Annotated in this window: 58 protein-coding genes, 2 tRNA genes and 1 pseudogene (2 of these 61 cut by a window edge); 33 read left to right on the top strand and 28 right to left on the bottom strand. The window is 68.0% G+C overall.

The window, feature by feature from the left end; genetic code table 11:
• The 6 genes in view from AC4GY7_RS09830 to AC4GY7_RS09805 are tightly spaced (each overlapping or abutting the next) and all read left to right on the top strand, a layout consistent with a single transcriptional unit that may run on beyond the window.
• A protein-coding gene (locus AC4GY7_RS09830; protein ID WP_491113350.1) for a hypothetical protein crosses the window boundary here: on the top strand, positions 1-117 show its 3' portion. 303 nt of this gene lie to the left of the window's left edge; 117 of the gene's 420 nt are visible here — the last part of the coding sequence; its start codon lies off the left edge, out of view; its stop codon occupies positions 115-117.
• Positions 110-1978: a ParB/RepB/Spo0J family partition protein gene (locus AC4GY7_RS09825; RefSeq protein WP_491113348.1), complete on the top strand. Its 1869-nt coding sequence runs from the start codon at positions 110-112 to the stop codon at positions 1976-1978. Before AC4GY7_RS09830 ends, AC4GY7_RS09825 begins: the two co-directional genes overlap by 8 nt.
• Positions 1975-2430 (top strand): hypothetical protein, encoded by a 456-nt coding sequence (locus AC4GY7_RS09820; protein ID WP_491113346.1) that lies wholly within the window; start codon positions 1975-1977, stop codon positions 2428-2430. Before AC4GY7_RS09825 ends, AC4GY7_RS09820 begins: the two co-directional genes overlap by 4 nt.
• Positions 2427-2786 carry a hypothetical protein gene (locus AC4GY7_RS09815; protein WP_491113344.1) on the top strand — a complete coding sequence of 120 codons (360 nt, stop codon included), beginning with the start codon at positions 2427-2429 and terminating at the stop codon, positions 2784-2786. Before AC4GY7_RS09820 ends, AC4GY7_RS09815 begins: the two co-directional genes overlap by 4 nt.
• A complete protein-coding gene (locus AC4GY7_RS09810) occupies positions 2783-3235 on the top strand; it encodes a hypothetical protein (RefSeq protein ID WP_491113342.1) in 453 nt (150 codons plus the stop codon). The genes AC4GY7_RS09815 and AC4GY7_RS09810 overlap by 4 nt, the downstream gene beginning before the upstream one ends.
• On the top strand, positions 3225-4967 hold the full coding sequence (locus tag AC4GY7_RS09805) for a recombinase family protein (RefSeq protein WP_491113746.1): 1743 nt from the start codon (positions 3225-3227) through the stop codon (positions 4965-4967). The genes AC4GY7_RS09810 and AC4GY7_RS09805 overlap by 11 nt, the downstream gene beginning before the upstream one ends.
• Here AC4GY7_RS09805 and AC4GY7_RS09800 read toward each other — a convergent pair.
• From AC4GY7_RS09800 to AC4GY7_RS09785, 4 genes are all read right to left on the bottom strand, one after another.
• A tRNA-Met gene (locus AC4GY7_RS09800) sits at positions 4924-5000 on the bottom strand. The genes AC4GY7_RS09805 and AC4GY7_RS09800 overlap by 44 nt on opposite strands.
• A gap of 44 nt (positions 5001-5044) precedes the next feature.
• Entirely contained in the window at positions 5045-5572 is a 528-nt protein-coding gene (locus tag AC4GY7_RS09795) for a 2'-5' RNA ligase family protein (protein ID WP_491113340.1), read from the bottom strand.
• Positions 5569-7491 (bottom strand): potassium transporter Kup, encoded by a 1923-nt coding sequence (locus AC4GY7_RS09790; protein ID WP_491113338.1) that lies wholly within the window; start codon positions 7489-7491, stop codon positions 5569-5571. Before AC4GY7_RS09790 ends, AC4GY7_RS09795 begins: the two co-directional genes overlap by 4 nt.
• Before the next feature lie 119 nt (positions 7492-7610).
• Complete coding sequence (locus tag AC4GY7_RS09785; RefSeq protein WP_491113336.1) at positions 7611-8054, bottom strand: Lrp/AsnC family transcriptional regulator; 444 nt, start codon at positions 8052-8054, stop codon at positions 7611-7613.
• A 125-nt stretch (positions 8055-8179) separates the two neighbouring features.
• Here AC4GY7_RS09785 and ald point away from each other — a divergent pair, with 125 nt between their 5' ends.
• The gene (gene ald, locus AC4GY7_RS09780) at positions 8180-9286 is read left to right on the top strand and encodes an alanine dehydrogenase (protein WP_491113334.1); all 1107 of its coding nucleotides are present in this window, start codon (positions 8180-8182) and stop codon (positions 9284-9286) included.
• A gap of 61 nt (positions 9287-9347) precedes the next feature.
• Positions 9348-9566, top strand: a complete 219-nt coding sequence (locus AC4GY7_RS09775) for a DUF3072 domain-containing protein (RefSeq protein ID WP_491113332.1) — start codon at positions 9348-9350, stop codon at positions 9564-9566.
• A gap of 276 nt (positions 9567-9842) precedes the next feature.
• Here the strand turns inward: AC4GY7_RS09775 and AC4GY7_RS09770 are convergent, their stop codons facing one another.
• The 20 genes from AC4GY7_RS09770 to AC4GY7_RS09675 form a co-directional block, all read right to left on the bottom strand.
• The gene (locus AC4GY7_RS09770) at positions 9843-10475 is read right to left on the bottom strand and encodes a tetratricopeptide repeat protein (protein ID WP_491113330.1); all 633 of its coding nucleotides are present in this window, start codon (positions 10473-10475) and stop codon (positions 9843-9845) included.
• Positions 10475-10894, bottom strand: coding sequence for a cytochrome c-type biogenesis protein (locus AC4GY7_RS09765; RefSeq protein ID WP_491113328.1), 420 nt, complete (start codon positions 10892-10894; stop codon positions 10475-10477). Before AC4GY7_RS09765 ends, AC4GY7_RS09770 begins: the two co-directional genes overlap by 1 nt.
• Positions 10891-11418, bottom strand: a complete 528-nt coding sequence (locus tag AC4GY7_RS09760; protein ID WP_491113326.1) for a redoxin family protein — start codon at positions 11416-11418, stop codon at positions 10891-10893. The genes AC4GY7_RS09765 and AC4GY7_RS09760 overlap by 4 nt, the downstream gene beginning before the upstream one ends.
• Positions 11415-13346 (bottom strand): heme lyase CcmF/NrfE family subunit, encoded by a 1932-nt coding sequence (locus AC4GY7_RS09755; protein ID WP_491113324.1) that lies wholly within the window; start codon positions 13344-13346, stop codon positions 11415-11417. The genes AC4GY7_RS09760 and AC4GY7_RS09755 overlap by 4 nt, the downstream gene beginning before the upstream one ends.
• On the bottom strand, positions 13343-13777 hold the full coding sequence (gene ccmE / locus AC4GY7_RS09750; RefSeq protein ID WP_491113322.1) for a cytochrome c maturation protein CcmE: 435 nt from the start codon (positions 13775-13777) through the stop codon (positions 13343-13345). Before ccmE ends, AC4GY7_RS09755 begins: the two co-directional genes overlap by 4 nt.
• A 97-nt stretch (positions 13778-13874) precedes the next feature.
• Positions 13875-14600 (bottom strand): heme ABC transporter permease CcmC, encoded by a 726-nt coding sequence (gene ccmC / locus AC4GY7_RS09745; RefSeq protein ID WP_491113320.1) that lies wholly within the window; start codon positions 14598-14600, stop codon positions 13875-13877.
• 388 nt (positions 14601-14988) lie between these two features.
• On the bottom strand, positions 14989-16041 hold the full coding sequence (locus tag AC4GY7_RS09740) for a Glu/Leu/Phe/Val dehydrogenase family protein (RefSeq protein ID WP_491113318.1): 1053 nt from the start codon (positions 16039-16041) through the stop codon (positions 14989-14991).
• 105 nt (positions 16042-16146) lie between these two features.
• Positions 16147-16223: transfer RNA gene (locus AC4GY7_RS09735), tRNA-His, on the bottom strand.
• A gap of 49 nt (positions 16224-16272) precedes the next feature.
• A complete protein-coding gene (gspN, locus tag AC4GY7_RS09730) occupies positions 16273-16986 on the bottom strand; it encodes a type II secretion system protein N (protein ID WP_491113316.1) in 714 nt (237 codons plus the stop codon).
• Positions 16983-17453 (bottom strand): type II secretion system protein M, encoded by a 471-nt coding sequence (locus tag AC4GY7_RS09725; RefSeq protein ID WP_491113314.1) that lies wholly within the window; start codon positions 17451-17453, stop codon positions 16983-16985. Before AC4GY7_RS09725 ends, gspN begins: the two co-directional genes overlap by 4 nt.
• Entirely contained in the window at positions 17450-18535 is a 1086-nt protein-coding gene (gene gspL, locus AC4GY7_RS09720; RefSeq protein ID WP_491113312.1) for a type II secretion system protein GspL, read from the bottom strand. Before gspL ends, AC4GY7_RS09725 begins: the two co-directional genes overlap by 4 nt.
• Positions 18532-19512 (bottom strand): type II secretion system minor pseudopilin GspK, encoded by a 981-nt coding sequence (gene gspK, locus AC4GY7_RS09715; RefSeq protein WP_491113310.1) that lies wholly within the window; start codon positions 19510-19512, stop codon positions 18532-18534. The genes gspL and gspK overlap by 4 nt, the downstream gene beginning before the upstream one ends.
• Complete coding sequence (gene gspJ, locus AC4GY7_RS09710; protein WP_491113308.1) at positions 19502-20176, bottom strand: type II secretion system minor pseudopilin GspJ; 675 nt, start codon at positions 20174-20176, stop codon at positions 19502-19504. The genes gspK and gspJ overlap by 11 nt, the downstream gene beginning before the upstream one ends.
• Positions 20173-20556, bottom strand: a complete 384-nt coding sequence (gene gspI, locus AC4GY7_RS09705) for a type II secretion system minor pseudopilin GspI (protein WP_491113306.1) — start codon at positions 20554-20556, stop codon at positions 20173-20175. Before gspI ends, gspJ begins: the two co-directional genes overlap by 4 nt.
• Positions 20556-21005, bottom strand: a complete 450-nt coding sequence (locus AC4GY7_RS09700; RefSeq protein ID WP_491113304.1) for a GspH/FimT family pseudopilin — start codon at positions 21003-21005, stop codon at positions 20556-20558. The genes gspI and AC4GY7_RS09700 overlap by 1 nt, the downstream gene beginning before the upstream one ends.
• A 2-nt stretch (positions 21006-21007) precedes the next feature.
• Entirely contained in the window at positions 21008-21448 is a 441-nt protein-coding gene (gene gspG / locus AC4GY7_RS09695; RefSeq protein WP_491113302.1) for a type II secretion system major pseudopilin GspG, read from the bottom strand.
• Between the two features lie 8 nt (positions 21449-21456).
• Entirely contained in the window at positions 21457-22680 is a 1224-nt protein-coding gene (gene gspF / locus AC4GY7_RS09690; RefSeq protein WP_491113300.1) for a type II secretion system inner membrane protein GspF, read from the bottom strand.
• A gap of 143 nt (positions 22681-22823) precedes the next feature.
• Complete coding sequence (locus tag AC4GY7_RS09685) at positions 22824-24365, bottom strand: GspE/PulE family protein (RefSeq protein ID WP_491113744.1); 1542 nt, start codon at positions 24363-24365, stop codon at positions 22824-22826.
• Positions 24366-24642: 277 nt separating this feature from the next.
• Complete coding sequence (gene gspD / locus AC4GY7_RS09680; protein ID WP_491113298.1) at positions 24643-26862, bottom strand: type II secretion system secretin GspD; 2220 nt, start codon at positions 26860-26862, stop codon at positions 24643-24645.
• Entirely contained in the window at positions 26859-27710 is an 852-nt protein-coding gene (locus AC4GY7_RS09675; protein ID WP_491113296.1) for a type II secretion system protein N, read from the bottom strand. Before AC4GY7_RS09675 ends, gspD begins: the two co-directional genes overlap by 4 nt.
• 138 nt (positions 27711-27848) lie before the next feature.
• Between AC4GY7_RS09675 and AC4GY7_RS09670 the strand changes: the two genes are divergently transcribed.
• From AC4GY7_RS09670 to AC4GY7_RS09610, 13 genes are all read left to right on the top strand, one after another.
• Positions 27849-28505, top strand: coding sequence for a prolyl hydroxylase family protein (locus tag AC4GY7_RS09670; RefSeq protein WP_491113295.1), 657 nt, complete (start codon positions 27849-27851; stop codon positions 28503-28505).
• Positions 28506-28560: 55 nt separating this feature from the next.
• On the top strand, positions 28561-29973 hold the full coding sequence (gene astD, locus AC4GY7_RS09665; protein ID WP_491113293.1) for a succinylglutamate-semialdehyde dehydrogenase: 1413 nt from the start codon (positions 28561-28563) through the stop codon (positions 29971-29973).
• A gap of 66 nt (positions 29974-30039) precedes the next feature.
• The gene (locus tag AC4GY7_RS09660) at positions 30040-30231 is read left to right on the top strand and encodes a hypothetical protein (protein WP_491113291.1); all 192 of its coding nucleotides are present in this window, start codon (positions 30040-30042) and stop codon (positions 30229-30231) included.
• Positions 30232-30330: 99 nt separating this feature from the next.
• Entirely contained in the window at positions 30331-31188 is an 858-nt protein-coding gene (cobA, locus tag AC4GY7_RS09655) for a uroporphyrinogen-III C-methyltransferase (protein WP_491113289.1), read from the top strand.
• A complete protein-coding gene (locus tag AC4GY7_RS09650) occupies positions 31185-31481 on the top strand; it encodes a DUF2849 domain-containing protein (protein WP_491113287.1) in 297 nt (98 codons plus the stop codon). Before cobA ends, AC4GY7_RS09650 begins: the two co-directional genes overlap by 4 nt.
• Positions 31482-31784: 303 nt before the next feature.
• A complete protein-coding gene (locus AC4GY7_RS09645) occupies positions 31785-33428 on the top strand; it encodes a nitrite/sulfite reductase (RefSeq protein WP_491113286.1) in 1644 nt (547 codons plus the stop codon).
• Positions 33421-33849 (top strand): DUF934 domain-containing protein, encoded by a 429-nt coding sequence (locus AC4GY7_RS09640; protein WP_491113284.1) that lies wholly within the window; start codon positions 33421-33423, stop codon positions 33847-33849. The genes AC4GY7_RS09645 and AC4GY7_RS09640 overlap by 8 nt, the downstream gene beginning before the upstream one ends.
• Positions 33842-34594: a phosphoadenylyl-sulfate reductase gene (locus AC4GY7_RS09635; protein WP_491113282.1), complete on the top strand. Its 753-nt coding sequence runs from the start codon at positions 33842-33844 to the stop codon at positions 34592-34594. Before AC4GY7_RS09640 ends, AC4GY7_RS09635 begins: the two co-directional genes overlap by 8 nt.
• A 216-nt stretch (positions 34595-34810) precedes the next feature.
• Positions 34811-35806 carry a cytochrome c oxidase subunit II gene (gene coxB / locus AC4GY7_RS09630; protein ID WP_491113280.1) on the top strand — a complete coding sequence of 332 codons (996 nt, stop codon included), beginning with the start codon at positions 34811-34813 and terminating at the stop codon, positions 35804-35806.
• Positions 35803-38313: a cytochrome c oxidase subunit I gene (ctaD, locus tag AC4GY7_RS09625; RefSeq protein WP_491113278.1), complete on the top strand. Its 2511-nt coding sequence runs from the start codon at positions 35803-35805 to the stop codon at positions 38311-38313. Before coxB ends, ctaD begins: the two co-directional genes overlap by 4 nt.
• Positions 38310-38687 carry a hypothetical protein gene (locus tag AC4GY7_RS09620; protein ID WP_491113276.1) on the top strand — a complete coding sequence of 126 codons (378 nt, stop codon included), beginning with the start codon at positions 38310-38312 and terminating at the stop codon, positions 38685-38687. The genes ctaD and AC4GY7_RS09620 overlap by 4 nt, the downstream gene beginning before the upstream one ends.
• Positions 38684-39262, top strand: coding sequence for a cytochrome c oxidase assembly protein (locus AC4GY7_RS09615; protein WP_491113274.1), 579 nt, complete (start codon positions 38684-38686; stop codon positions 39260-39262). Before AC4GY7_RS09620 ends, AC4GY7_RS09615 begins: the two co-directional genes overlap by 4 nt.
• Positions 39259-40305 carry a c-type cytochrome gene (locus AC4GY7_RS09610; protein ID WP_491113272.1) on the top strand — a complete coding sequence of 349 codons (1047 nt, stop codon included), beginning with the start codon at positions 39259-39261 and terminating at the stop codon, positions 40303-40305. The genes AC4GY7_RS09615 and AC4GY7_RS09610 overlap by 4 nt, the downstream gene beginning before the upstream one ends.
• Positions 40306-40388: 83 nt before the next feature.
• Here AC4GY7_RS09610 and AC4GY7_RS09605 read toward each other — a convergent pair.
• Positions 40389-41104 (bottom strand): annotated as a pseudogene (locus AC4GY7_RS09605) (IS6 family transposase).
• 481 nt (positions 41105-41585) lie between these two features.
• On the opposite strand from AC4GY7_RS09605, the gene AC4GY7_RS09600 reads away from it, so the two are divergent.
• The 5 genes from AC4GY7_RS09600 to AC4GY7_RS09580 all read left to right on the top strand — a co-directional run bounded on the left by AC4GY7_RS09600 (position 41586) and on the right by AC4GY7_RS09580 (position 44132).
• Positions 41586-41795: a hypothetical protein gene (locus AC4GY7_RS09600; RefSeq protein WP_491113271.1), complete on the top strand. Its 210-nt coding sequence runs from the start codon at positions 41586-41588 to the stop codon at positions 41793-41795.
• Between the two features lie 86 nt (positions 41796-41881).
• A complete protein-coding gene (locus tag AC4GY7_RS09595) occupies positions 41882-43168 on the top strand; it encodes a cation:proton antiporter (protein ID WP_491113742.1) in 1287 nt (428 codons plus the stop codon).
• 204 nt (positions 43169-43372) lie between these two features.
• Complete coding sequence (locus AC4GY7_RS09590; protein ID WP_491113269.1) at positions 43373-43546, top strand: hypothetical protein; 174 nt, start codon at positions 43373-43375, stop codon at positions 43544-43546.
• On the top strand, positions 43543-43806 hold the full coding sequence (locus AC4GY7_RS09585; protein ID WP_491113267.1) for a hypothetical protein: 264 nt from the start codon (positions 43543-43545) through the stop codon (positions 43804-43806). Before AC4GY7_RS09590 ends, AC4GY7_RS09585 begins: the two co-directional genes overlap by 4 nt.
• Complete coding sequence (locus AC4GY7_RS09580; RefSeq protein ID WP_491113265.1) at positions 43806-44132, top strand: hypothetical protein; 327 nt, start codon at positions 43806-43808, stop codon at positions 44130-44132. The genes AC4GY7_RS09585 and AC4GY7_RS09580 overlap by 1 nt, the downstream gene beginning before the upstream one ends.
• A gap of 169 nt (positions 44133-44301) precedes the next feature.
• Here AC4GY7_RS09580 and AC4GY7_RS09575 read toward each other — a convergent pair whose 3' ends face one another.
• Positions 44302-45156: a transglutaminase family protein gene (locus AC4GY7_RS09575; protein ID WP_491113263.1), complete on the bottom strand. Its 855-nt coding sequence runs from the start codon at positions 45154-45156 to the stop codon at positions 44302-44304.
• Between the two features lie 215 nt (positions 45157-45371).
• Here AC4GY7_RS09575 and AC4GY7_RS09570 point away from each other — a divergent pair, with 215 nt between their 5' ends.
• The 6 genes from AC4GY7_RS09570 (at position 45372) to AC4GY7_RS09545 (ending at position 50614) form a co-directional block, all read left to right on the top strand.
• Complete coding sequence (locus tag AC4GY7_RS09570; RefSeq protein ID WP_491113262.1) at positions 45372-45578, top strand: cold-shock protein; 207 nt, start codon at positions 45372-45374, stop codon at positions 45576-45578.
• A gap of 302 nt (positions 45579-45880) precedes the next feature.
• Complete coding sequence (locus AC4GY7_RS09565; protein ID WP_491113260.1) at positions 45881-46639, top strand: spermidine synthase family protein; 759 nt, start codon at positions 45881-45883, stop codon at positions 46637-46639.
• 68 nt (positions 46640-46707) lie between these two features.
• Positions 46708-47040 (top strand): hypothetical protein, encoded by a 333-nt coding sequence (locus AC4GY7_RS09560; protein WP_491113258.1) that lies wholly within the window; start codon positions 46708-46710, stop codon positions 47038-47040.
• Between the two features lie 169 nt (positions 47041-47209).
• The gene (locus AC4GY7_RS09555) at positions 47210-48793 is read left to right on the top strand and encodes a Na+/H+ antiporter (RefSeq protein WP_491113256.1); all 1584 of its coding nucleotides are present in this window, start codon (positions 47210-47212) and stop codon (positions 48791-48793) included.
• Positions 48794-49370: 577 nt separating this feature from the next.
• On the top strand, positions 49371-50105 hold the full coding sequence (locus tag AC4GY7_RS09550) for a glycoside hydrolase family 27 protein (protein ID WP_491113740.1): 735 nt from the start codon (positions 49371-49373) through the stop codon (positions 50103-50105).
• Positions 50039-50614, top strand: a complete 576-nt coding sequence (locus AC4GY7_RS09545; RefSeq protein WP_491113254.1) for an alpha-amylase family protein — start codon at positions 50039-50041, stop codon at positions 50612-50614. Before AC4GY7_RS09550 ends, AC4GY7_RS09545 begins: the two co-directional genes overlap by 67 nt.
• 327 nt (positions 50615-50941) lie before the next feature.
• On the opposite strand, the gene AC4GY7_RS09540 is transcribed toward AC4GY7_RS09545, so the two are convergent.
• Positions 50942-51193 carry a GlsB/YeaQ/YmgE family stress response membrane protein gene (locus AC4GY7_RS09540; RefSeq protein ID WP_491113738.1) on the bottom strand — a complete coding sequence of 84 codons (252 nt, stop codon included), beginning with the start codon at positions 51191-51193 and terminating at the stop codon, positions 50942-50944.
• A 31-nt stretch (positions 51194-51224) separates the two neighbouring features.
• Positions 51225-51656 carry a CsbD family protein gene (locus AC4GY7_RS09535; RefSeq protein ID WP_491113252.1) on the bottom strand — a complete coding sequence of 144 codons (432 nt, stop codon included), beginning with the start codon at positions 51654-51656 and terminating at the stop codon, positions 51225-51227.
• 138 nt (positions 51657-51794) lie between these two features.
• Here AC4GY7_RS09535 and AC4GY7_RS09530 point away from each other — a divergent pair, with 138 nt between their 5' ends.
• A protein-coding gene (locus AC4GY7_RS09530; protein WP_491113250.1) for a PAS domain S-box protein crosses the window boundary here: on the top strand, positions 51795-52757 show its 5' portion. The gene runs 549 nt beyond the window's last position; only the first 963 of its 1512 coding nucleotides appear in the window; the start codon lies at positions 51795-51797; its stop codon lies beyond the right edge, outside the window.

The following is a 52757-nucleotide window of genomic DNA, read 5'->3' as shown; positions in this document are numbered from 1 at the left end:
GGCGATGTGAGCGCACCCGTCGGCCGCTCGTCGAGACCAGCGCTCGCGGCCGCCCACAGCCGCCGCCCCAGGACCACTAGGGCGAACGGCCAACAGCCGGAGGCTGTCGATGCCTAGCACAACCCTGGCGATAGGCCAGCTGGCGCTGTCGCCGCTTAACGTCCGCACCTACACCCCTGACGCCGAAGACACCCGCGCCCTGCAGGCGTCAATCCTCGCCGATGGCCTGCTCAACCCGATCACCGTGCATCCCATGCGCGGCAGCAAGACGAAGTGGGGCGCGATCGCCGGCGGCCGCCGGTACCGCGCGATCAAAGCCCTCATCGCCAACGGTGACCTGCCGGCCGACTATCAGGTGCGGGTCAACGTCCTGGAGGGCCTCAGCGACGCCGCGTTGGTCGAGCATTCGATCACCGAGAACCTGGTCCGCAAGGATTTGCGCGATCACGAGCTGTTCGCCGGCATCGCCAGCGCAGCGGCGCGCGGCCACGACGTCGCGCAGATCGCCAAGGGCATCGGCCAGCACGACGTCGCCGTCGTAGAGCGCTGGCTGCGCATGGGCCGGCTCGCCAAGCCGGTATTCGAAGCACTGCGCGCCGGCACGATCACGGAGAAGCAGGCCAGCGCCTTCGCCGCTACCGAGGACCAGGAGCTGCAGCGCGTCACCTTTGAACGGTTCGCGCCGCTTAATGTCCATGCCCCGACGCCAGCCGAAATCCGTAAGGCGATGAACGTCGGCGATATCCGCGCCCAGCGCGACCTCGCCTTCGTCGGCGCCGACGCCTACCGCGCCGCTGGTGGCCGTTTCGAGCTCGACCTGTTCGCCGAGGAGGAAGGCGAGCGCGGCCGCATCGTCGACGCCGGCAAGCTCCAGCAGCTCGTCGACGAGAAGATGGGCGAGGTCCGCATCGAGGTCCGGGAAAGCACGAGCCGGCCCGACCTCCGCTTCATCGCCGAGAAGCCTGCTGGCGAATATGCTGGCAGCATCGATCACCAGCTTGCCGTGTCGCCCAAGGATGACGGCCTGGGCGGCCTCGAGCTGCCCGAGGGCGATATTGTCGCGCACATCGCGATCGATGCGGCCGGCCAACAGGTGGTCAGCTACTGGTGGGCGAGCCGGAAGGCGAAGTTCGGCGGCGAGAGGAAGCCCGCCGCTGCTGCCTCGCCGGCGCCGGCGACGCCTTCCGTGCCGGCGGCTGAAAGTCCGTTCGCCAGTCACCATCGCTCGACCGAGGCGGCCGCAGCTAGCGACCAGCTGAAGCCGGAGGCGTTGGTCGCGCTCAGCGCGATCCGCAAGGTCATCCAGCGCGCCGGCCTCATCGATGACGTGTCGATGGACGGGGCCGTCGGCCGCGATCTGCTCGTGTGGTCTCAGGCCCGAGCCTTCTTCAAGCCCGGATCTCGCCTCGGCATCCGAACGATCGCCAACGAGCCCGTGGGTACCTTGTCGGACAGCGCCTTCTCCCTCGCACGGGAACTCGCCAGCGCGACCGAGGCGTCGCGTGTCTGCAACGAGGCTTTCGCTCAGATCGCGCGTGAAGACTTCATCACCGACGATGATCTGCCCGCTGCCTTTGCCGCGTTCTGCGATACGGACGACCATACCAAGCGGCTCACCGCCGCGATCGTCGCCGGCATGGCGCTGGAGCGTAGCCTCGCCTCCCCCGGCTACGAGCGGCCGATACACGATGTAGTCGCGCTACGCGTCGGCATCGAGACGGACGGCTGCATTCGCCACTATTGGGCGCCCACCGGCGACATGCTCGATCTGCTGCCCAAGCTGCAGCGCCTGGCGATCGCCGAGCCGATGGTCGATCGCGCGACGATCGCCACCTGGGCGAAGATCAAGTCGAGCGATCTGACCACCGCGATCCTCGCGCTTCTCACCCGAGCGGGCAGCAAGGGGGCCAGCTGGGTCCATCCGCTGCTGCGCTTCACCACCACTCAACCGCAGGACGTCCGGGAGGCCGCAGAATGAACCCGATCTACCTCCGCCAAGGCTTCGCGTTCGCACTGGCACATGCTGTCGAAGAGGCAGGCGAATTCCTCGCAGCGGCCGGCAAGACCCAGCGCTGGGGTCCGGAGAGCGTGAACCCGGAGCTTCCAGCCGCCGAGCAGGAAACGAACTCGGCATGGCTGCTTCGCGAACTGGCCGATCTTCAGGGCGCCCTTGGTCGCTTGGGACTCGCGATCGTCGAACATGAAGGTCAGGCGGGATATGCCGCCACCCCCTGGTCGACGGAGGTGCAGGCACTCCCGAACAGCAACATCTGCGTCACCGTGATGCTGAGCACGGATCGCGGTCCAATGCGTATGTTCCGCCCGTTCCTCGACGTGGAGCTGGACGAAGCGCACGCGACCGAGCTGCTCGGGAAACTCAGCCTGGCACTGCGTGATCGGCGCGTGCAAGCCGAAGGGGCGCAGGCATGAGCGACGTAGCGGATCCCGCAAAGCTCGCCCGCCTCGCGGCGCTGAGCCGTCAGCTCGCCGCGGCCGGCGCGCCGGCTATGGTGTCGCGCCCGGTCGTCGTCGACGAGCAAGGCTATGCCTTCGGCCTGTGCCCCAGCGACCCTGACGGCACGAGCGGCGACTTTATCCACGCCGGCGTACGAGTGAGCTGGGCGCCGATGCCGGTCCAGGGCGGCCTGCTGCTGGGCTTGTATGGGGGACCAGAGCCCGATCCGAACTATGAAGAGGAAGGGATCGTCCTGTTCATGACGCGTGACAGCCTGCGCCGCCTCGCGGCCGACCTGCAGGCGATCGCCGACGCGAGCGTGCCGGCATGACCAACGCCACCCACGAGATCGGCAGCGGCAACCCACCGCTCGCTGCCGAGGTCGAGCCGCCGGCATCCACGCTGGTAATTCCCGCCGGCGGCTCGGCCAATTATGGTTCCGTAGCTGAGAAGCAGAGCGCCGCTGCGCGCTATGATCAAGCTGAACATGATCGAATCTTCGCAGCTGGTTTTCGAACTGCTCGCGAGAAGATGAACAAGCACTACGGCACTGTAGAGCAGTACGAGCGGTACAGAGCCGAATCGTTCGCCGGTGCTACGCCTCTCGTGCCGGAGGGCAGTCAGGCGGCGTTCACTGTCGAGGACGGCGCGAACAGCCATGTCTTCGAGCGGCGCATCATGCGTGGTGACGCATGCATCGCATTCGCAGACGAGCCGTGGGCATCGCTGATTGCGGACCACCTGACGAAAATGGCTGTCGAAGGCTTGAATGGCCGATGACCCTCAGCGCTGCCGTCCAAGATCTCGTCCGAACGATTGCTCGCCAGATGGCGGCAGAGGATGCTGCGGCATCCCTGACCAGCCGGAGTCGCAAATGCCCCGTGTCGCCATCTACGCCCGTTACTCGTCCGACCGCCAATCCGAAACCTCGGCCGAGGACCAGGTCCGCGACTGCCGCGCCCGCGCCGATCGCGAGGGTTGGGATGTCGTCGACGTCTACAGCGACCTTGCCATCTCCGGCGCCAACAACAGGCGCCCAGGCATGACGGCCATGCTGGCGGATGCGGCTGCCGGGTCGTTCGATATCGTCCTATCGGAGGCGCTCGATCGGATCGCGCGCAACCAGGCGGATATCGCGACGATCTACCAGAAGCTGCAATTCGCCAGCGTGCAGATCGAAACCCTGTCCGAAGGAACGGTCAACGAGCTGCATATCGGCCTGAAGGGCACGATGGGCGCGCTGTTCCTGAAGGACCTTGCGGAAAAGATTCGCCGCGGCCAGCGCGGCAGCGTCGCGCGTGGCCTGGTGCCGGGCGGGCTCTGCTATGGCTATGACGTGGTGCGCGAGCTGGATGAGCGCGGCCAGGTGCAGGCGGGCCGTCGCCGCATCAACCCGGAACAGGCCGCCGTCGTGCGCCGGATCATCCAGGCCTACGTCGACGGCGTCAGCCCCAAGCAGATCGCCCACGATCTCAATCGGGAGGGCATTCCCTCCGCCCGGGGCGGCGAATGGCGGCAGTCGGCGATCTGCGGGAACAAGGCCCGGATGCTCGGGATCCTGCACAACCCGATCTACGTCGGCCGCTTCGCTTACAACCGCGTGCACATGAAGCGTGATCCGGAGACGCGGAACCGGGTGAGCCGGCCGAATGCCCCCGATCAGATCCTGTTCGCGGAGGTACCGGAGCTGCGGATCGTCAGCGACGAATTATGGGAGGCCGCGCAGGACGCCCGAGCGAAGCGCGCCGCCTACCCCCTCGTCCAGCGCCGGCGGCCGAAGCATCTGCTGTCCGGCCTGATACGCTGTGGCGAATGCCAGGGCAGCTATACCGTGATCGCGGACACCCGATTCGGATGCACGCGCCACCGCGAGGCCGGCACCTGCAGCAACGGTCGCCGGGTGGAAGGTGCCGAGCTGCAGAGCCGGGTGCTGAGCGGGCTGAAGGAGCAGCTGCTGTCGGCCGAGGCCGTGTCGCTGCTGGTGCGCGAATATCACGAGGCGCGCGCGGCCGAGACGAAGGCCGCCGAGAAGGCGCAGCGCGCCCTCGGTGCCAAGCTGAAGAAGGAGGAGACCGCTGTGGCGCGCCTCGTCGCCGCGATTGCGGACGGGGGCGCGGGGTTCGCGGACCTGAAGTCCGCGCTGGCCGAGCGCGTGGCCGAACGCGATCGTCTCCGCGCCGAGCTGGCGGAGGAGCAATCGGTACCGGTCATCGTGCTGGAGCCGCGAATCGCGGAGCGGTACCGCGAGCGCGTATCGAAGCTGGTCGACGGATTGAGCGACGCGATCGTCGCCGGGGATCCGACGGCCGAGCAGATCAGGAAGCTGGTCGAGGTTGTCTATGTGTCACCGGCCGACGACGGCCGCGTGTCGATCGAAGTTGTGGGATCGCTCCACTCCGCAATCGCCTTGGCGACCGGGGTAGAAGCGACCCCCTCCATCAGGAGGGGATCGCGTCTGGCGCACACGTTGGTAGCGGAGGAGGGACTTGAACCCCCGACCCCAGGATTATGATTCCCGTGCTCTAACCAGCTGAGCTACTCCGCCCCGCCGTGTGAGGGGGCGCCTATAGGTGCGGGATGCAGCCCCCGTCAAGCGAACATATGACGCGACAGTGCTTCCCACGGACCGCCCCGATACCACCATGTCGCCAAGCCGGCGATTTCGACCCCGCGGGGCACGAAATCGCGCGACAGCGAAGCGAGCAGCAGCTTGGCGATATTGGGCTGCACCTTGTTCTGGATGGTGACGTGCGGACGCCACCCGCCCGCATCCTGCGGCGTCAGCAGGCCGGCGAACGCATCGGCCAGATCACGGCGGATGGCGACCAGATCGGGCGATTCGATGCGATAGGCGACGCCGCGCCCCAGCGACATCAGCCCGCCGACCCGCGCCTGCGGCGCCCGCACGCCGCGGGTGAACCCCGTCAGCCGATGCTTCAGCTCACCCTCGGCCGACGGCGGCAGGTGGTGGAACAGCGTGAGATGCGCCGACAGCACATTGCGTTCGGGCGGAAAATGCGCGGCACGCTGCGCATCGAACCACCCCTGATCCTGCCGGCCGAACAATGCGGTGACGATGATCGGCGCGGGGACCGCGGCGGGATGACCGGCGGTCAAATCTCCACCTGACTGCCCAGTTCGACGACGCGGTTCGTCGGCAGGCGGAAGAATTCCATCGCGCTTTCCGCGTTGCGCAGCATCCAGGCGAACAGCTTCTCGCGCCACAGCATCATGCCGGGGCGGTCGGAGGGCAGCAGCGTCTGGCGCGACAGGAAGAAGCTGGTGTCCATCATCTTGAAGTCGGCGCCGCATTCGTGGACGCGCTTCAGGGCTGCCGGCACGTCGACCTCCTCCATGAAGCCGTAGCGCAGGACCAGGCGGTAGAAGCCCTCCCCCATCGGCTCGCGCGCGGCGCGCTCCGCCTCGGGCCAATAGGGCTGGCTGACGATCTTCACCGTCAGCAGGATGACCCGCTCGTGCAGCACCTTGTTGTGCTTGAGGTTGTGCAGCAACGCATGCGGCACGCCGTCGGGCGAGGAGGTCATGAACACCGCCGTGCCCGGCACCCGGCTCGCCGAATTGACCGCGGAGGTGATGAAGACCTTGATCGGCATCGCCGCCTCGTGAAGGCGGTCCATCATCAGCTTGCGGCCCTTCGACCAGGTGGTGAGAAAGGTGAAGACGATGAAGCCGATGGTCAGCGGGAACCAGCCGCCATCGGGCACCTTGGTGAGGTTGGCCGAAAAATAGGCGCCGTCGACCAGGAAGAAGAGGGCAAGCAGCGGCGCCGCGGCATAGAGCGGCCAGTTCCATAGCCGGGTGAGCGCGACGCCGAGCAGGCACGAATCGATGAACATCGCCCCCGTCACCGCGATGCCGTAAGCGGAGGTGAGGTTGGACGAGGTGCGGAAGAACAGCACCAGCAGGATCACCATCACCATCAGCATCCAGTTGATAAGCGGGATGTAGATCTGCCCGGCGGTCGCCGCACTGGTATGTTCGATCCGCAGCCGCGGCATGAAGCCCAGCTGGATCGCCTGCTGCGTCACCGAAAAGGCGCCGGAAATCACCGCCTGGCTGGCGATGATCGCCGCCATCGTCGCCAGGATCACCAGCGGCAGCTGCAGGCTGTCGGGCGCCAGCATGTAGAACGGGCTCTTCAGCGCCTCATGCCCTTCGCGGAACAGCAGCGCCCCCTGCCCCAGATAGTTGCACATCAAGGCCGGCAGCACGAACACCAGCCAGGACAGGCCGATCGGCTTGCGCCCGAAATGGCCCATGTCGGCGTAGAGCGCCTCCGCCCCCGTCACCGCCAGCACCACCGATCCCAGCGCGAGAAAGGCGCGGACGGGATCGAGCAGGAAGAATTCGACGGCATAATGCGGCGAAAACGCCCAGAGCACGCCCGGCGTCTGCACGACGCTGATGAGCCCGAGCACGGCGATGACCGAGAAATAGACCAGCATGATCGGCCCGAAGACGAGCCCGATGCGCGCGGTGCCGCTCTTCTGCACCCAGAACAGAGCGATCAGGATGGCGATGACGATCGGCAGCACCAGCCCGGCAAAGGCGGGAGCGGCGATCGCCAGCCCCTCGACGGCGCCCAGCACGGTCACCGCCGGAGTGATCATCGAATCGCCGTAGAAGAGCGATGTCGCGAACACGCCGAGCAGCACGATGCCGGTCGACCAGCGCCGGCTCTTGGTGCGACCCGAGACGAGCGCGAGCAGCGCCAGGCTGCCGCCCTCCCCCTTGTTGTCGGCGCGCATGATGATGGCGACATATTTGATCGTCACCACGATCATCATCGACCAGAACATCAGGCTGAGCACGCCCATGATGTGCAGCGGATCGAGCGCGAGCTGGTGATGGCCGGCGAAGGTTTCGCGAAAGGCGTAGAGCGGGCTGGTGCCGATATCGCCGAAGACGATGCCGATCGCGCCGACCGCGAGCTTCAGCAGCCCGTCGTGATGATGGCCGTGATCGTCGTCCTCGGCCCGCGCGCTCGGCACGGCCGCCGGTACGGGGGCGCTCACGAGGCGCTCGACCGATCCGTTGGCATACGACCGGCCCTGTTCCCAACCTGTTCCATAATCATGCGCCTTAGCATGGGCTGAACGACCCTAGCAACGGCAGCGGTCATCGCCCGTACCGCTCAGGGACGGCGAAACACCTCGCGGATGACGAAATGCGAAGCGAGCCGGGTGACCCCCGGCAGGCGGCTCAGCGTTTCGCGGTGGATGCGTTCGAACGTGTCGTCGCGGCGCACCTCGACGTGCAGAGTGTAATCCGCCTCGCCGCTCATCAGGAAGCAGTCGCGCACCTCTGGCACCTCGACGATCTCGCGTTCGAACGCGGCCATCGTCTCCTCGCGCTGATCGCGCAACGTGACGTTGACCAGCACGACACTGGGGTTGCCCCGCGCCGCCTTGCTCAGCACGGCGCGATAGCCGGCGATCAGGCCCCGCTCCTTCAACGCGCCGACCCGCCGGTGCGCGGCGCTGGGTGACAGGCCGACCGCCTCCCCCAGCTGCACGCTGGTGAGGTCGGAATCGGCGAGCAGCTGGGCAAGGATACGGCGATCGATGGCGTCGAGCATGATCCTTGCTCTATCAGGGGCGCCGGCGAGATAAAATCCCGGAGCGGCGGCCGAAGGCGGATAACATTGCGACCTTCTCCTGCCCGACCGGTTGTATGGGCAACCGCGGAAGAGGAGATCGGATCATGCGGATCGGCGTGCCCAAGGAAATCAAGAACCACGAATATCGCGTCGGCCTGACGCCGCCGTCCGTGGCGGAACTGGTCGCGGCGGGCCATGAGGTGGTGGTCGAGACCAACGCCGGCGCCGGCATCGATTTCGAGGATGCGGACTATGTCGCCGCGGGCGCGCGCATCCTGCCCGACCCCGCCGCCGTCTTCGCCGCCGCGGACATGATCGTGAAGGTCAAGGAGCCGCAGGCGAGCGAGATCGCGCTGCTCGAACCGCGCCACCTGCTGTTCACCTACCTGCACCTCGCCGCCGACAAGCCGCAGGCCGAGGGGCTGATGAAGTCCGGTGCCACCTGCATCGCCTATGAGACGGTCACCGCGGCGAGGGGTGGCCTGCCGCTGCTCAAGCCGATGAGCGAGGTCGCGGGCCGCATGTCGGTGCAGGTCGGCGCCCATTATCTCGAAAAGGAACAGGGCGGCCGCGGCGTGCTGCTCGGCGGCGTGCCGGGTGTCGCGCCGGCCAAGGTCGCCATCCTCGGCGGCGGCGTGTCGGGCGTCAACGCCGCGCAGATGGCCGTGGGCATGCGCGCCGACGTGACGATCTACGACATCTCCAACGACCGGCTGGCAGAACTCGACATGTTCTTCTCCAGCCAGATCAAGACGGCCTATGCCAGCAAGGCGGCGATCGCCGCGGCGGTGAAGAACGCCCACCTCGTCATCGGCGCGGTGCTGGTGCCGGGTGCGGCGGCGCCCAAGCTGGTGACGCGCGAGATGGTGAAGACGATGAAGCGCGGCGCGGTGATGGTCGACATCGCCATCGATCAGGGCGGCTGCTTCGAAACCAGCCACGCGACGACGCACGAGGACCCGGTGTTCGAGGTCGACGGCGTGACGCATTATTGCGTGGCCAACATGCCCGGCGCGGTGGCGCGCACCTCGGCCTTCGCGCTCAACAACGCGACCCTGCCCTTCGCGCTGAAGCTCGCCAACCTGGGTGCCGAGGCGGCAATGCAAGCGGACCCGCACCTCGCCAACGGCCTCAACGTGTCGGGCGGCAAGATCCGCCACGAGGCGGTCGCCGAAGCGCTCGACCTTCCTTATGAGGCCTGGCAGGCCTGACCGGGAACGGATAAGGAACACAAGGGTTGAAGCCTCGATACGAACGAGAGGCTTCAACCCTATGTCCGAAACCGAAAACCCCAAGACGCACCCGACCTCCAACGCCGAAAAGGACCCGGACGACTGGACCACCGGCGACGAGGCGATGACGGGCGCGCAGGCAAGCTACCTCAAGACGCTGAGCGAGGAAGCCGGCGAAGCATTCGACGATACGCTGAGCAAGGCGGAAGCGTCGAAACGGATCGATGCCCTGCAGGAGCAGACCGGGCGCGGGAAATAACGTCCCGGCGTCGAGCCTGCACATGGGCCCCGAGCGGTCGAAGGGCACAATGCTACTAGCATGCGGGTTGCGAAAACCACGCCCTTCCACACGCTCAGGGCAAACAGCGAGTGGGGATCACCCTACACTCAGGTTGATCCGGTACGCGGAGCCTGGCCCGTTCGCCCTGAGCCTGTCGAAGGGCACCGTCCCGCAGGCGTATAGCGTGGGAAATCCCCGCCCCTCAACACGCTCCAGGCAAACGGCAAAAGTTGATCAACTCCTCGGCAGACCGCTCTACCGCGCCCCATTGCGCTCCGCGAGCAGGCGATCGATCAGCATGACACGCACTGCAATCTCCGGCCGGTAGGATGCACCGGGCGGCGACAATGCCACCGCCTTCGCCCATTCCGCCCGCGCCGCCGGGAAGTCGTTGGCGCGGGCATAGGCCAGCCCCAGGAAGAAATGCGGCGCCGGGTGCTCCGGTGCGACGCGGATCGCCTGGCGAAAGGCGAACAGCGCGGGCGGCGATGGCCGGTTGCCGTCATGCGCCGCCAGCGCGGTGCCGAGCGCGGTCCACAGCATCACGCTGCGTGGATATTGGTTGAGTCCGCCAAGCAGCGCCTGCACCGCCGTTTGCGGTTGGCCGGCCCGCATCATCGCATCGGCAGCGGTGAGATAGGCGGAATCGGCGGTGAAGCGGCCGAGCATGCGTTCGCGCAGGTCGAGCAGTGCCGGGTCGTCGGGGGCCAACAGCGCGGCGGGCTCGGCGGGGCTGGCGGGCAGCGTCGGCCGTCCCTGCCACGCATAGCCGGCTGCACCCAGCATCAGCGCCCCGGCGACCATCGACCACATCAGCCGATCGACCCGCAGCGCGATCAGCGCACCCGCCGCTCCGATGGCGATCAGCGCGAGCGTCACCCAGCCCATCAGCGCGCCACTTCCTTCGGCCGGCGGAAGCTGATCCGCGCGACGGCGATACCGACCGCCAACAACACGAGCGGTGCGAACCACAGCGGCCAGGTCGCACCGCTCAGCGGCGGATCGTAGCTGACATAATCGCCATAGCGCGCGACCAGCCAGGCACGGATCGCGTCCGGCCGCTCGCCCGCCGCGATGCGCTGGCGGACCAGCGCGCGCATGTCGCCGGCCATGCTGGCGTCGCTGTCGGCAATCGACTGCCCTTGGCAGACGACGCAGCGCAGCGTCTCCATTAGCGCGCGCGCCTCCGCCTCGCGCGCCGGATCGCGCAACTGCGTGTCGGCGAGCGCGGCGGGCGGCGTGGTCGGATCGGCCAGCGCCGGAGCGGCGGCGAGCAACAGCGCGAGGAGCGGCAGCCAGCGGATCATCGCGCGTCCCGCACCGCGGCGGCGATCACATCGACGTCGTCTGCGCGGATATCGCCGACATGCTGGTAGACGATCCGGCCTCGGCCATCGATCACGAAGCTTTCGGGAACGCCGGACGAACCGAGCGCGAGCTGGACCGCACTCTGCGGATCGTCGCCGATCCGCCGATAGGGGTCGCCATGACGGCGCAGGAAGTCGGCGAGCGCGGGCGCGGTGTCGCGGATCGCGACGGCATCGATCGCCACGCCCATCGCCTTCAGCCGCATCAGCTGCGGCGCTTCCGCGGCGCAAGGGATGCACCAGCTGGCAAAGATGTTGAGCAGCCGGGGGCCGCCACGGCCGAAATCGGCGCTCGACAGGCCGGGCTTGCCCGGCGCGATAGGCGGCAGCGCGAACGCGGGCAGCGGCTGGCCGATCAGTGCCGAACGGACCGTCCGGTCCGCCGGCCGCAGCAGGTTCGCCGCGACCAGCACGACGAGCAAGGCGAAGGCGACGAGCGGCGCCCACAGCAGCCAGCGCCTCATGCCCATGCCTGCCCCTGCGCCTCGCGCTGCGCCGCACGCCGTTCGCGCCGCCAGCGGCCGGCGAGCGACAGCGCGCCACCCAGCGCGACCAAGCCGCCGCCCAGCCAGATCAGCGTGACGAACGGCTTCCACCATAGCCGCAGCTGCCATCGGCCCTGTTCATCCGGCTGGCCAAGCACGGTGTAGAGCTGGCCATCCCACCGGGTCGCGATGGCGCTTTCGCTGGTGGTGGTGACTGGATCGGCGAAGAAGCGCGATTGCGGGCGCAGGACGATGGGATCCTCATCGTCGCGCACCGCCGTCAGACGTGCTTCCAGCGCCGACCAATTGTCGCCGATGATCGGCTTGATGCCGTCCAGCGTCACCCGATAGGGGCCGACGCGCACCGGCTGTCCGATCCGTGCGGCGACCAGCGTCTCGGCGGTATAGGCGCTGTCGCAGGCCATGCCGGCAAGGCTGACCGCGATGCCGAGATGCGCCACGACCATGCCCCAGGTGAACAGCGGCGCGCGCCAGGGCTTGCGCCCGACGAGCGGCAGCACGCTCGCCACGGCAAGTCCGCCGGCCAGCGATAGGCCGAGCAGCGGCATCAGCCCCGGCGGCGCGAGCACGACCAGCGCCGCGCCGGTGAAGCCGGTGGCGGCGATCGGCCAGATCAGCCGGTCGAGCAGCGCGCCGGCATCGTCGCGCCGCCAGCGCAGCAGCGGACCGACCGCCATCACGACGACCAGCGCCAGCGCGATCGGCCCCGCCGCCTTGTTGAAGAACGGCGGCCCGACCGACAATTGCGTGCCGAAACTCGCCGCGACCAGCGGGTAGAGCGTGCCGATCAGCACCGTGCCGAGGATCACCGACAGCAGCAGGTTGTTGATGACCAGGCCGCCTTCGCGGCTGACGAACTGGAAGGTGTTGCCCGCCCGCACCGTTCCGATCCGCGCGGCGAACAGCGCCAGCGCGCCGCCGATGTAGAGCGCCAGCAGCACCAGGATGAAGGCGCCGCGCTTGGGATCGACGGCAAAGGCATGGACGCTGGTAAGGATGCCTGAACGGACCAGGAAGGTGCCGATCATCGACATCGAGAAGGCGACCACCGCCAGCATCACCGTCCAGGCGCGCAGGCCGTCGCGCGTGGCCAGCACCGTCACCGAATGGAGCAGCGCGGTCGCCGCCAGCCACGGCATCAGCGAGGCATTCTCCACCGGGTCCCAGAACCACCAGCCACCCCAGCCGAGCTCGTAATAGGCCCAATAGGATCCCGCGGTGATGCCCAAGGTCAGGAAGATCCACGCACCCAGCACCCACGGCCGCATCGCGCGCGCGAACGCCGGGCCGACGTCGCGCGTCACCAGCGCGCCGACCGCGAAGGAGAAGGCCACCGAAATGCCGACATAGCCGATGTAGAGCGTCGGCGGGTGGAAGGCGAGGCCGGGGTCCTGCAACAGCGGGTTGAGCCCCAGCCCCTCCGGCGGCGCCGGCGCGATCCGCGCGAACGGATTGGAGGCGAAGAGCAGGAAGGCATAGAAACCGAGTGCGATCCCCGCCTGCGCGCCGAGCGTCGCGATCAGCGTCGGCTCGGCGAGGCGGCGTTCGAGCACCGCGACCGCGGCGCCCGCGACCCCGAGGATCGTCACCCACAGCAGCATCGATCCTTCGTGATTGCCCCAGGCGCCGGCGAATTTATAGATCCACGGCTTGGCGGAATTGCTGTTCTCGACCACCAGCTTCACCGACATGTCGGAGGCGAGGAACAGCGCGATCAGCGCCGCCATCGCGATGGCGGCGAGCGCCCCCTGCACCATCGCGATCGGGCGCACGGCGGCCATCGCCTCCACCCGGCGGCGCGCCAGCCCGAGCGCGGCCATCGCCAGTTGCAGCGCCGCCAGCGCGGCGGCGAGCCAGAGCGCGGCAAGGCCGGTTTCGGCGGTCATGGCTCCAGCGTCTTCGTTTCGTGCATCTTGCCCGCGACTTCCGGCGGCATGTATTTCTCGTCGTGCTTGGCGAGCAGGTTGGTCGCGGTGAAGCTGCCGTCCGCATTGAAATGCCCCTCGGCGACGACGCCGGAGCCTTCGCGGAACAGGTCGGGGACGATGCCGGCGAAGGTGACCGGGGTCGTCGCCCGGCCATCGCCGACGACGAAGCGGACGGTGACGCCATCGGGAGCACGCACCACCGACCCCTTTTGCACCATACCGCCCAGGCGCACCGCACGGCCGAGCGGCAGCCCCTGCGTCTTCACGTCGGACGGCGCGTAGAAGAAGGACGCCTGATCCTTCAGCGCCGACAGGGCGAGCAGCGCCGCGATGGCGATCGCACCCACCGCCAGCAGGGCGAGCGTCAGCCGTTGATGCTTGGCCTTCACTTCTCGGCGCGCCGCATCGCACGGTAGCTCGCCAGCGCCAGCGCGCCTGCCACGCCCAGCGTGACGGCATAGGCCGCGATCACGAACGGCCAGGGATTCATGCGCGCGCCATCCGGCGCAGCCGCGCCTCGGCCTTGATCCGGGCGAGCGCGGTGCGCATCCGCATCAGCACGATGGCGGCGAACAGCAGCGTGAAGCCCGCCATGGTGAGGCCCAGCGGCCACAGGATGCTGCCCGCGATGCTCGACCGGGTGAGGCCGATCGACGGCCCCTGGTGCAGCGTGTTCCACCAGATCACCGAATAGCGGATGATCGGCAGCAGCGCGGTGCCGGCGATGCCGTAGAGCGCCGGGATACGCCCGTCACCGCCGCGATCGGCATCGGCGCGGGCCAGCGCCATATAGCCGCAATAGACGAAGAACAGCAGCAGCATGGAGGTCAGCCGCCCGTCCCACTGCCACCACGTGCCCCAGGTCGGCCGCCCCCAGATCGACCCGGTGACGAGGCAGACTGCGGCAAAGGTCGCGCCCGGCAGCGCGATGGCACGCGCGGCGATATCGGCGAGCGGGTGCCGCCAGACGAGGAAGGCGATGCTGCCGATCGCGATCCCGCTCCATCCCCCCATGCCGAGCCACGCGGCGGGGACATGGATGTAGAGGATGCGCACCGTCTCGCCCTGCAGATAGTCGGGCGGCGTCTGCGTCAGCCCCGCCCAGCAACCGATCGCGAGCAACACGATGCCGCTCCACAGCAGCACCGGCGTCAACGGCCGGGCGATGGCAAGGAAGCGCGCAGGATTGGCAAGGGCATGAAAAGTCGGCACGGCTGGCGTCGTTCATAGGAAGCTTTGCGGGCGCCGTCACCCCACGTGTGCGCGGGGCGGTGCCGGGCCGACGATGACGGGGCGGCACCACGCCTTCCGACGCGCTCACGGCCAATGGAGGTAGGTGGACGGCTCGGTTCCCGAGTCATCCCCCGAGGACAGGGCTATTCCATATGGCCAGGATGGCTGCTGGCTTCGGTTGAAGGGCAACCCATCCCACCATTCTCCGTCACCCCGGGCTCGTTCCGGGGCGACGGAGAATCAGGCCGGATCGACATTCGATCCTCCCCCGCCAGGGGGAGGTGGCAGGCGTAGCCTGACGGAGGGGGAGGTAAGCGACGAACGCAATGCTCGCTCGCACCGCCCGCCCCCGGTAGCGAAGAAAGGCTCAGCCCCGGCCGATCAGCCGCTGCGCGATCGTGTCGGCGACCTCCGCCGCCGGGCGGCCGGTCCGCTCGCTCTCGTCCCACACCTCGTCGAGGCGCGCCGGGATCTTGGCGATGCGCGCCATCACCTCGGCCTCGTCGCCCTGGCCCAGATATTCCAGCCCGACGTTGATGATGCCGCCGGCGTTGATGACGTAATCGGGTGCGTAGAGGATGCCGCGATCGTGCAGGCGACCGTAATCCTCGCGCGTCGCCAGCTGGTTGTTGGCGCCGCCCGCGACGACCTTGGCACTCAGCGTCGGGATGGTCGCTTCGGTCAGGATCGCGCCGAGCGCGTTGGGGCTGAAGATATCCGCCTCGACGCCCAGGATCGCGCCGGCGGCGACCGTCTCCGCGCCCAGTTCCGCGGCAAGCGCCTTGGCGCGATCGGCATCGACATCGGCGAGCGTCAGGCGCGCACCGTCCCTCGCCAGCAAGCGGGCAAGTCCGCCGCCGACCGAGCCGACGCCCTGGATCGCGACATGGACGCCGCGCATGTCGTCGGTGCCGAGGCCCCGCTTCGCCGCCGCCTTGACGCCCAGGTAGACGCCATGCGCGGTATAGGGTCCGGGGTCGCCACCTGCGGCGCCGCTCTGCACGGGCAGGCCACTGACGTAGCGCGTCTCGCCCGCGATCACCTTCATCCGCGCTTCGGACATGCCGACATCCTCGGCGGTGACGTAGCGGCCGCCGAGCGATTCCACCGCACGGCCGAACGCCTTCAGCTGCGCCTCGCCGATCACCGCGCCGGGGGCATCGGCCAGGATCACGCCCTTGCCGCCGCCGAGCGCCAGGCCGGCCATCGCATTCTTGAAGCTCATGCCGCGCGACAGGCGCAACGCATCGGTCAGCGCCAGGTCACCCGCGGCATAATGCCAGAACCGGGCGCCACCCGCTGCCGGGCCGAGATGTGTGGAATGCACTGCGATGATCGCACGCAGCCCCGATTCGCGATCGGTGAAGGTGTGCACACCCTCGTGCATATCGAAATCGGTAAGATCCCACACCGCTGCCATGGCCTGCTCCGCGTGATAATGATGTTGCGAGCGAGAGTAATATTCTTTCCCGCCCGGCTTGGCCAGTCCCTAACGGGCGGCAGGAACACGGGATTTGCGGGAAAATGGGGCGACCGACGGGACTTGAACCCGCAACTTCCGGCATCACAAGCCGGCGCTCTAACCAATTGAACTACGGTCGCCGCGAAGGCATGCGCCCCTAGCGGGGCGATACGCCTCCCGTCAAGGCTATCAGAAGCTGCCCTGGATCGAAAGTCGATATCCGTCGGCCCCGCCGACGAATCCGGTGGCCGCCAGCCGCTGGGCGGCGGCCGGATCGGAGGGGACGAGGCGCAGCGCCGCGGTGTAGCGGCCCCCGCCCGTGATCCGCATCGTGATGCTCTCGCTGCCCGACTGGCTGGCGAGCGGCAGCAGCAGCGCATTGCCCTCGCACCGCGCGACGCCGGAGAGTTCGGAGGGCAGCGCGATCCCCGCCGCCTCGCCGACCAGCGTCGCCCGCACCCGGCCCTCGGCACGCTCGCAGTTGTCGTCCTGGAAGCGGATGGTGACGTTTTCCAGCGCCAACTGCGTGACCGGCAATGGCGCGAAGGCGCGGCCGGTCGGCAGCGTGGCGGTGAGGTCATCGACGCCCCGGCCGTGACGGCTGAGCACCAGCGCGCCGTGCACGATCCCCGGATCGCCATCGATCGCGACCCGCGCGCGGCCGAGCAGCAGCGCGAACGGCGAGACGCTGGCGTCGAGCGACCCCAGCGTCAGGTCGCCGAACCGCGCCTCCTCCAGCCGGCCGTCCCAGACGCTGCCGGTCACGCTGCGCGCGCTGAACCCCTGGTCGCCCAAGCCGATCCAGCCGAGCACCAGCCGCATCGGCAGGAACATGAGCAGCGCGACGAGCATCAGCCCGCCGAATAGCGCGGCAGGACCGGTGCGCAGGCGGATGCGCCTCATGACGCGCGCGCCCGCACGACGAAGTCGACGGCGACGCTGCCGTCGGTGTTGTCGCGCCACGTCGCCGAATCGACCAGGATGCCGCCCGCCTCCAGCCCGGCGAACCAGCGCGCGAGCGCAGCGGGCTTGGCTGCCTGGATGGTGGCATGGGCCCGGCCGGCACCCGATTCGTCGACGGTCGCCAGCGCGAAGCCCGCCGCCTCCGCGCGCAGGCGCAGCGTATCGGCGAGCGTGCCGCTCAGCGGGATGCGGCGGCCGACGGCATGCAGCTGGTCGATCGCACCCTCCGTCGCGCCGAAGCGGACGGCGGCATCGGCATAGCGTTCGCGCGCGCTCGACAGCCCGTCGCGCACCGGCAGGATGATGCCGCCCCAGACGACCGTCACCGCCAGCAGCGCCAGCATCACGAGGATCATCCGCCGCTCGCGCAGCGACCGGCCGGCGAACCAGGCGCGCATGCCGCTCATGGCCGGCTCACCGTCATCTCACCCGTGATCCTTCCGTTGGCCGACTGGAACGTGCCGGCGGTGACGGCGAAGCCCGCCGCCTCCAGCGCACGCTTGAGGTCGGTGGGCAGCGATTCGCGCGCCGCGGCGACGCTGATGCGCAGATCGCCGTTCGACTGAAAGTCCAGGCCGGTCAGCTCGGTACCGGGCGTCGCTCGCACCGCGGCATAGACCGCTGCGGCGGTGGTGCTGAACCCCAGGCCGGGCCCGCGCACCGCCGCCAGGCGCTCGGCGAGCTGGCGGTCGACATCGGTCACCGTCTCGCCGCGGGCGAGGCCGGTGCGCCCCAGCGCCTCGGCCCGTGCCTCCAGCGCGTCGGCGCCGAGGCTGTATTTGGCGATGCGGACGAGGTCGATCGCCAGCGTCACCAGCAGGATGGCGGCACCCAGCAGCGCCATGCGGCGGACCAGCGGCCAATCGATGCCGATGCGCCGCCGGCGCCGCGCGAACGGCCCCTGCCTGAGGTCGAGCGGCACCGCGGCGGCGACTGCGGCAAGGTGCGCGTCCAGCGTCTCGCGGTCGACCGTCACCAGCGGCGCGTCGCCGACGACGAGGTCCGTCAGTCGTGCCTCATCGGCGAAGCCGGTGGTGCGGCTGCGAACCAGCGGCGCTGCACCGACGATGCCGCGGACATAGCCCTCCTCCGGCCGCGGCAGCAGCAGGGGGGCGGGCACGATCGCCGCCGGATCGATGCCATGCACGGCACATTCCGCCAGCCAGCCGGCCATTGCGCCCATGCCGGCGACGGCGATCGGACGGTCGCCCTCCCCCGCCGCCTCGCCGCCGACCGCGACATGCAGTTCGCCGATCGGAGTCGCGCTCGCCTCGGCGACGAGCAGGCGCGCGGCGGCGACCGCCTGCGCCGGCGAGCGCGCCGGCAGATCGGCCCAGTGCAGCGTCACGTCCTCCGCCGGGGCGACGGCGATCACCGTCTCATCGGTCGCCCCGGGCATCCCCTCGCCTTCGGTGATCGTGCGATCGTCCGCGATGCGCAGCCAGCGCCAGCCGCGGTCGCCATGGGGAAGGAACAGGAGCATCGTCATGATTCGTCGCCCCATTGCCGTGCCACGAGCCGCGCGGGAAGACGGCTTGCGTCGATCAGCGCCCTTTCCTGCAAGCGTGCGCTGCCGTTGGTCACGTCGATGCCGAGCGCGAACCATGTCGATTTCACCGCCAACCCCCCGCCGCCGTCGGGCGTCGCGCCGTTGCCCGCAAGGTTGAGGAAGGTGCTGGCATCCTTGAAGCCCTGCGGCGGGCGGCGCAGGATCATGCCGCGCGCCGCCGCCGCCGACACGTTGCCCGGAAACAGCATCGCGACCAGCGGCGCCTGTTCCGGGGCCAGCGTGTTGATGTTGAGCGGCGCCGCCTCCGCTCGTGGCAGGGTGCAGATCCACGGGCGCAGCTTCGCATAGATCTCCGGCGTGACGCCATCGACCGCGCGCAGCTCGCTGGGGTCGGCCATCAGCGTGCCGGCGGTGCGATAGGGCAGAGCGCGGGCGAGATAGACCGGGTCCTCGGCGCCGCCTGCCTGCTGGTCCTGGTCGCTGTCGATCCAGTCGGCGCTCGCCGCGGCGATGCGCTCGGCGGATTGCGACGGCACGCCGATCAGCCCCATCAGCCGGACGAACTGGAGGTGCGCGGCGAAGCCTTGCGTCGACGTGTAGACACCGGGTGCCTGCTGCGCGACGAGGCTGTTGAGGTTGAAGCAATTGCCGCCATCGCTCACCCGCGCGACGGCGAGGCCGCCGCCGGGCAGCGGCAGGCCGAACGGCTTGCCGCTCCAGCCGCCGGCCAGCGTGACGCGATCGGGGTTGGAGCCGAGCATGTCGGTCACCTTGGACGTCGCCAGCGCCTCGGCGGCGCGGGCATAGCCGCGCGCCTGTTCGGCACCCAGCGCGTTGCCGGCGAGGCGGGTGGTGAGGCGCAGCCGTTCGAGCGCGGTGCCCGCGAGCACCGCGATCATCGCGACGAGCAGCAGGACGGTGAGCAGCGCGGCGCCGCGCTCGCGTTCAGCTGGCACCGGGCGTTCCCGAAGCGGTCGGCGTCGGCTGCGGACCGCCGACCAGTGGCGGCGCATAGCCCGACCCGACGAGCAGCATCAGCCGCAGCGTGGTGCCGTCGGTGCGGCGCAGCACGACCTCCGCCGCCTGCGGCAGCGGCGCACCCTGCGTGCCGTCCCAGCGATCGCTCCACGCCCCCTTGTAGCGGTAGCGCACGCTGACCCCCGCCACCTTGCCGAGCAGCGCCACCGGCGGCAGCGGCGCCGCGCCGTCGATCATCGGATAGGCGATGCGCTGCAACGTGTCGCCGTCCATCGCATAGGCGACCTTCTGTGCGCTCGCCCGCGGCGCGGCATCGACGTTCGCCCAGCCGGTGCGCACGAAGCGCATCCGCCCATCCGCCTCGCCGGTGAAGGCGGGCAGCCGATTGCCGCCCTCGTCGCGCGCCGGCCGGTCGATCGCCTGGCCGAGGTCGCTCGCCAGCAGCGCGGTGGTGCGGTTGAGCGCGGCGACGTCGTCGAAGCGCTTGCCCGTGGCGGTCTGCGCCCGCACGCTGAAGGTCAGGATGGCGACGCCCGCCGCCGCGATCAGGCCGAAGATCATCAGCGCGATGAGCACTTCGACCAAGGTGAAGCCGGCCTCCCCGCGCCGCTGCGCCGGCGAGCCCCCCGCCCCGCCCCTCACGACGGCGTATCCGGGGGCCGCACCGCGGTGGTGCGGCCGACGATCTGGCCGCGCCGATTGGCGACGGCGACATCGATGCGGACGATGCTGGCATTGCCGGTGGCGGTCACCTGCCGCACCCAGTTCCAGCTGCGGCCGCCATCGACCTCGCTGCCGGTCGTCCGCCCGGCGACGGGGGGCCGCGCCTCGGTGATCGCATCGTTGGCGACGTTGCGGGCGACGATGCCGCCGATCAGGCTGTCGTCCAGCACTTGCGCACCGCGGATCGTCGCCGTCTCCAGCCGCAGCAGCGCGAGCACCGCAAGGCTGAACACCGCAAGCGCGACCATGATCTCGACGAGGGTGAAGCCGCGTGACGACGGCGGGGCGGCGGGGATCATCAGCTCGCCACCCGCACACTGCCGTCGGCGGCCATGTCGATCACCGCGCGGGCGCCGCTGCGGCTGAGCGTCACCTGCGCCGGCCGGTCGGCGAGTCCGGTCGGGTCGAACACCACGCGGAGGCGCCCGTCGGCATCGCCGATCGCCGCCTGCGTCCCCTCCGACCAGCGCTCGACGCGCAGCGGCTTGTCCGCCATCGCCACCCATTGCCCGGCGGCGCGACGGTCGAAGCCATAGCCGCCGGCGGTGACCCACAGGCTCACCGGGCTGCCGCCGACGATCGCGGCATCGTGGGCAGCGCGCGCCCGCAATGCGAATCGCGCCGCCTCGTCCGCCACCCGACCGCGTGGATCGGGCATGTTCCACACCGCAACGGCCGCCGCGAGGCCGATGATGGTCACCACCACCATCAGCTCGACCAGCGTGAAGCCGTGTTCGGTGCGGCGCATGCTCACTGCCAGCTGGTAATGTCGGCGTTGGCGCCCTCGCCGCCGTCCTTGCCGTCGGCGCCGAGGCTCCAGACGTCGGCCTCGCCGTGCTGGCCGGGCGAGGCGTAGAGATAGGGGCGGCCCCAGGGATCGGGCGGCAGCTTCTTGATATAGCCGCCGCGCTGATATTCCGCCGCATTGACGCCGGCCGGCGCGGTGACCAGCGCCTGTAGCCCCTGGCTCGTGGTCGGGTAGCTGTTCATCTGCAGCCGGTACATTTCCAGCGCGCCTTCGATGGTGCTGATGTCCGACTTCGCCTTGGTGATCTTGCCCTTGTCGCCTGCGGGCAGGACGTTGAAGGTGACGATCGCGGCGAGCAGGCCGATGATGACGATGACGACCATCAATTCCACGAGGGTAAAGCCCTCCTCGTTGCGATGGCGCTTCTGTTCCGGTTTACGCATGACGGTCCTTATTGTCCGGCCAGGGTGTTGAGCTGGAGGATGGGGAGCAGGATCGATAGCACGATCGTGGCGACGATGCCGCCCATCACGACGATGATCGCCGGTTCGAGCAGCGACAGCGCGGTGGCGGTGAAGCGGTCGAATTCGCGCTCCAGATAATCGGCCGCCCGCTCCAGCATCTCGTCGAGCCGCCCCGCCGCCTCGCCCGATGCGGCGAGATAGGTGAGCAGCGGCGGGAACACCGCCGTGCGCCGCATCGCCGCGGACAGGCTGCCGCCCGATCGGATCGCCTCCACGATCTCGTCCGAGGCGGCGCGCAGCCGCCGGTTGTGGATCGTCGAGGCGGTGAGCGCGAGTCCCTCCAGCAGCGGCAGCCGGCTCGCCACCATGGTCGACAGGGTGCGCGACATGCGCGCCGCATGCAGGTCGCGCAGCAGCCGCCCGAGCAGCGGCAACCGCAACAGCGCGGTGTCGAAGGCGAGCCGCAACGCCGGATCGCGCAAGGCATACCAGGTCCCCGCCACAACCAGCGCGATCACCAGCGCCATCAGCCACCACCAGCCGACCAGCAGGTCGGACAGGCCGATGACGATGCGGGTAAGCAGCGGCAGCGCCTGCCCGACCGTGTCGAACTGCTGCACCACTTGAGGCACCACGAACATCATCAGCGCGGTGACGACACCCAGCGCCACGACCGCGAGGATCGTCGGATAGGCGAGCGCGGTCAGCAGCTTGCCGCGGATTTCCGCCTGCCGTTCGAGCAGGGCGGCAAGCCGGTCGAGGATCGTCGGCAGGCTGCCCGAGCTTTCGCCCGCCGACACCATCGCCCGGTACAGCGGCGGAAAGCTCTTCGGCTCGCGCGCCATCGCGTCGGCGAGGCGACGCCCCTCGACCACGCCGGCGTGCACCTGCGCCACGATCGTGCGGACGCTCTCCTGCTCCGTCTGCCGGGTGATCGTGCGCAGGCTTTCCTCCAGCGGCGAAACGCGGTTGAGCGTCGCCAGCTGGCGGGTGAAGAGCGTGAGCTGCTTGTTGCTCATCCGGGCGCGGCCGAGGCGGATGCCGAACAGCGGCCGGCTCTGCACCGCCGGCGGCGCCCCCGGTTCGAGGCGGACGACGTAGAGCTTGCGGCGGTCGAGCGTCGCCCGCGCGGCATCGATGCTCGCCGCCGCGACATGCCCGCGCTGCTCCTGCCCGCGGGTATCGATGGCGAGATAGTCGAAATCAGCCACCAATTCCTCCCCGGCACGGGGAGGGGGACCGCCGCGCAGCGGTGGTGGAGGGGGGCCTCCTCAGGCGGCACGCCCAGTGGCGCCCCCCCTCCACCAGCCTGCGGCTGGTCCCCCTCCCCGTGCCGGGGAGGATTTGGCGGGGCTCACCCATCATCCACCACATCCGTCGCATCGCGGCGGCTGACCCGGATCGCCTCCTCCGGCGTCGTCAGCCCGCGGCGCACCAGCGCCTCGGCCGCCTGCGCCAGCGTCGGCGTCCGCGCAAAGGCGTGCGCGGCGATCGCCGTCTCGTCGGCCCCGTCGTTGATGAAGCGGCGGATGGCGTCGTCCACCCGCACCGCCTCGAACACGCCGATCCGCCCGCGAAAGCCGGTGTGGTTGCACTCCGGGCAGCCGACCGCCTCATACACCGTCGCCCCCGCCTCGATCCCGAGCAAGGCGGCGACGCCATGATCCGCCGCCGGCCGCCGGCACGTCGGGCAGAGCCGCCGCACCAGCCGCTGCGCGATCACCGCGCGCAGCGTCGAGGCGAGCAGGAACGGCTCGACCTTCATGTCGCGCATCCGAGTGATCGCGCCGATCGCATCGTTGGTGTGGACGGTGGACAGCACCAGATGGCCGGTCAGCGACGCCTGTACCGCGATCTCCGCCGTCTCGCGGTCGCGGATTTCGCCGACCATCACCACGTCCGGGTCCTGGCGCAGGATCGCGCGCAAGCCAGCGGCAAAGGTCAGGCCGACCTTGGGGTTGACCTGCGTCTGCCCCACCCCTTCGACCGCATATTCCACCGGGTCCTCGACGGTCAGGATGTTGCGGCTGCCATCGTTGAGCAGCCGCAGCGCACCATAGAGCGAGGTGGTCTTGCCCGATCCCGTCGGCCCGGTGACCAGGATGATGCCGTTGGGCTCGGCCAGCGCTCCGCGCAGCAGCGCGTACATCCGCTCGTCCATGCCCAGCGCATCGAGGTCGATCCCGGCATTCTCCTTGTCGAGGATACGCAGCACCACGCGCTCGCCCGCCCGGCTGGGCAGGGTCGACACGCGCACGTCGAGCAACTTGCCGCCCAGCGTCAGCCCCATGCGCCCGTCCTGCGGCACGCGCCGCTCGGCGATGTCGAGCCGCGCCATCACCTTGATGCGGCTCACCACGACGGGCGCGACGTGCGGCGGCATGCGCAACGTCTCGCGCAGCACGCCGTCGATGCGCATGCGCACGATCAGGCCCGTCTCATAGGGCTCGATATGGATATCCGACACGCCGTTGCGCGCCGCATCGGCGATGATGCCGTTGATGAGGCGGATCGCTGGCGCATCGTCGGCGGTGTCGAGCAGGTCCTCCGCGGTCGGTAGCCCTTCGGCGAGGCTGTCCAGTTCGTCGCCCATGCCGACCGCGGCGAGCGCGTTCGCCTGGCCGTCCATGGCGTAATGATCGGACAGCAGCCGGTCGAAGGCGGGCGGCTCGACCAGCGTCACGTCGAACGGCCGGGCGAGATAGCGGCGGATCTCGATCAGCGCCCTGGGGTCCGCACCGGCGCGCAGCGCGACCGTGAGGTGCGCGTCGGTGTCGGTATGCGTGACGACGACGCCGTGCCGCCGCGCGAAGGCATAGGGGATGGCGAGCATCGGCACCGGCTCGGCGATGGCCGCGTCCGCGCTCTCGACGATGGCGCTGCCGGGACGGATCATCATGCGCGCGCCCTCCTGCCTTTCGTCATTCCCGCGTAGGCGGGAATCCATAGTCGCTGCAGCTGCGATGGAGCCGAGAGGTCAGCCGCTATGGATCCCCGCCTGCGCGGGGATGACGGGGTGTTGGAGGAGCATTCCGCCCGCCCCTCCACCGTCATCCCGGCGGACGCCGGGACCCATGGACGCACCCGGCCGATGGCGCGCGCCAACGCTACGCGCACCCCCGCCATGGGTCCCGGCTTCCGCCGGGATGACGGCGGGACGGAGCGGCTCATCATCACTTGTCCCTCGGGCGGATGACCTTGGTGGTATTGTGCTGGATCGGCACGGCGACGCGCGGGTCCTCGATGTTGCCGGGGATCGGCGCCGAAGGGATCGGCGGCGCCGCGCCCATATAGTCGCGCACCAGCTGGTCGATCGACGGCTCTTCGTCGGGCGACTGCAATCCCTGTTGCAGGCGGATATAGCCATAGCGCTGCTCGGCGACCTTGCGGCTGTCGGCGGCGGACCGCAGGATCGTCGGGCGGATGAAGATCATCAGATTGGTCTTGTTGCGCGACTTCGCCCGCGACTTGAACAGGTTGCCGAGCAAGGGGATGTCGCCGAGCAGCGGGATCTTCTCGATCGTGCGGCGCTCCTCGTCGCTCAGCAGTCCGCCCATCACCGCGATCTGCCCCTCGTCCACGGTCAGCACCGTCTCGATCTCGCGCTTGTTGAGGATGAGGTCGCTGTTGTCGCTCGACACCGGGCCGGCGATCGAGCTGACTTCCAGCCGCAGGTTCAGCTTCACCGTGCCGCTGGAATTGACCTGCGGCCGCGCGGTCAGCTCGATGCCGACATTCTCGCGCTGCGTGGTGCGGAAGGTGTTGTCGAAATTGTTCGACAGCGCCTGCCCGGTGGTGATCGGAATCTCCTGCCCGACCAGGCTGTGCGCTTCCTGATTGTCCAGCGTGACGAGGTGCGGGACTTGCAACAGGTTGGAGGTGGTGTCGCTCTTCACCGCATTGATGATCGCGCCGAAGATGACGTCGCCGATCTTGCCGCCGAACCCGCCGAAGCCGCCCGACGAGCCGATGATGGAGCTGATCGCCGACTGGGTCAGCTGGTCGGACGCCGTGTTGTTGGTGGTCGTCTCCGTCCGGGTCCCGTCCGGCGCGATGACGACGGTACGGCTCGATCCGATCTCGCGCGCACCGATCGCCCCGGCGATCTGGAGGATGTTGGGCGCGCTGTTCGAGAAGGTGGAGGCGGCGAACGCCCCGCCCGACGGATTGGCCAGGATGAACTGCGCGCCGAGCCGGTTGACGGTCGCGTCGGAGACTTCGGCGACGATCCCCTCGATCAGCACCTGCTCGCGCCGCGTGTCGAGCTGCCGCACGACGTCGGACAGCTGCCGCTGGATATCGGCGGGCGCGGCGATGACGATCGCGTTGGCGCCCTGGAAGCGGGTGACGACCGCCGCCGTGCGCCCGCCCTGCGTGGTGATCGCCGGCTGCCCGGTGCCGCTGCTGCCGCCGCCGCTGCTCTGCTGCACCGGTGCCTGCGCCACCTGCCGCTGCTGGCTCGCCTGCGACGCGCCGCCGGTGCTGCTGCCGAAGCCGGTCTGGGTGCGCGACAGCTGCGTCTCCTGCACCGGATCGGGGGTCTGCCCGACCAGCTGCTGGAGCACGGGCAGCAGCTGCGCCGCATCGGCATTTTCCAGGAAGACGACGCGAATCTCGGTGCCGTTCTTCGCCTTCTGGTCGAGCTCCTGCGCCACCTGCACCAGCCGCGATACGCTGGCCGCATCGCCGCGGATGATGACCGAATTGCTGCTGTCGACCGCGGTCACCGTGGTGCCGACCCCGCCCGGCGTGCCGCCCTGGCCGCCGGCCGCGCCGGTGGCGAGTCCCTGCAGCGCGGCGGCGATCTCCTTGGCCGACGCATTCTTCAGCGCGACGACGCGGGTAGAGGCATTGTCTGCGTCGACGCGGCGCAGCACCTCGCGGATGCGGCGGATGTTGTCGGCGAAATCGACGATGACCAGCGCGTTGGAGCCGCGGTTGGCGCTGACCGAGCCTTGCGCGCTGACCAGCGGCCGCACCGTCTCCAGCGCCTGCTGCGCATCCACCGCGCGCAGCCGGACGATCTCGGTCACCAGGCTGTTGCGCGCCGCGCCCGACAGGCCGATGCGGCTCGGCTGCGAGGCGGCATTGTCGATCGGCTGGATGCGGAACGCGCCGTTGCCGGTCGGCACCGCGACGAGGCCGTTGGCGCGCAGCGTCGACAGGAACGCCTCGAAATATTCCGAGCGGCTGAGCGGCCGGTCGGTGACCACCGTCACCTTCCCCTGCACGCGATTGTCGATGATGAAGGTGCGGCCCGTCACCCGCGCGGCATCGGCGATGAAGGCGCGGATATCGGCATCGCGGACGTTGAGCGTCGTCTGGGCGATCGCCTGCACCGGCAGCATCGCGGCCGCGGTGGAGAGCATCAGGGCGGGAAGCAGCGTCTTCATGGATTGGGTGCGATCGTGATGGCGAGCGCGAGCGTCTGTTGCCCCCGCTCGACGGTGATGGGAATGTTGCCGCCGCCGGCGAATTCGGCGGTGACGCGGTCGAGGTCCTGCGGGCCGGTGACGGGCCGCCCGCCGATCGCGGTCACCACGTCGCCCTCGCGCAGGCCCGCGGTGCGGAACAGCGTGCCGGTGCCCTGCGGCCGGACGACCAGGCCGGATATGCGACCGCCGTCGATCCGCGGGATGAAGCCGATCTCGTTCCGGATCTGATTGGCGCCGACCGGCGGCGCCGGCGGCTGCCCCGCCATCGCCATGGGCGCGCCCCCCGCCGGGGCCTGCCCCGGCGGCAGCGGCGGCCCGCCCGCGCCGGGCGCATCGGACTGGACGAGGAACAGGTCCTCGTCCGTGCCGCCGCGGTCGATGGTGATATGGTCGAACGCCACCGCCTTCAGCCGCACGCCGGGCTGGATCTCCTCGCCGACGCCGACGCTGCGCTGCACGTTGTCCGGCCCCGCGACGATCGCCGAACCGCGCCCCGAGGCTTCGTCGACGCGGATGCCGAACAGCGTCAGCTGCAAGGCGGTGACCGTCGCCGGCCCCTGCTGCTGCCCGCCGAGGCGAAAGAACGGATCGAACCCGGCGAGCACGTCATAGGGGCGGCCGGGCACGCTCACCTCCGCCGGGCGCCAGTCGCCCAGCGGCGACACCGGGGTGACCAGCGTCCACACCAATCGCGCCGCCTGCGTCGCCAGCCCCGCGATCAGGACCAGCTCGACCAGCGAATAGACGTTGACGACGGGCAGACGGCGCAGAATGCGCTGCGTCCGCGCGTCGAGTTTCAAGCGCATGTACCGATCCCGTCCCGCGACCCTAGCGCCTACGCATGCCATGTTACGCTTTTGCGGCAAAGGGGGCAGATGGCGGTACGGTGGCCGGACGAACGCCGCCTTCCCCGAATCCTGCCGCAGATGATACAGCCTGACGTCATGGCCTCCCTCCCCATCCTCGGCAGCGGCGTCGACGCCGGCCCGATCGCCGCCCGCATCCTGTCGCAGCCCGGCGTGCAGAAGGTGCCGAGCGCCAAGCTCGACCTGTTCCTCGCCCGAGACTTCATCGGCCAGGCCCTGTGCGATGCGCTGATCGAGCGGATCGACGCGGTGCGCCGCCCCTCGACCATCGCCGATCCCAACGGCGACGCCGCCTTCCGCACCAGCGAGACGGGCGACCTCGCCGCGCACGACCCCGTCGTGCAGGCGGTGGAGCGCCGCCTCGCCGACTTTACCGGCCTCGACCCCGCGCATGGCGAGCCGTTGCAGGGCCAGCGCTATGCAGTCGGCCAGGAATTCAAGGGCCACACCGACTATTTCGAGCCGCAGGGCGCCGACTTCGAGCGGTATTGTTCGGTGGCGGGCAATCGCACATGGACGCTGATGGTGTACCTCAACGAACCCGAGGCGGGCGGCGCGACGCGCTTCAAGGCGGTCGACAAGATCGTCCAGCCCGAAACCGGCAAGCTCGTCGCCTGGAACAACCGGCGCGCAGACGGGTCGCTCAACCCGGCGACGCTGCACCAAGGGATGAAGGTGCGCAGCGGCGTCAAATACGTCATCACCAAATGGTACCGCGAACGCCCCTGGGGCTAAGCTTGCCCGCGTTCCGCCATTCGCCTAGTCCCTGCACGCAGAGGGCAAGGCAGGCATGGCTGACGAGATCATTTCCTACGAACCCGCCACGGGAGCGGAATTGTGGCGCGGGCCGGTCGGCGATGCCGATACGGAGGTCGCCGCCGCGCGCAGCGGCTGGGCAGCATGGGCGGCGCTGCCGCTGACCGTCCGGGTCGAGACGCTGCGCCGCTTCGGCAACGTCGTCCGCCAGCGCCACGAGGCCTTCGCCGACCTGCTCGCCCGCGAAACCGGCAAGCCCCTGTGGGAAGCGCGGACCGAGGTCGACACCGTCATCGCCAAGGTCGACATCTCGGTCACCGCCTATGCGGAACGCACCGCGCAGCGCCGGCTCGAATCGCCGATGGGCAGCCGCATGGCGCTGCGCCACAAGCCGCATGGCGTGCTGGCGGTGCTCGGCCCCTATAATTTCCCCGCGCACCTGCCCAACGGCCATATCGTGCCCGCCCTGCTCGCCGGCAATGCGGTGGTCTTCAAGCCGTCCGAAAAGACGCCCGCGACCGGCGCCTTCCTGGTCGAATGCTATCGCGCCGCCGGCGTGCCGGACGCGTGCATCCGCGTCCTCATCGGCGGCCCGGCCGAGGGCAAGGCGCTGGCCGAACATCCCGATATCGACGGCCTGCTGTTCACCGGCTCGGCGCGCACCGGCCTCGCGCTCAACCGCGCCTTCGCATCCAAGCCCGAAAAGATCTTGGCGCTGGAGATGGGCGGCAACAATCCCATCGTCGTCTGGGACACGCCGGACCTGCATTCGGCCGCGGTGCTGGTGATCCAGTCCGCCTTCACCACCGCCGGCCAGCGCTGCACCGCGGCGCGGCGGCTGATCGTCGAGGATCGCTTGTACGAGCCGCTGCTCGACACGATCAACACGATGGTCGGCCGGCTGATCGTCGGCGCGCCGCACGACGATCCCCAACCCTTCCTGGGGCCGGTGATCGACAACCAGGTCGCCGACCAGCTCACCGAAAGCTTCCTTGCGCTGCTGATGCGCGGCGGCCGCCCGATCCGCCACCTCGAGCGCCTGCAGGACGACCGGCCGTTCCTGGTGCCGGCGCTCATCGACATGACCAACGCCAGCGAACGCCCCGATATGGAGCTGTTCGGCCCCATCCTCCAGGTCATCCGCGCCACCGAGTTCGACGAGGCGATCGGCATCGCCAACGACACGCGCTACGGCCTGTCCGCGGCCTTGGTCAGCCAGACCCCGTCGCTCTACGACCGCTTCTGGGCGGGCATCCGCGCCGGCATCGTCAACTGGAACCGCCCGACCAACGGCGCCTCCTCCTCCGCCCCCTTCGGCGGCATCGGCTGGAGCGGCAACCACCGACCGAGCGCCTATTACGCGGCGGACTATTGCGCCTATCCGGTGGTCAGCAACGAGGCGGAAGCCGCGCGCGCCAACATCGGGATCGGCCTCAGGGACGCGTGAGGCGCATTCACGCCGTCGAACCGCGTACCGCATCACCTTTTACCAAAGTCGCGTTATAAAGGCTCGATGCGGACCTTTGATTTCACCGAATATCTCGCGCAAGTCGAACAGCGGGCACGCGAAACGGGTGTAGCCGACATTCCCGTCGACTCCCTCCGCAACAAGGGTGGCCGGCGTACGGAGAACAAGCGCATGCTGCTGGCGCGCGCCGCGGCCCGCAGTGACGGGAAACCGCATCCCGTCATCAGCTATTTCTGACCGGACGCGCCGGGCCGTCGGCCCTACCCAAGTTCACCTAACCCTCACCAAAGCAACGCTGGCTTGTTCCCCGGCACGTGCCGGCCCATCTGCCGGATCATGGCTACGCTTCTCGATCCCAACGCCCGCGGGCGCGTCATCCTGGTCGGGGCCGGTCCGGGTGATCCGGGGCTGCTCACCGTCCGCGCCGTCGAGGCGTTGAAGACGGCGGATATCCTCGTCCACGATGGGCTGATCGATCCGCGCGTGCTCGATCTCGCGCCGCCGCAGGCGCAGCGCATTTCCGTCGCCAAGCGCCGCGCGCGGCATACGCTGCCGCAGGAGGCGATCAACGCGCTCATCGTCGCGCACGTCAAGACCGGCGCCATCGTCGTACGGCTGAAGGGCGGCGACCCGTTCATCTTCGGCCGCGGCGGCGAGGAGGTGGAGGCGGTCCGCGCCGCGGGCCTGCCGCTGGAGGTGATCCCCGGCGTCTCTGCGGCGCTCGGCTGCGCGGCGGAGGCGATGCTGCCGCTCACCCATCGCGATCACAGTTCGGCGGTCAGCTTCGTCGCCGGCCAGTGCAAGGGGCTGTCCGACCAGGATTGGGCGGGGCTCGCCGGCCAGGGCCGGACGCTGGTGATCTACATGGGCGTCGCGACCGCGGCCGATATCGCCGACAAGCTGATGGCGGACGGCGTCGCCCCGGACATGCCGGTGGCGGTGCTGGAGCGCGGCACGCTGGCGGGCAGCCGCGCACTGCGCACCCTGCTCGCCGACCTCGGCCCGATGGTCGCGCGCGAAACCGTGCAGAGCCCGGCGATCATCGTCGTCGGCGAGGTGGTCGAACTGTCCGACGCCGAGGACAAGCTCGCCCGCTGGGCGCGGGTGGCGGAGGGAGCCCACGAAAGTACTACTTTCGTGGGACCCGTGGAGGGAGCCCACGAAAGTACTACTTTCGTGGGACCCGCGGCATGAGGCTGTTGACCGGCAACGACCTGCCCAGCGGCGATGTCGTCTGGTGGACCGGCTCCGGCTGGTCGCGCCACGTCGAGGATGCCGTCGACGTCGGCGCCGACGGCGAGGCCATCCTGCGCGCCGAGGAAGGCGCCCGGCGGGTCAACGTCCCCTATCTGATCGATGCGGTCGCGACACCGGACGGGCCACGCCCGGCGCACATCAAGGACCGCATCCGCGCCCTGGGCCCGACGGTCCGCCCCGACCTGACGCTCAAGCCGGCCGACCCCACGGCGGGAAGCTGGGTGATATGATCCACGCCAAGAATGCATCCGGGATGCACGCGCGCCTTCCCGTCATCCCGCCGAACGCCGGGAGTAGGCGCCGCCCCTTAGCCGTCATCCCGGCGAACGCCGGGATCCATAGACGCCACCCGGTCGAGGTGCGGACTGCAATCGCGACAACATCCCCTCCATGGGTCCCGGCGTTCGCCGGGATGACGGAAGCGCGTGTGTCACGACACGCCTCCGCGCCCGCGCGTCTCGGCGCGAACCCAATCCTCTCCGCGCCTACCCGCCCCCACGCGAACACCAAAGCTCCGCGCCAAAAGGCCCAGCATGTATAAATACGACAAATACGACCAGGCGATCGTCGACGCCCGCGTCGACGAATTCCGCGACCAGGTCGAACGCCGCCTCTCCGGCCAGTTGACCGAGGACCAGTTCAAGCCGCTGCGGCTGATGAACGGCCTCTACCTGCAACTCCACGCCTATATGCTGCGCGTCGCGGTGCCCTATGGCACGCTCGACAGCCGGCAGATGCGGATGCTGGCGCATATCGCGCGGGAATACGACCGCGGCTACGGCCACTTCACCACGCGCCAGAACCTGCAATACAATTGGATCAGGCTCGCCGACGCGCCCGATATCCTCGCCAAGCTGGCGACGGTCGAGATGCACGCGATCCAGACCAGCGGCAATTGCATCCGCAACATCAGCGCCGACCAATATGCCGGCGCCGCGGCGGACGAGGTCGCCGATCCGCGCCCCTGGGCCGAGCTGCTCCGCCAGTGGAGCACCTTCCACCCCGAATTCAGCTATCTGCCGCGCAAGTTCAAGATCGCGGTGATCGCCGCGGAGGAGGATCGCGCGGCGATGCGGCTGCACGACATCGGCATCCGCCTGACGATGCGCGATAACGAGCACGGCGGCGAATTGGGCGCGGCGATCTACGTCGGCGGCGGCATGGGCCGCACCCCCATGGTCAGCCACCTGATCCGCGACTTCGTGTCCGCCGACGACCTGATGAGCTATCTGGAAGCGTGCTTGCGCGTCTACAATCGCTACGGCCGCCGCGACAACATCTACAAGGCGCGCATCAAGATCCTGCTGCACGAGATCGGCGCGGACGAATATCGCCGTCAGGTGGAGGAAGAATTCCTGGCGGTGAAGCAGCTCGGCCTCGATCCGCCGCGCGCCGAGCTCGAGCGGATCACCGCCATGTTCTCCGAGCCGGCCTTCGACACCGGCCCGGTGGCCCAGATCGATCGCAGCGATCCCGACTTCGCCGTCTGGCTCGACCAGAACGTGGTTGCGCACAAGCAACCCGGCTACCATATCGTCAACGTCAGCCTGAAGCCCGCTGGCGGTATTCCCGGCGATGCCTCGGCCGATCAGATCGACCTGCTGGCCGATCTGGCAGAACGTTTGTCTTTCAACGAGTTACGCGTAACGCACGCGCAAAACATCGTGCTCCCGCATGTGCACGGGCGCGACCTTTGTGACCTTTGGACGGCGCTGCGCGACGCCGGCCTCGCCGAGCCGAACCTCGACCTCATCACCGATATCATCGCCTGCCCCGGCCTCGATTATTGCAGCCTTGCCAACGCCCGCTCGATCCCGCTGGCGCAGAAGATCGCCACCCGCTTCGCCGACCGCGAGCGGCAGCGCGACCTTGGCGAACTGAAGCTCAAGATCTCAGGGTGCATCAACGCCTGCGGCCACCACCATGCCGGCCATATCGGCATCCTCGGCGTCGACAAGAAAGGCACCGAGAACTACCAGCTGTCGCTCGGCGGATCGGGGGCAGAGGACGTCAGCCTCGCCAAGATCACCGGCCCCGGCTTTTCCGAGGACGGCGTCGTCGACGCGATCGAGCGGGTGACCGATCGCTATCTCGCCGTCCGCACGCCCGGCGAACGCTTCCTCGACACCTATCGCCGGGTCGGCTTCGAACCGTTCAAGGAGGCGATCTATGGCTGATACGCTGCTGCGCTTCCGCGACGACGAGGCGCATGACGAACCCGCGGTGACGCTCGACGCCTTTTTGGGCCAGAGCAACGCCACCGCGGTGCGGCTGGAGGCGGGGGAGGATGCTCGCGCGCTGTTGCCGCAACTGGGGCAGCTGGCGCTGGTCGAGGTGAGCTTCCCCACCTTCCGCGACGGCCGCGGCTACAGCGCCGCCCGGGTGCTGCGCGAGGCGGGCTATACCGGCGAATTGCGCGCGGCGGGCGACGTGCTGGTCGACCAGCTGCCGCTGATGCGCCGCTGCGGCTTCGACAGCTTCGCCCCCGAAGCCCCGATCGACGCCGAGGTGCTGCAACGCAGCCTCGACCGCTACGATTACCGCTATCAGGCCGCCGCCGATCGAATCGCGCCGGTATGGAAGCTGCGGCATGGCTAGTCGCGCGCTCGACACGATCGACGTCGCCCCCGCCTTCACCGCGGCGGATGCGGCGGCGATGCAGATCCGCTTCGCCGGGGTCGCCGCGCCGGACATGCTGCGCGCGCTGCTCACCGGCGAACTCGCCGGGCGGGTCGCGTCGGTGTCGTCCTACGGCGCCGAATCGGCGGTGCTGCTCCACATGGTCGCCAGCATCAATCCCGACATCCCGGTCATCTTCACCAACACGCAAAAGATGTTCGGCGAGACCCTCGCCTATCGCGACGAACTGTCGGAGCGGCTCGCCCTCACCGACCTGCGCGTCTTCCGTCCCGATCCTCGGATGCTTGCCGCAAAGGATGCGACCGGCATGCGCTGGTCCTACGACCCGGACGGCTGCTGCGACCTGCGCAAGGTGGAGCCGCTGCGCCGCGCGCTCGCCCCCTTCGATGCCTGGATCTCGGGCCGCAAGGGCTTTCAGGCCGGCACCCGCACCGCCCTCCCCCGCTTCGAGGAGGACGAGGGGCGGCTGAAGATCAACCCGCTCGCCGACTGGTCGAAGGACCAGCTCGACGCTTATTTCGCCCAGCACGACCTGCCGCGCCACCCGCTGGAGGCGCAGGGCTATCTGTCGATCGGCTGCGCGCCCTGCACCAGCAAGGTCCGCCCCGGCGAAGACCCCCGCGCCGGCCGCTGGCGCGGCTGGGACAAGGTGGAATGCGGCATCCACGTGAGCCCGCTGCCGGGCGACGATCCGACGTTCTGAGGCGGCATACGTCGGTCACCCCGCGCCGTCATTGCGAGCGGGGCGAAGCAATCCAGTGCCGGACCAGGACGCCCTGGATTGCTTCGCTGCGCCCGCAATGACGGACGCGCTAGGCGCAGACTCACCGGCATTAGCAAACGTCATCCCGCTCACTCGGCAACGTTTCCTTACATATTCGCCTAGAACCGTTACGGACCCGACGCGTTGTCGGCTGTCATGGGGGGAAGGTACAAAGCTTTGATCGCGGGGGCATTCGTGCTTCTCGCCGGATGTAACACGCATCAGTCGACGCTCGCGCCGTTCGGTGCGGACGCGGCGGACATCCGCCATCTGTTCATCGTCATGCTGATCGGCGCCGTGCTCATCGCCGCCGGAGTCGCGCTGCTGATGCGCCACGCGGTGCGGGCGCCCGAAGGGGAGCTCGGCCTCGACAAGGGCATGCGGCTGGTGCTGTGGCTCGGCGGGGTGATCCCGACCATCGTCCTCCTCGGCCTGCTCGCTTACTCCCTCCCCTATATGCGGCCGCGCAGCTACGGCCCCGCCGACCTGCAGATCGCGGTCGAGGGCGAGCAATTCTGGTGGCGCGTCACCTATCGCCCGTCCGGCGGCGCCCCGGTCGAAAGCGCCAACGAGGTGCGCATTCCCGTCGGCCGTACCGTCGCCTTCCGCCTCACCGCCGCGGACGTGGTGCACAGCTTCTGGATCCCCGGCCTCGGCGGCAAGATGGACATGATCCCCGGCCGCACCAACACCCTGGTGGTGCGCGCCGACAAGCCCGGTCGCTACCGCGGCCAGTGCGCCGAATTCTGCGGCCTCAGCCACGCGCTGATGGCGATGGACGTGGTGGCGATGGAGCCCGCCGCCTTCGACCGCTGGCTGACGCGACAGGCGGGTCCGCCGCCGCCGGTCGTGACCCCGGCGTTTCCCGGCTCGCCGGTGTTCACCGGCGCCCGCGCCTTCGCCGCCTACGGCTGCAACGGCTGCCACACGATTCGCGGCACGGGCGCCGCCGGCACCATCGGTCCCGACCTCACCCATCTCGGCAGCCGCGCGACGCTCGCCGCGGGCATCCTGCCGATGACCACCGCCAATCTCGCCGCCTTCATCCGCCATCCCGAACGCACCAAGCCCGGCGTGCGCATGCCCGCCTTCCCGCAGATGTCCGAACCCGAGGCCACCGCCATCGCCCGCTACCTGCAAGGCCACCTATGAGCCTCCACGACCAGGACGATCCTGCCCTCCGCGCCGCCCAGGAGGAGCGGCTGCGCGCGGTGTGGAAGCCGCCATCGGGCTGGTTCTTCCGCTGGACGGACGTCAACAACAACCGCGTCGGCATCTGGTATGTGCTGACGGCGTTCGGATTCATGCTGTTCGCCGGCGTGCTCGCGCTGGTGATGCGCACGCAGCTGGCGGTGCCGGACAACGACCTCGTCTCGGCCAACACGTTCAACCAGCTGTTCACGCTGCACGGCTCGATGATGATGTTCCTGTTCGCCGTGCCGATGTTCGAGGCGGTGTCGATCATCCTGCTGCCGCAGCTGCTGGGCGCGCGCGACCTCCCTTTCCCGCGCCTCTCCGCCTTCGGCTATTGGTCGTTCCTGCTCGGCGGCGTGTTCGTCGGCGGCTCGATCTTCTTCAACGCCGCGCCCGACGGCGGCTGGTTCATGTACCCGCCGCTCACCACGCGCACCGACCTTTCCGGCCTCGGCGCCGACATCTGGATGCTCGGCCTTTCGTTCATCGAGGTGTCGTCGGTCGCCGCCGCGGTGGAGCTGATCGTCGGCGTGCTCAAATGCCGCCCGCCGGGCATGCGGCTCAACCTGATGCCGCTCTATGCCTGGTACATCCTGGTCGTGGCGGTGATGATCCTGTTCGCCTTTCCGCCGCTGATCGCGGGCGACCTGTTGTTCGAGATGGAGCGGCTGCTCGGCTGGCCGTTCTTCGATGCGGCGAAGGGCGGCGATCCCTTGCTCTGGCAGCACCTGTTCTGGATCTTCGGCCATCCGGAGGTCTACATCGTCTTCCTGCCCAGCATCGCCCTGTTCGCGATGCTGATCCCGACCTTCGCCCAGCGTCACCTGCTCGGCTATCCGTGGATCGTGCTGGCCGCGGTCGGCACCGCGTTTCTGTCCTTCGGCCTGTGGGTCCACCACATGTTCGCGACCGGCCTTCCTAAGATCAGCCTCGCCTTCTTCTCCGCCGCGAGCGAAGCGGTGGCGATCCCGACCGGCGTGCAGATCTTCGCTTTCATCGCGACGTTGTGGGCGGGCAAGGTCAAATGGTCGACGCCGCTGCTCTACGCGAGCGGCAGCCTCGCGATCTTCGTCATCGGCGGGCTCACCGGGGTCATGGTGGCGATCGCGCCGTTCGACTGGCAGGCGCACGACACCTATTTCATCGTCGCCCATCTTCATTACGTGCTGATCGGCGGCACGCTGCTGCCGCTGTTCGGCGGCCTTTATTACTACTGGCCGCTCATCACCGGCAAAAAGCTGAGCGACCGGCTGGGGCGCATCGCCTTCTGGATCATGTTCACCGGCGTCAACCTCACCTTCTTCCCCATGCACCTGTCGGGGCTGGAGGGCATGCCGCGCCGCGTCTTCACCTATCCCGCCGACCTCAACATCGGCTGGCTCAACCTTGCCTCGACGCTGGGATCGTATTTGTTCGCGACCGGCGTGCTGGTGCTGGTGGTCGACCTCGCGCTGTCGCCCCGCCGGGCCAAGGCGCCGCGCAATCCGTGGAACGCCGGCACGCTCGAATGGCTGGCCCACCCCGACGACGAGGACTGGGGCATCCGTTCGGTGCCGTTGGTCGAGAGCCGCTACCCGATCTGGGACCAGCCCGGCTTCGTCGCCAAGGTCGATGAAGGCCGCTTCTTCCTGCCCGATGCGGAGGAAGGCCGGCGCGAGACGATCATCACCTCCGTCCTCGATGCGAGGCCCGTATCGGTGATCCGCCTCGGCACGCCGAGCGTCAAGCCGATGATGACCGCGGTGGCGCTGGGCGCGGTGTTCATCCTGACCACCTATCATCTCTACTGGATCGCGGCGCTCTGCGGTGTGGTGACTGTGGCCTGCATCTTGTGGTGGCTGTGGGATACCGCCGAGATCCCGGAAAAGCCCGAAAAGCCGATCGGCCACGGCATGACGATGCCGCTCTACATCGCCGGGCCGGCGGCACCCGGCTGGTGGGCGATGTTCATCACGATGATGGCGGACGCAACCGCCTTTTCCGGCCTCGTATTCGGCTATTATTTCTACTGGACCATCCACCCCGATTTCGGCGCCGGCTTCGCCGGACCGGGGGTGAGCGCGCCGATGATCGCGCTGGCCGTGTCGCTGGCGAGCTGGGCCGCGACGCTGGCGGCACGCGAGGTCCATCGTCGTGGCGGCGTCGCGGCGGCCCGGCTGCTGCTCGTCGTCGGCGCCGTGACTGCCATCGCCGGCCTGTTCGCCGGCCTGCGTTGCCTCGACGGCCTCGATCCGAAGGCGAACGTCTATCCCGCGATCGTCTGGGTGCTGGTGATCTGGACGGTCGTGCACGCCGCGGTCGCCGCGATCATGCAGGCCTATACGCTCGCCCGCAGCCTGGCCGGGCGGATGACTCCCAGCCACGATGCCGACCTGCGCAACATCACCTGCTATTGCCACTTCTTCGCGCTCACCGCGCTCGTCGCCTATCTGACGGTCGGTTTGTTCCCGGAGGCGGGGCTGTGAGGCGCTGGCTGCACCGCGCCCGCCGCCTGCGCGTCACCTTGTGGACGCTGATCGTGCCGCCGACGACCTGGGCGGTGCATTTCCTCTTCTCCTATCTCTGGGCCGCGGTGTCCTGCGCGAAGATCGGCGCCTGGGCGCGCTTCCCCACCGCCTTCGCGGTCGGCACGGTGATCGCGCTGGTGGTGATCGTCGGCGCCGGCGTGATCGCGTGGCAACAGGCGCGCACCCCCGGCGATCCCGCGCCGCACGATGCCGGCACCGAGATCGACCGCCTCCGCTTCCTCGCCTATTCGACGCTGCTGCTGTCGGCATTGAGCTTCATCGCGGTGGTCTTCACCGCCCTTCCCGTCCTCGTGCTGAGCGATTGCCGGTGACGCGCGGCCTGCTCCTCGCGGCCGCCCTGCTGCTCGGCGTCGGCTGGAGCCTCAGCGGCTGGGGGATGACGGGCCATATGGTGGCTCACATGATCGCCGTGGCGATTGCGGCGCCGTTGCTCGCGCTGGCGGTGCAGGGCAGCCGCCATGATCCGGCCCTGCGCTGGCCGCGGCTCGCCACGCCCCTGCCGGCGGCGCTGATCGAGGCGGTGGTGGTCTGGGGCTGGCACGTCCCCGCCCTCCGCATGGCTGCTGCGCACCATCCGGCATGGCTGGTCGCCGAGCAGGCAAGCTTTCTCGCCGCCGGCCTGCTGCTCTGGTCTGCGGTGCTGGCGCCGCAGCATCGTGCCGCGGGCGTCGTCGCGCTGCTCGTCACCTCGATGCACATGACCCTGCTCGGCGCGCTGATCGGCCTCGCCCCGCGCCCGCTCTACATGCACCATGGTCCGCATGCCCTCGTTGACCAGCAACTCGCCGGCGTCGTCATGCTGCTCGTCGGCGGCATCGCCTATCTGGCCGGCGGACTGGCGCTGCTCGCCCGCCTGCTCCGCTCCCCGCAAGAGGCCGCCGCATGACGATCCGTATCACCTGGTTTCGGGCGCTCGCGGCCGCCGTCGTGCTTGGCGTGGCGGGTATGCTCTTCGCCTGGTCGGGGGTGATGAACCTCGCCGCATCGAGCGGCCATTGGAAGATCACCGACTGGTTCCTCCACTGGGCGATGCGGAGTTCGGTCCGCACCCATGCCGCCTTCACGTCGCCCGACGATCCCGCCGATGCGACCGGCCTCGTCAGCGCCGCCGGCCATTTCGCCAATGCCTGCTCGGTCTGTCACGGCGCGCCCGGCGTGAAGCCTGCGCCGGTGATGCAGGCCGCCACCCCGCCCGCGCCCGACCTCGCCAGGAATGCGAAGGAATGGAGCGACAAGCAGCTGTTCTGGATCGTCCAGCACGGCGTCAAATACACCGGCATGCCCGCTTGGGCCGTGCAGGACCGCCCCGACGAGGTGCGCCGCATGGTCGCCCTCGTCCGCCGCCTGCCCGGCATGACGCCGGCGCAATACCAGGCGCTGGTCGGCGAACCCGATCCGGCATCGGACCTTGCCGCCTGCACCGGCTGCCACGGCGTCGACGGCAAGGGGCGCGGCGCCCCCGACGTGCCCGTGCTCGGCGGGCAGGACCCCGCCTATCTGCTCGCCGCGTTGCAGGGCTATGCCAGCGGCCGCCGCTCCAGTGCGGTGATGCAGCAGGTCGCGATGCGCATGCAGCCGCAGGACATGGCGGCGGACGCACGCCGATTCGCCGCCATGCCGGGCCTCGGCACGCGTCCGGCCGCTGGCGCCGCCACGGACGCCGAGGCGGCACGGATCGTCACCAGCGGCCTGCCCGCCGTCCAGCTTCCCGCCTGCGCCAGCTGCCACGCACCGGGCAAGCCCTATCCGGTCCTCGCCGGGCAGCGCGCCACCTATATCGCGCAGCGCCTGCGCGACTGGCGCGGCGACAAGAATGTGGTGGATGCCCGCAAGAGCCACGCGACCATGCCGGTGATCGCCCGGCGCATCCCGCACGACATGATCGATCGCGTCGCCCGCTACCTGGCCGGCGATCCGCCGCAGCGGTGATGGCGTCGGGGGAAAGTGGCGGAGCTGTCAGTTTAAGGCGGACGCGTCTCCGGTGCCAAAGCTTGGATGGTCAAGGCCACAGATCAGCTGACGAGCACTCGCCACTCAGCCAGTGCCGCTGAGCGTCGTTCCTTGTAGGTCTGTCGGTCGGTGAGATGGCGCTCCAGGCTGAAGTGGTTGTGGACGTTGGCGTGGACAGAAGCGAACTTCTGCAAGCTCTTCATCCGTCGGAAGCGGAGCATCGCCCGCTCTCGTCGTCGGAACGGCAGGTGTGAGTTCTCCGCCCTGTTGTTGGCCCAGCGGCCCACCTCCTGACGATCAGCATTGCCAAGCTCGTTCATCGCGGCACGATAGCTGCGCAGACCATCCGTCGTGATCGCCTCAGGCGAGCCGTGGCGCTTCAGCGCCTTCTTCATAAAGGTGAGCGCCGCTGCCTTGTCCCGCGTCCTGGTGACGTAGCTTTCCAGCACCTCACCTTCATGATCCACCGCTCGCCACAGGTAGGCCATCTCGCCGTTCAGCTTCACGTACATCTCGTCCAGGTGCCAGCGCCAGTGGCGAAAGCCACGCATGCGGCTTACCCGCCTGCGGCGCACCTCGCCGGCAAACACCGGCCCAAACCTGTTCCACCACATCCGCACCGTCTCATGCAGATGTCGATGCCGCGCTCGAACAGCAGGTCTTCCACATTCCGCAGCGACAGCGGGAAGCGGACGTACATCAGCACCACCAGGCGGATCGCCTCAGGTGATGAGTTGAAGTACCGGAACGGACTGGCTGGCTTGCGCGGTCGAGGCATGCTGCCCGCCTACCCTGCCCTAATTACCAGCCGGTGCACTTGGGCTGACAGAGCCCTGGCAGCGGCTTGTGTATCACGGTCCATGACGACGGACGCGGATTGCTTCCCGGCTTCGACGCCGAGAGTAGCGCCAGCCTGGGACTGCGTATCGCGACGACCCTCGCGCGCGGACAAGGCGGCCGATTTTATCTTGAGCCGCGCGAGGGAACGCTCGCGACCCTCATTCTCCCATCGGAATCATTGGCAAGTGCCTACTTGGCTGCTCAAGATGCTGGCTAGGTTGTGAGTTTCCAGGCCGGGACTCAACGACCGAGCGACATCAGCGGCAGTTCGTATTGTGCAGATAATGAGGCGGAGGGCGAACCACTTGAGGTCGAGCGCTTGACGTTGATTCGATCGAGAGCCGCGAATGGGCCTGGGTGCCAAGGGCACGCCTCTAGAGATCGCTAGGTACTCCGTCGAAGTGAGCGTAGGCGGAGGAATGGTCGAACCTGTCACACTGACCGAGCGGGCATATGAGTTGGCGCGATCGGGTGAGTACGGATCGGTGAACGCCCTTCGCCAGCGGCTTCGACGAGAGGGCTATGCGACCATTCACGCCGATCTGCACGGCGCCACGATCAATATCGAGCTGATCGCGATCATTCGCGGCTGCACGCTCCGGTCCGCGAGCATCGTTCACCAGCGCTAGCGATGGTCTCGGTTGCGCTCGCCTGAGCCTCCGGCGCAAGTAACATCCCGCCGTGCCCAATCGGATGGGCAATCCGTTGGGGCGTGATGACAGCTGCCGCTCTGCTACCGGATCCGTACATCCTGGCTCTGACCGGCTTCGGTCTGCTGACCGCACTAGTCGTGTGGCTTCCACTGGTCTTGCGCAAGCTGCCGCTGTCGCTGCCGATCGTCTGCATCGCGCTGGGAGCGGCCTTGTTCTCGCTGCCGCCGATGACGCTCAAGCCGCTGCCGGTTCTCTATCCGGAGATCGCCGAGCGCGTCACCGAGTTCGTGGTCATCATCGCGTTGATGGGTGCCGGCCTGAAGATCGATCGGGTGTTCCGGTGGCGGGACTGGATGGTGACGTGGCGGCTGCTCGCCGTGACCATGCCGCTCAGCATCGTCGCGATAACGTTCCTCACCGCCTGGATCATGGGTCTGCCCTGGGCGGTGGCGCTGCTGATGGGCGCCAGCCTTGCCCCTACAGACCCGGTTCTCGCGTCCGACATCCAGGTCGGTCCGCCCGAAAGCGACGACGAGGACGAGGTTCGCTTCGGCCTGACCTCGGAGGCGGGATTGAACGATGGCCTCGCCTTCCCCTTCGTGCATCTGGCGATCGCGCTGGCCGTGGCGGCGGGCACCGGAGAGCCGTGGTTTGTCGGGTGGCTGAGCTACCGCGTCCTGTGGGAGGTCAGCGCCGGGATCGGCGGCGGGTGGTTGGTTGGTCGGCTGTTCGGCTGGCTGACCTTCCACGTCTCGGCGGAAAGCAAGCTGGCAAAGACCGGAGACGGGCTGATCGCCCTCGCGGCGACCTGCGTGTCCTACGGCTTCACCGAGATCATCCACAGCTACGGCTTCATGGCGGTGTTCGTCACCGCGCTGACCTTCCGCGCGACCCATCGGCAGCACGACTTTCACCACGACATGCACGACGTCACCGAGCAGATCGAGCGGCTGGCCATGATGGTGCTGCTCATTCTGTTCGGCGGCGCGTTGGTAAGCGGCCTAATGGCGTCTGTTGGCTGGATCGAGATTGCCGTGGCAATCCTCATTTTGCTCGTCGTCCGCCCCGTGGCAGGGTTGATCGGCCTGATTGGTCACAAGGCCGACAGGTCTGAGAAGCTGACGCTCGCATTCTTCGGCATACGTGGCGTCGGGTCGATCTACTATCTCGCCTACGGCCTCAACCACGTCGATGCCGATGGCGCGGATCGGCTATGGGGACTGATCGGGTTGGTCGTGCTGTTCTCGATCGTGCTGCACGGGCTGACGGTCACGCCCATCATGCGGAAGCTCGACCGCCAACAAGGACGAGATCCTGATCGAGATAATCCGAGCACTGTGGTTGACTAGCGATCGCAATGGCGATTGATGATCTTGTTCTGGACGTGCGCTGCTTGGTCTGGCGTTCAGTAAAGGGAGCGATCGGCGCCTCGTCCATTTGGCCGTCGCTATTCCCCGGCAGGCGTGATAGGTAGTGCCATCGGCAGCATCCCCATAGTAGGCGCTGCCGGCTGAGAGACCACCGCGCTCCCGCTTACGAACGGGAGATCCCTCGTGGACCTGAACTACATTCTTAGCCGCCATCAGCTTTCGCTGTTCGCGGCTGAAATTGCCAATGGCCCTGAAGCGCGTGACGCGCATCTCATCCTTGCTCAAGGCTATGCCGCACGCATTCACAGGGGCGAGCACAATACGTGCGTCACTGCCAACTCGGCACCAATCGCATGAGCTGGCGCAACGCGACGAGCAGCGCGACTGGTCAACTGACGACGTCGCGCGCGATTAACTTGGGCATGGACGAGAAGGACGTCCGCGCATGCTGCGCCAAGCACGGTGTTGAAATCAGCGCCATAGAGACGCTGCTATCCGGCGGAACGCGGGTCGTCCTGATGAGCGGGGCTGCGGCGGAGACGATGCGCAAGGCGTTCGGCAAGCGGGTGCTCAGCTGTGCCGTCCAAAGGGCACCGCTGAGAACCTGGGCACGATAGTGGGGCTGGAGCTCGCCGGAACGCGCATCATCTCCGCCTCAGTTGCCTTCGCCCATGCCTTTCAGTTAGGCAGGGACCCAAGGGAACTGCCCCCTGGCACGTACAGGATCGACACGCATGGGGACATGTTCTGCGGCGCGTTCGCACCGGTGTATGTCGCGACGAGCATCGATTTCATCGTGGAGGACCAAGGTGGCACCACCACCCGAATGGTGCAGCCCTTAGATCTGGCAGCTGCGATCGCCCGGGATGAGGCACGATGCGACTTCTTGGACGACGCGAGCGACAGCTCGCCGACCATAGGCTCCAAGGCGGATCCGTCATGAGCAGCTTTGTCGCGATAGCAGCAGGGCTGTGGCTCCTACCGCTCGCCATGGCGCTGGTCGCTTACGGCGCCGCTGCCATCTCCCCCCCAGCGCGGAGATGGATCAATCGCCTGCTATTCGGCTAGACCAAGTGGCATAGCGCTGGCATGCTGTTCAACGGTCGGCTGCGTCAACTCGATTTGACCGACACCAGTACCTCCATCTCTACGAAGTCGTTCGAATCGCCGACGTAGCCGCCGGTAACTGGCATGGTCTGTCCGTTGCAGCGCCCCACAGCGACCGGGATCAGGCTGGCAGAGCCGACCCGCTGGTGTGTCGGATCGAATGCGATCCATCCTGCGCAGGGCAGATAGACCTCTGCCCAGGCGTGCGTAGATCCACCATCGTCGCTGCCTACGTCGGGATCGAAGAGGTAGCCGGACACAGCCCGCGCGCCGAAGCCGAGGTGTCGGACCGCGTCGATGAACAGCGCGGCAATGTCTCGGCAGGAGCCGCTGCCCAGGGTGAGCGTCTCGAGCGGAGCCTGCGTGCCTTCCTCGTCGCGCGTGCGGTACGCCACCGTCGCGGTGATGCCGGCGTTGATATCCTTCAGCAGCGAGAGCGTGTCGGTCGGCGGGCCAAGGATGAAGCCTTCGGCCCAGCGTGCTGCGACGCTGTTTTCGTGGGCTTGGATCGGACGTAGCAAGGCGCCTAAGTCAGCCGCCTCATCGTCCGAGTAGCGAAACGGATAGGCGTGCGCGGCTGGCGCGATCCGGAACACAGGCCATTCCGGCGCCGATTGCTCGACCAGCATATCCGCCGCGATGACCAACTCCGAGGCGGACTCGGCAAACCGGGCGGTGACGACGATGTTACCGAAAACATCCTGCGTCCATTCCAGATCGGCCGCCGGCTGGCAGTCGAGCGCGCTCGCGAGAACCCGCAGGTCATGGTCGCCGCGCGGCACAAGCAGCAATCGGTGCTCACCGAGCTGCACAGGTCGCCGATAGCGATAGGTGGTCGTGTGGCGGATGCGGAGCCTCATGCGAGCGTCAACGCATCAACTCGAGTCCCGGGCAGCGCCAAGTTTGCTACTAGCCCTATCTTTCCCGCGTTGAGTACCTATATCGGTCGGGCTCAACGTCGCCTGCGACGGATATCGGGCCGCTCAGGCTCCCCTTGTCCCTTTCTAGCCTCACGAAGCCGGGATGCGCCGCTGTGGGCGTATGCCCGACCACGCATGGGACAAAGGATACCCATATGATCACCGGCACCGTAAAATTCTTCAACACCGACAAGGGCTATGGCTTCATCGCGCCCGAGGACGGAAGCACCGACGCCTTCGTCCACATTACCGCCGTCGAGCGCGCCGGCATGCGCACGCTCAACAAGGACGACCGGGTTTCCTACGAGCTGGAGACGGATCGTCGCGGCAAGTCCTCGGCGGTAAATCTCCAGGCTGCCTGAGCAAGGCCGATCGGCGGAGGCCCCCAAGGCCTTCGCCAAACCGTCCTTCTGCGCAGGAGCATCATGTCCTTACCACTTTATCGAGACGAGGCCGCTCGTCAGCGGCTGACCGCCGAGGAATCATCCCTCCAGAACGTGCGCGAGCGATGCGAACGCGCAGCGCAGGCCTGGGATGCACTCGCCGTTCGTAGTGAACGAGTCGACGCGACGCGCACTGAGGCCGCGGCGGACAAGCTGCTGGGCGACCCGAGCGAGAACCCGGACCGCGGACTTGCCACACCCGTTCGTCGCGACACCTGACGTTGGCGACGCTCGAAACTGCAATCAATCGAGACCCGGGAGAGCGGGCGGGCTTGCTTGTCGACACGGCCGAGATACCCGGCGGCGGTGAGCTGCGCCTGCTTCGACATGGGCCTCATTACGAGATCATGTTCGGCCAGGAGCAGCTGATGGGAAGCTGGTCCTACCGATCGGAGCAGGCGCTTGCGACATTGGCGCTTGAGGGCTTGGGCGAACGACCGCGGGTCCTGATCGGCGGGCTGGGCATGGGATTTACCTTGGCCGCAGCGCGAGCCACACTTCCGATAGGCGCCAGCATCGTCGTCGCCGAGCTCGTGCCCAAGATCGTGACCTGGGCTCGCGGCCACCTGCGTCATCTGTTCGGCAATTCTCTGGAAGACCCGCGGGTCTCGGTTGAGGTACGGGATGTCCACGACCTGATCGTCGATCAGGCCGGTGGGTTGGACGCGATCCTGCTTGATGTCGACAACGGACCCGACGGGCTCATCACCCTCGCCAATGAGCGGCTCTATTCCGCTTGGGGCTTGCGTGCTGCGCGTGCGGCACTTCGGCCCGGCGGCGTGCTCGCCATCTGGTCGGCTTACCCGGACCACGGCTTTTCCCATCAGCTGCGGGCGTCCGGCTTCGACGTCGAGGAGTTCAGGATCGACACGGATCGAGGCGAGGACAACCCGGATCACACGATCTGGCTCGCCACGGTGGATCGAACACGCGATAGGCCGAGCGGCGCCGATACTACCCGGTTTGGAGTTGAGGCATAACCAAACGCGCGCCATCGCTGTTCCTCTGCTTCGACATCTGGATTGAGGGTTGCACCACCAGCCTTCGCATGTTCGAGACGATGGCCGCAGTGCCGGCGGTGTTGAACGCCCGCATGCCGATGATCGGGGCAGCCGCTTTCGACCCGCTCCATGGCAATTGGCCCGAGCTTCACAGAATGGTGGCGGAGAAGACCGAAGCATTCGTGAAGGCCAGCCTCTCGGTGGCGCGAGACATGCATGCGATCCAATCCGAGATGTTGCAGCCTAACCCCTCCGTGGGGAGCGCTGCCTTATCAAGCGCACGGATCCAGTACCACGCCATCGGGGCTGCCGGGCGGGCACTGGCCCCGCTCCACGCCGCGGTGACTGGAAACGCGAGGCGCTTCCAAGCCCGGCGCTGAACAACGGTCGACGCTCAGGCGGGTCAGACTTCTTGACTCAAAATCCGCCGTTCGGGCGAAAAGGAAGCTTCCAACAAGCTGCCGTTCGTTCAGGTGACGGACAGCACTACCGTGTTGATCGGTCGAGAGATTTCCGCTTTCGCTAGAGCCCTGAGAAGGGGGCAGCAACATGCATGCGGCGGCACAGTTTGAGTTGATCATCGCGATGTCCCTGGTGATCGTCGGACTGCATTATATCGCGCGGCGCCTCTCGCTTCCGCCTGCAGCGGCGCTCATCGTCGGCGGCGGAGCGGTCGCCTTCGTCCCCGGCCTGCCCGCGGTCGCGATCGACCCGGAGCTGGTCCTCGTCCTGTTCCTGCCGCCGCTGCTGATGGACGGCGCCTGGTTCACCGCGATCGCGCCGTTCCGCCGCCATATGGCAGGCATCCTGTCGCTGGCGGTCGGCGCCGTGTTCTTCACGACCGCAGTCGTCGCGGTCGTCACCAAGCTGCTGCTGCCGGCGCTGCCGTGGGCGGCGTGCGTGGCGCTAGGCGCGATCCTGTCGCCTCCTGATGCGGTGTCGGCGCGCGCCGTGCTTCAGCAGGTACGCTTGCCGCGACGCCTGTCGACCTTACTGGATGGCGAGAGCCTGCTCAACGATGCCGCCGGACTGGTGCTGTTCCGCTTCGCAGTGGCGGCGGTGCTGACCGGCACCTTCAGTCTTGGTGCAGCAACCGGCACCTTCTTCCTGCTCGTGGTCGGCGGTATCGCGGTCGGCTCAGGCATCGGGGCGCTCTGGGTGTTGTTGCTGCGACGGCTCGGCGACGACACGTTGATGATCGCGGCGACGATGCTGGTGTGCTGGAGCGCCTACTTCGCCGGCGAACTGCTCCATGTGTCCGGCGTGATCGCCGTCGTGACCGCCGGGCTGACTTGCGGCTGGTTCCAGCATGTCGTGTTCAGCGCCAGCGTAAGGATCCGTGCGCTCGCCTTCTGGCAGGTGCTCGTCTTCCTCCTCGAGGCGGCGGTGTTCACGCTGATCGGACTGTCGCTGCGCGGTATCCTGGACCGCATCGGCGATCCCGCGCGCATCCTCGACACGATGGCGGTGCCCGTTCTGGCCATCGTCGCGGCGGTGATCGTAGCGCGCTTCCTGTGGATCTTCGCTGCTGACGCGATCGTGGCACTCCTACGCCGCGCCGGTCGGGTATCGGCGCGCCCGCTGGGTGGACGCGCTGCGCTCGTCATGAGCTGGGCGGGAATGCGCGGCGTGGTGACCCTGGCCGTGGCTCTGTCGCTGCCGGAAACGATGCCGGAGCGCGATCTGATGCTGGCCACCGCCTTCGCCGTGATCCTGGTCACCGTTCTGGTCCAGGGCACGTCGCTCGGCTGGATCATCAATCGCGCGCGGCCCGCGGAAGACGAGGGCGCGCTACCACCGCTCGACCTTCAGGCCGCCGAACATGCAATGTTCAGGGCGCAACTCTCGACGGTCGAACGCGAAGCGCATGACGCCGGCGGTGAAGTCATCCATCCCCAGCTACTCCGCCGCTATCGCACGCGCGCCACCGCGGGCGCGGCGTTCGACGGCACCGCGGAGGAGCGCAATCGGGCGATCGCGCGCCATTTCGACGTCATCATCGCAGCGGTAGAAGCGGGCCGAGCCGAACTGGTCCGGCTGCACCGCGCCGGCCAGATCGACGACGAGACACTTCACGATTTGGAGCACGACCTAGACCTTGAGGAATTGGGCGCCGTTGCCGCCAAGGGTTGAGATGATAGACGAGGTGAGCGCCTTTGCCGCAAGCGATGCGTTGCCCGAACTCGCCGACGCTCGGGCGGTCGGCCTCCCGATGCTCGACCGCCATGTACAAAGAATACGCGAGGGGCGAGGCGCCGCCGGTGCTGGAGGAGCTCGCTGGCAAAATCCGGGCGGCTGGCCGGAGCGCATGCCAGCGTCGCCTGGGACGGCCCGCTCACGGAGATGGGGATGGTCGTGATTTCCAGCACGCGGAGGGTCGGCGGGATCGGTCGAGCCCCCGACGTTGCGGAAACGCCGGTCGGTGACGGCGGCGCGGTTCGAGCCAAACCTTTCCCGCGGTTTGCAGCGGACCTGGCCTGGTGGACGGAGGCTGCGCATGAGCAACGCGGCCGGGTCGCCCCGGCATACTGATCCAGGTGACCCACAATCGGCCATTCGCGGTGGAGCCGGACCCTTCCAACTTCTGCCATTCGTTCACTCCGGTGTCGCAGTCCCTTTTGCCGTCGCGACCTTCCAATATCAGCCTCCTGCAGGGCTGAGGCTGGTACCGCATGCGAAAGTGCTGCACGAGCAGTCCAAAGGGGAACGAATGAGGCTCGGCGTGCTGAACAAGGTGTTGCTCCGCGTCACCACCGCAATTCTGCTAGCTCAAGCGCCCACCTCGTTGTGGGCACAAGAGGTGCTCGATCCCGACCCGAACACGCTGGCACCGTCCAAGGACCCGAGGCGTACTGCAAACGGCCTCGCCCAGCAGCCGCCCATGGGCTGGAACAGCTGGAACAAGTTTGCCTGCAAGGTGGACGAGACTACTATCCGTGCGACCGCTGACGCGATCTCGTCTAACGGGATGAAGAGCGCCGGGTATAGCTATATCGTTATCGATGATTGCTGGCACGGCGCCCGAGACGCGAACGGCTTCATCACCGCAGACCAGATGCGCTTCCCCAGCGGGATGAAAGCGCTGTCGGACTATGTCCATTCCAAGGGGCTCAAGTTTGGCATTTACTCAGATGCCGGCACGAAGACCTGCGGGGGGCGTCCGGGTAGCCAGGGACACGAATATCAGGACGCCCTCCAATATGCACGTTGGGGCGTGGACTACCTTAAGTATGACTGGTGCTCGACGGGCGTCCGCAATGCCGAAGAAGCCTATGCGCTCATGTCGGACGCGCTTCGTGCCTCGGGGCGTAATATCCTTTTTCGATGTGCGAATGGGGGAATTCGAAGCCGTGGCTATGGGCGTCCAAGATCGGCAACATGTGGCGCACGACTGGCGACATCACTGATAAATGGACCGGCCGTCACGGCTACAGCTGGGGTGTGACGTCGATCGCCGACATGAATGAGCCGCTATGGCCCTACGCCGGGCCGGGTCATTGGAACGATCCCGATATGCTGGAGGTCGGCAACGGCGGTATGACCGATACCGAATATCGTTCGCATTTCTCGCTCTGGGCGATGATGGCCGCGCCGCTGATCGCCGGCAACGATATTGTTGGCATGACCGATGCGACCCGCGCGATCCTTCTCAACACGGACGTTATTGCCGTCGATCAGGATCGTCTTGGCGTACAAAGCCATCGGGTATGGAAGGACGGCGACCGCGAAATCTGGTCCAAACCTATGTCGGACGGAGGGCGTGCCCTGCTGCTGTTCAACCGCGGCGATGCCCCCGCGGCTATCACCGCCCATTGGACCATGCTTGGTTTGCCCCGACAGGTCCGGATGCAGGTGCGCGACCTCTGGGCACACAAGGATCTCGGCAAACACTCTGACCGCTTTGCGGCGTCGGTCGCACCTCATGGTGTCGTTATGGTGCGATTGAAGCAATAATCCCGAAAAGTATGCTTTTCAGAAAACGATCCTGGCTCACCCTTTCGGTCGATCCGTTCGTTCAGCATGTGTAGAGCGACGACCCAATTCCAGTCATTCAGGTCCAAAGCTGCGCCGCCCGAAAGCGGACGTCCATTCAGGGCGCGCGATGGAGCAGCGAATGGGCCGGTTGCCGCCCGGCAGCTTCTACGTGGGTAGCGAAAAGCGGCTGTTTGGCGGGTGTTAAAACCGCTCGTGGCTGTTGAAAAAGCGAGGTAGCTACTTGCGATGAAGCGAGCGTACGACAGAATGTCGCCGCTCGCCCCAACCGTTATCGTTAGTTGAGGATCAGCGAACGCTGCCGCGACGAACCAGGTTGACGATCGCCAGCAGGATCACCGCGCCGAGCAGCGACACCAGGAACGAGGTAATGTTCAAGGGCGCCTCGTTGATCGATCCGCCATTGACGATCAGACCGCCGATGAAGGCGCCGACGATGCCGACGATCACGTTCACGATGATGCTGTTGTTGTCGCGCATGATGAGCCCTGCGAGCCAGCCGACGACGCCGCCGATGACGAGCCAGATGAGGATGCCGATCATTAAATTGTCTCCTAGATTGAGGTGCGGATCAGTTGTGTGACTTGGCGGCACGACGCTTCGGCGCCTTGGCAGGCGCCGATCGTATGAGCACGAAGGCGCCGATCGCGAACACCGCGACCGCACCGGCAAGAAGGTAGAGCGGACCATTAACGCCCAGACGCTCACGCACGACCTCGTCGCCCTTTCGGCCGAGTTCACGACCGCGATCAATCGCCTCGGCAACCACGCCGGGCGCGTCGTCGATCGCGCCCGCGACGACATCCTTCACCACGCCGTAGCCGTGCTGGATCGTGCCTGCGGCCTGATCGACGAGACCATCGCCCTTCAGCTTATCGGTGCCGACCGCATCACCCAGGCCGTGCTCGGCCTTGCCGACCACGTCGCGGGCGGAGCCCATGATCCGATCCTCGTTCACGTCTAATCTCCTGAAGGGACCGACGGGCTCGGCCATGATCTCCATTTAAGGGCGTATTGAGCACCGCCAAAGATGCGATCTCATCAGTCCGTCTGATACAAATGTCGCGGTTCATTCGTTTCGTGCTACATCCGATCGGCCGCCCGGCATCGGGTCTCGCGGCCCATCCAAAAAGGAACGTCGATGGCGGATCAAGCGGCAGCTGGCCTCGTCGGCATCAGGGATGCGGCCGACCTCGGCAATCTGCGGCTGATCGTCGCGGGCCTGAGCGAAGGGGTTCTGCTGATCGATCCCGACCAGACCATCCTGTGGGCAAACTACGCCGCGCTCCGGATGCACGGCGTCGGGGAGCTCGACGGTTTGGGCGGCACCGTCGACGAGTATCGACGCCGGTTCGAGCTGCGCTATCGCAACAACCATAAGCTGGATGCCGGCGAGTATCCGATCGCGCGGGTGGTATCGGGCGAGACGTTCACGGAAGTGACCGTCGAGGTCGCGCCGACCGGGGAGAACGAGACGCACTGGGTCCATCAGATCCGCAGCATCGTGCTCGTCGACAAGAAGGGCGATCCTGAATGTCTCGTGCTGGTGATGCTCGACGTGACCGAGCAATGCGACGCCGAGGAGCGCTTCTCGCAGGCGTTCAACGCCAATCCCGCCCCCGCGTTGATCGGGCGCCTCTCCGACTTGCGCATCATCAAGGCCAACCAGGGCTTCCTTGACATGACCGGTTTCGAGCGCGACCAACTCGTCGGTCGCACTGTATACGAGGTCGACCTGTTCGGGCGCGCCGCGCACCGCGAGGTCGCGCACGAACGGCTCGCCGAGGGGCGCGCCGTGCCGCAGATGGAATCCGAGCTGGCCCTCCCCGACGGCACCGACAAGCTCGTCATCCTCGCCGGGCAGCCAATCGTCTATGCCGACCAGGACTGCATGCTGTTCACGTTTGCGGACCTCGAGCCGCGCCGGAAGGCCGAGACCGCGATGCGGCACAGCGAGGAGCGGTTCCAGCAGGCGTTCCAGTTGGCACCCGTGGCGATGGTCGTCGCCTCCCGGAACCGCCACATGCTGTTCCATGCCAATCGCGCCTTCCAGGACATGACCGGCTATGCCGACGATCGCCTCGTCGGGCGGACCGCCGGAGAG

The sequence above is a fragment of the Sphingomonas sp. SP5 genome (assembly GCF_058313455.1).
This window is presented reverse-complemented; position numbering and strand designations above follow the sequence as displayed.

Excerpts from the sequence above, each read along its gene's own strand:
- gspN (WP_491113316.1), bottom strand. The coding sequence starts at position 16,986 with ATGAGGCGCATCCGCCTGCGCACCGGTCCTGCCGCGCTATTCGGCGGG.
- coxB (WP_491113280.1), top strand. The coding sequence starts at position 34,811 with ATGGGGGGAAGGTACAAAGCTTTGATCGCGGGGGCATTCGTGCTTCTC.
- AC4GY7_RS09595 (WP_491113742.1), top strand. The coding sequence starts at position 41,882 with ATGACAGCTGCCGCTCTGCTACCGGATCCGTACATCCTGGCTCTGACC.
- AC4GY7_RS09575 (WP_491113263.1), bottom strand. The coding sequence starts at position 45,156 with ATGAGGCTCCGCATCCGCCACACGACCACCTATCGCTATCGGCGACCT.
- AC4GY7_RS09585 (WP_491113267.1), top strand. The coding sequence starts at position 43,543 with ATGAGCTGGCGCAACGCGACGAGCAGCGCGACTGGTCAACTGACGACG.
- AC4GY7_RS09810 (WP_491113342.1), top strand. The coding sequence starts at position 2,783 with ATGACCAACGCCACCCACGAGATCGGCAGCGGCAACCCACCGCTCGCT.
- AC4GY7_RS09600 (WP_491113271.1), top strand. The coding sequence starts at position 41,586 with ATGGTCGAACCTGTCACACTGACCGAGCGGGCATATGAGTTGGCGCGA.
- AC4GY7_RS09685 (WP_491113744.1), bottom strand. The coding sequence starts at position 24,365 with ATGATCCGTCCCGGCAGCGCCATCGTCGAGAGCGCGGACGCGGCCATC.
- AC4GY7_RS09825 (WP_491113348.1), top strand. The coding sequence starts at position 110 with ATGCCTAGCACAACCCTGGCGATAGGCCAGCTGGCGCTGTCGCCGCTT.
- AC4GY7_RS09755 (WP_491113324.1), bottom strand. The coding sequence starts at position 13,346 with ATGACCGCCGAAACCGGCCTTGCCGCGCTCTGGCTCGCCGCCGCGCTG.
- AC4GY7_RS09815 (WP_491113344.1), top strand. The coding sequence starts at position 2,427 with ATGAGCGACGTAGCGGATCCCGCAAAGCTCGCCCGCCTCGCGGCGCTG.
- gspG (WP_491113302.1), bottom strand. The coding sequence starts at position 21,448 with ATGCGTAAACCGGAACAGAAGCGCCATCGCAACGAGGAGGGCTTTACC.
- AC4GY7_RS09635 (WP_491113282.1), top strand. The coding sequence starts at position 33,842 with ATGGCTAGTCGCGCGCTCGACACGATCGACGTCGCCCCCGCCTTCACC.
- AC4GY7_RS09535 (WP_491113252.1), bottom strand. The coding sequence starts at position 51,656 with ATGGAGATCATGGCCGAGCCCGTCGGTCCCTTCAGGAGATTAGACGTG.
- AC4GY7_RS09555 (WP_491113256.1), top strand. The coding sequence starts at position 47,210 with ATGCATGCGGCGGCACAGTTTGAGTTGATCATCGCGATGTCCCTGGTG.
- AC4GY7_RS09550 (WP_491113740.1), top strand. The coding sequence starts at position 49,371 with ATGAGGCTCGGCGTGCTGAACAAGGTGTTGCTCCGCGTCACCACCGCA.
- ald (WP_491113334.1), top strand. The coding sequence starts at position 8,180 with ATGCGGATCGGCGTGCCCAAGGAAATCAAGAACCACGAATATCGCGTC.
- AC4GY7_RS09570 (WP_491113262.1), top strand. The coding sequence starts at position 45,372 with ATGATCACCGGCACCGTAAAATTCTTCAACACCGACAAGGGCTATGGC.
- AC4GY7_RS09645 (WP_491113286.1), top strand. The coding sequence starts at position 31,785 with ATGTATAAATACGACAAATACGACCAGGCGATCGTCGACGCCCGCGTC.
- AC4GY7_RS09765 (WP_491113328.1), bottom strand. The coding sequence starts at position 10,894 with ATGATCCGCTGGCTGCCGCTCCTCGCGCTGTTGCTCGCCGCCGCTCCG.
- AC4GY7_RS09670 (WP_491113295.1), top strand. The coding sequence starts at position 27,849 with ATGGCCTCCCTCCCCATCCTCGGCAGCGGCGTCGACGCCGGCCCGATC.
- gspD (WP_491113298.1), bottom strand. The coding sequence starts at position 26,862 with ATGAAGACGCTGCTTCCCGCCCTGATGCTCTCCACCGCGGCCGCGATG.
- AC4GY7_RS09725 (WP_491113314.1), bottom strand. The coding sequence starts at position 17,453 with ATGAGCGGCATGCGCGCCTGGTTCGCCGGCCGGTCGCTGCGCGAGCGG.
- AC4GY7_RS09640 (WP_491113284.1), top strand. The coding sequence starts at position 33,421 with ATGGCTGATACGCTGCTGCGCTTCCGCGACGACGAGGCGCATGACGAA.
- AC4GY7_RS09805 (WP_491113746.1), top strand. The coding sequence starts at position 3,225 with ATGGCCGATGACCCTCAGCGCTGCCGTCCAAGATCTCGTCCGAACGAT.
- AC4GY7_RS09675 (WP_491113296.1), bottom strand. The coding sequence starts at position 27,710 with ATGCGCTTGAAACTCGACGCGCGGACGCAGCGCATTCTGCGCCGTCTG.
- AC4GY7_RS09660 (WP_491113291.1), top strand. The coding sequence starts at position 30,040 with ATGCGGACCTTTGATTTCACCGAATATCTCGCGCAAGTCGAACAGCGG.
- AC4GY7_RS09770 (WP_491113330.1), bottom strand. The coding sequence starts at position 10,475 with ATGGGCTGGGTGACGCTCGCGCTGATCGCCATCGGAGCGGCGGGTGCG.
- astD (WP_491113293.1), top strand. The coding sequence starts at position 28,561 with ATGGCTGACGAGATCATTTCCTACGAACCCGCCACGGGAGCGGAATTG.
- gspL (WP_491113312.1), bottom strand. The coding sequence starts at position 18,535 with ATGACGATGCTCCTGTTCCTTCCCCATGGCGACCGCGGCTGGCGCTGG.
- AC4GY7_RS09560 (WP_491113258.1), top strand. The coding sequence starts at position 46,708 with ATGTTCGAGACGATGGCCGCAGTGCCGGCGGTGTTGAACGCCCGCATG.
- AC4GY7_RS09650 (WP_491113287.1), top strand. The coding sequence starts at position 31,185 with ATGAGGCTGTTGACCGGCAACGACCTGCCCAGCGGCGATGTCGTCTGG.
- AC4GY7_RS09820 (WP_491113346.1), top strand. The coding sequence starts at position 1,975 with ATGAACCCGATCTACCTCCGCCAAGGCTTCGCGTTCGCACTGGCACAT.
- AC4GY7_RS09545 (WP_491113254.1), top strand. The coding sequence starts at position 50,039 with ATGTGGCGCACGACTGGCGACATCACTGATAAATGGACCGGCCGTCAC.
- AC4GY7_RS09740 (WP_491113318.1), bottom strand. The coding sequence starts at position 16,041 with ATGGCAGCGGTGTGGGATCTTACCGATTTCGATATGCACGAGGGTGTG.
- AC4GY7_RS09760 (WP_491113326.1), bottom strand. The coding sequence starts at position 11,418 with ATGAGGCGCTGGCTGCTGTGGGCGCCGCTCGTCGCCTTCGCCTTGCTC.
- AC4GY7_RS09775 (WP_491113332.1), top strand. The coding sequence starts at position 9,348 with ATGTCCGAAACCGAAAACCCCAAGACGCACCCGACCTCCAACGCCGAA.
- AC4GY7_RS09785 (WP_491113336.1), bottom strand. The coding sequence starts at position 8,054 with ATGCTCGACGCCATCGATCGCCGTATCCTTGCCCAGCTGCTCGCCGAT.
- cobA (WP_491113289.1), top strand. The coding sequence starts at position 30,331 with ATGGCTACGCTTCTCGATCCCAACGCCCGCGGGCGCGTCATCCTGGTC.
- ctaD (WP_491113278.1), top strand. The coding sequence starts at position 35,803 with ATGAGCCTCCACGACCAGGACGATCCTGCCCTCCGCGCCGCCCAGGAG.
- AC4GY7_RS09610 (WP_491113272.1), top strand. The coding sequence starts at position 39,259 with ATGACGATCCGTATCACCTGGTTTCGGGCGCTCGCGGCCGCCGTCGTG.
- gspI (WP_491113306.1), bottom strand. The coding sequence starts at position 20,556 with ATGATCCCCGCCGCCCCGCCGTCGTCACGCGGCTTCACCCTCGTCGAG.
- AC4GY7_RS09700 (WP_491113304.1), bottom strand. The coding sequence starts at position 21,005 with ATGCGCCGCACCGAACACGGCTTCACGCTGGTCGAGCTGATGGTGGTG.